Raw genomic sequence first — 55,251 nt, forward strand, 5'->3', positions numbered from 1 at the left:
GGGTTCACCAACTGTGAAATAGGCAACAGGGTCGTAACCTTGCAGGGCTAGACCGGTAGATGATGCATTCAGTTCAACGCCGGCCGCCATGGCTGAAGTTGCCAGAGCGACGGATAGGGCGACGCCGCTGATCAGTGTTTTGACTGTGTTCATTGTTTATATCCTTTGAGTGAGTGCCCGATCGGAAAATTCAATAGGGCAAGGCTTGTATCGTTTTGGGGCACCGTAATTGATGACCACGACACTGATCTGGGACCTTTGACGTTCACGTTCAAAGCAACTCAATTTGATTGTGCATGGCAGAGGGCTGGCTGTGCATTTGTGCCGAAACAAATGGTTGTGAAAACAGCGTGAGCATATGGTGCTGGGTGAAACCGTCGCTAACGGTGCAACACCGCAAGGGTCCACAGGGCATCCGGTGAACCATAGTTTATTGGGGCGATTATGTGCAGCAAGGGGCGCTAAGCCGGGACTACTTCTGTCCGATTTTTGGCTCAGTCCCGGCGCGGATGCGGGTGATGTTTGCGCTGTGCCGCCAGACCACAATTGTCGCAAGGGCAGCCGCAAGAAGAACTGCATCTGCGTATCCCAGCAGCACTGCCCAAACTGGCGCTGACAGGGCTGCGCCCAGTGCCCCCATCGAAGAAATCCGGCTTACGGCCGCGGTGGACAACCATGTGGCGCAGCAAGCGATGCCAACAGGCCAGGCCAGAGCCAGCATCAGACCAAGGAAGGTGGCGACACCCTTGCCGCCTTTGAAGCCGAGCCAGACTGGAAAACAGTGACCGACAAAGGCCATCAGCCCAGCGAGCTGCGCCGCGTCGTCACCCGCAAAAGTGCGGGCAATCAGAACTGCGACCGCACCCTTGCCACCGTCCAGCAGCAGGGTCAGCGCCGCTGCCTTCTTGGACCCTGTGCGCAAAACATTGGTGGTGCCGATATTGCCCGACCCGATATCGCGCAGATTGCCCAGACCCATCACACGGGTCAGCAACAGCCCAAAGGGGATCGACCCCAGCCCATAGCCAATCACGGCCCAAAGTAGCAGCAGGGCGGCAGAGGTCTCAAATACGGGCATCAGGTTCTCCGGTAGACCGGCTGACCGGCGACATAGGTTGCCAGCACCCTACCTTGCATACGCTGGCCGTCAAACGGTGTGTTCTGCGATTTGGATTTCAACGCAAAGCGATCCATTACAAAGGGTACATCCGGATCAAACAGCAACAGATCCGCAGGGGCACCGGCACTCAAGCGGCCACTGTCCAGACCCAAGCGCTTGGCCGGGTTCAGGGACATGGCACGGAACAGAGTGGGCAGGTCCAGATGTTCCGAGTGATACAGACGCAGGGCAGCGGGCAGTAGGGTTTCCAGCGCAACGGCACCGGCAGCGGCCTCTTCAAACGGCAGGCGTTTGCTTTCTTCATCCTGTGGGGTGTGCATTGAACTGATGGTATCGATCAGCCCCGTCCGCACCGCCTCGACCACGGCCAGACGGTCTTCCTCGGATCGTAACGGTGGCTTGACCTTAAAGAAGGTCCTGTAGTCCGCTGGGTCCAGCTCGTTCAGGGTCAGGTGATGGATGGATGTGCCGGCGGTAATGTCCAACCCGTTATTCTTGGCGCGCTCAAGCGCGGGCAAGGCGCGGGCAGTGGTGATCTGGTCAGCGTGGTAGCGTGCTCCTGTCATTTCCAACAGGGCGATATCCCGGTCCAGCCCCATGCGTTCCGCCATTGGTGACACGGCGGGCAAGCCGCGCAGCGCGGCGAACTTGCCGCTGGTGGCAGCAGCCCCTTTGGACAAAATAGGTTCCTGTGGGTGGGCAATCACCAACGCACCACAGGACCGGGCATAGGTCAGCGCACGCGAGAACACCTTGGTATCGGTGACAACCCGGTCGCAATCGGTAAAAGCCACCGCGCCAGCATCCATAAGGAACCCAATCTCGGTCATCTCACGCCCGTCGCGCCCTTTGGTCAGCGCGGCCATTGGCAACACGTTGACCGGCGCATCAGCCTGTGCACGGCGGGTGACAAATTCCAGCACTTCGGGGCTGTCGATTGTGGGCGCGGTATCGGGGCGGGTGACCATGGTGGTGACACCGCCCGCCGCCGCCGCAAGGCCCGCCGATTTGTAGCTTTCCTTGTGACGTTCACCCGGTTCGCAGACTTTGACACCGATATCGACGATGCCGGGGGCCAGACAGCGATTTTTGCAGTCAATGATTTCAACGTCTTCTGGAGATATGTTTCGCGCGCGAAACATTGCCTCAAATTCGATGTTTTCCGGAAAGACTTCGGTAATCTTTCCATTTTGGACCAGCAGATGGCCCGGCGCGTCCGTGCCTGCCTCAGGGTCGATCAGGCGGGCATTGGCGAAAAGTAGGGTCATGCAGTGGTTCCTTTGCCCTTGGTCTGAATGTCTCGCATCAATCGATAAACCTCGCGTCCGTCTGTCAGGCGTTCAAAGCCAATAGACACAGTGTAGCTGCCGTTTTTGCCGCTCTTTACTTCTTCGGCAAAGTTCACACTGGACAGGTTGCCGTCGATGAGTTCGAGAGGGGAGCTTGAAGCTATGGGGTAGGATTTCAAACTCTTGCCGCGAAGGGGGAGGTTAATGGCAATAAATGCACGCCGATCCGTTAGTGTGTACCAGCTACGTCGACGTCTGAAAGTCGACCAGAAGAGAGAATACAATACCAGTGCAAGGCCGACCGAAAAATGCAGCAAACCGAATAGCCAGAAATCTCCTCCCCCTTTAGATGCGATTATCATCCAAAATAGTGCGAACCCTGCAAAAACCGTCCCAAATATGGCCATCAGAATGTTCTGGATCTTGATCGAGACTCCGCCATCGGGGCGACCTTGCCATAGGATCTTCTCATCATCGTCGAGAATACCAACCCATTGATCTGTTTCATTCATGGCTGTCTCCCTTTGATCCGATTAGCGGTCTCTGTCGGATCTGCCTGATACTTGATCAGATGTTTGTCGCCACTTTTGGTCACCACTTGCACATAGCTGCCCATAGTGCGCACCCGTTCGATCTGGGCCAGTGGTATGTTGCGTTCAGCCGGGCCGGTCAGCGATGTGTCGGCCAAAGTCCAGACGACCGCCATTTCCTCGGACATCAAATACCAGCCGCGCAGAATGATGGCACCCAACCCGCCAATAGCGCCGGTCCAGACATGGGGATTACCCATGGCCCAGAGGATCACCATGCCCGCCGCCATGGCCAGCGCTGCCATCCAGGCGTGCGAGCGGATATAGGCGGTTCGGTCGGGGGTGAATTGGATCTCAGACATTTCAGGTTACCATCTTCAAAACGGCCAGAATGATAAGGGTCATGATCACAGCAAACAGGCTGGCCCCAATGCGTCGCGCCTTTGATCGGCCCGCGCGTGGGGAGAGCCGTGGTGCGGTAAAGGGTTTGGCGCTTTCGGTTTGGATGGGCGTACCCGTCCATTGCGGACGCTGTTCGCCGTAAGCGCCGATCAGGGTGATTGGAGTTGCGGGGGTCAGATGGGTTTCTTCGCCGCCAAATGCATGGGATCGGACCAGCAGCACATGACCAGTCAGTGCCTGTAATGTTTCACCGTCGCCAGTTATCTGATCCGCTGGAACACCGCAGCCTTCGGTCAAATAGCCAACAAGACCCAGCTCCTCGAGATCGCTGATCGGGAAAATTTCGACGTGATCCAGATCGATCTCTTCGATTCCCAGCACCTGCGCCAATGCGCCTGGTTCACGAAGAAACCGGGCCTGTTCAGGCCGCATATCCAGATCAAAGACACGGATCACGCCGCGTTCGCCTGCTGGGATGTGCTGCACAACGCCCATGTGTCTAGCTCGCTGCCGCCTGTTGTTCGGCCCGCAGGTTTTGCGCCAGCAGATCCATCACCGCCATGCGCACGGCAACGCCCATTTCGACTTGTTCTTGGATGACGGAACGATTGATGTCGTCGGCCAGGGTGCCGTCGATTTCCACGCCGCGATTCATTGGGCCTGGGTGCATGACAATGGCGTCAGGCTTGGCCAGTGCCAGCTTGTCGGCGTCCAGCCCATAGCGGTGGTAATACTCGCGCTCAGACGGGATGAAGCCGCCATCCATGCGTTCTTTTTGCAGGCGAAGCATCATCACGACATCAACGTCCTTCAGGCCTTCGTGCATGTCGTCATAAATCTCGGCCCCGAATTCAGCGAATTGACTGGGCACCAGCGTGGGCGGGCCGATCAGGCGGATGCGGTTTTCCATCTTGCCGAGCAGGATCAGGTTGGATCGTGCAACCCGGCTGTGGGCGACGTCGCCACAAATGGCGATGTTCAAGCGGTGCAAGCGGCCCTTGGCCCGACGGATGGTCAGCGCATCCAGCAGTGCCTGAGTTGGGTGCTCATGGCGGCCGTCGCCGGCGTTCAGCACCGCGCAGTTGACCTTTTGCGCCAGCAAATCCACCGCGCCGGAATGCGGGTGTCGGACCACCAGAAGGTCAGGGTGCATAGCGTTCAGGGTCATAGCAGTGTCGATCAGGGTTTCACCCTTTTTGATCGAGGAGGCCTGCATCGCCATGTTCATCACATCGGCGCCCAGCCGTTTGCCGGCAATCTCAAAGCTGGCCTGCGTACGGGTGGAGTTTTCAAAGAACATATTGACCTGGGTTAGCCCTGCCAGAGCTTCGGATCGCTTTTCGGTGGCGCGGTTCTGGTCAACGTATTTGTCTGCCAGATCAAGAATCGCGGTGATTTCGTGTGGGCGCAGGGGTTCAATGCCAAGCAGGTGTTTGTGGCCAAATGGGGTGGGGATCATGGGTAGGCTCCGCGCTGGGTCGGGGCTGTTATAGGGATGTGGGCTGTGGCGGGCAAGATGTTGTGCGTCGGGGAAACCCTGCCGTTGCATGTGTCGTAAGTGTTGGAATTTGAGTATTTTTGGCAACGAGAAGCTGGGGTGTTTCGTATCCGGGGTAAGCGGAGTAGTTTGGCGCTATGGAATCGGCATTAGATTATTACAGCGCGCGGGCGCTTTTGCAGTGGCAGATCGAACTGGGCGCTACCGAGAGCATCGGTGATGAGCCGGTCGATCGCTATGCGTTGCAGGCAACGGTGCCAAAAGCGAAGGCGGAGCAGGCGCCTGCGGTGGTCAAGGCCAAAGAGGTTGACCCCGTTGAGCAGGCGCAAAAGGCCGCGCGGGCGGCCACTGGGTTACCCAGTTTGCGGGCTGCGCTGGAGGGGTTTGAGCACTGTGCCTTGAAGAAAGGCGCGCGCAATCTGGTGTTCAGCGACGGTCAGGCCGGGGCGCGGGTGATGATCATTGGCGATGCGCCGGGGCGTGATGAGGACCGGGCAGGTATACCCTTTGCCGGGCGCGCAGGTGGGCTGCTGGACAAGATGTTGGCAGCCATTGATCTGGAGCGCAGTAAGAATGTTTATCTGACGTCGGTCCTGCCCTGGCGACCTCCGCTGAACCAAGAGGTTCAGGCCGGAGATATAGCTATGATGACCCCGTTTCTGCAGCGGCACGTGGAGCTGGCCGAGCCAGAAATTCTAGTGCTGATGGGCAATACGGCCTGTCAGGCGGTGCTCGGCAAGCGGGGTATCAGCCGGTTGCGCGGAGAATGGCTGCAAGCTTGGGGTAAACCCGTTCTGCCAATGGTGCCGCCAGAAAAGTTGCTGACACAGCCGCAAGGCAAGCGCGCGGCTTGGGCAGACTTGTTGTCGCTGAAGGCAAAACTTGGGATGTTGGCGTGAAGATACTGGCGTTTTCTGACTTGCACATGGCGCGCGCGCGGGCCGCTGATCTGGTTGCGGCCAGTGCTGACGCAGATCTGGTGATCGGCGCCGGGGATTTTTGTAATATGCGAAACGGGCTGGATCAGGCGATGCAGCTCTTGTCAGATATCGCCGCGCCGATGCTGGTGGTGCCTGGCAATGCAGAGAGCGCAAGTGAGTTACAGGCGGCTGCACTGGATGGTACCATCGTCCTGCATGGGACTGGTGTTGAGCTTGACGGGTTGCGGTTCTTTGGTTTGGGGTATGGCGTGCCGGTGACGCCGTTTGGCGATTGGTCTTGCGATCTAACAGAGCATTTCGCTGGGCAGTTGCTGGATGAGTGTTCGACCGCGGACATTCTGATCACCCATTCGCCTCCCAAAAGTTTGGCAGACATGACCTCGGATGGAATTTCGGTTGGCTCAACAGCGATCCACTCCGCCATTGAGCGATTGCAGCCACGTTTGGCACTGTGCGGCCATATTCATGACAGCTGGGGTCACCGGGGTTTTATTGGCACTAGCGAGGTGGTGAACCTGGGGCCAACCGTACACTGGTTTGAGGTAGGTCATTGAACTGCGCCAGATCTGCCATCACCCTCTGATTGGCCAATAGCGTTGCCGAACTCATCTCGGGTAACGCCACTCATCCAAAGGACACAGTTTCGATATGTCTCGAATTGACGAAAGTATGGACTTCTTCCCGGTTCGCATTGCGGTGTTGACCCTATCGGACAGCCGCACGCCTGAGCAGGATCGCTCGGGGCAGGTGCTGGTGGATCGGCTGGAGGCTGCGGGCCATGTGCTGGCAGATCGTAAGATGCTGCCGGACGAGCGCGCGCTGATCGCCGACCAACTGCGTGCATGGGTGGCAGACCCCAATGTTGATGTGGTGATTTCGACGGGCGGTACCGGGCTAACAGGGCGCGATGTCACGGTTGAGGCGCACCGCGATGTCTACGAAAAGGAAATCGAGGCATTTGGGACAGTGTTCACCATGGTGTCGATGAAAAAAATTGGCACCAGCGCTGTGCAATCACGGGCCACGGGTGGCGTGGCGGGTGGCACTTACCTGTTTGCGCTGCCGGGAAGTCCGGGCGCATGCAAGGATGGTTGGGACGAAATTTTGTCGCTACAGCTGGATTATCGGCACCGGCCCTGTAATTTTGTAGAAATTATGCCCAGATTAGAAGAACACAAGCGACGGAAATAACCTGTTGTTGCGTGTAACCTCGTAAACCCTGCCGAAACTTGATAGGTTCCGACAGGGTCCAACGGGCTGAAACAGGCAGCGAATGCCACCTGAAAGGGACTATGGATGCGGTTTTTGCGTCAGAGTTTGACCGGGATATTCCTGGCATCGGCCTGTCTGGCCCTTCTGCTCTATGCGGGGCAGCTGGTTTTTGGCGCCGTTCAGCAGCGGATGAATACCGAGCATAAACCTCCGGCGCCTCGGGAACGCATTTTTGCGGTGAACCTGGTAACCGCCGAATTGAAAAATGTGGCGCCAGAGCTGATCGCTTTTGGCAAGGTCGAAAGCCGTCGGCGACTGGAATTGCGTACCCCAGTGGCTGGGCGGGTGATCACCCTGGCTGAGGGCTTCGAAGAGGGCGGCGCAGTTGTGGCGGGTCAGTTGCTGGTGCAGATCAACCCGGCGGATGCGCAATCGGCATTGGATCGGGCAGAAGCCGATATGCAGGACGCCAACGCAGAAGAGCGTGAAGCGGGTCGGGCGCTGGGGTTAGCGCAGGACGAACTGGCGGCAACTCAGGATCAGGCACAGCTGCGCCAACGGGCCTTTCAACGTCAGATCGATCTGAAAGAGCGCGGTGTTGGCACTGCTGCCACGGTTGAGATTGCGGAACTGGCCGCGGTGCAGGCCCGGCAGGCGGTGATTTCACGGCGGCAGGCGGTATCGCAGGCAGAAGCCCGGGTGGATCAGACCTCGACCCGGTTGGCACGGGCACAGATTGCGCTGGAAACTGCGCAACGCGATCTTGCGGATACCACTGTGAAGGCTGAGTTCGACGGCACATTGCAATCGGTGAATTTGGTTGAAGGCCGCCTCGTGTCCGCCAATGAAAAGTTGGCTGATCTCGTCGACCCAACGCTGTTGGACGTGGCGTTTCGCATTTCCACAGTGCAATACGCCCGGCTGCTGGATGAAAACGGACGGTTATTGAAGGCGTCAATGCGGGCATCTTTGGATGCGACAGGTGCAGATCTTAGCGCCACCGGGATCATCAGTCGTGACAGTGGTGGGGCTGGTGAGGGCCAGTCAGGGCGGCTGATCTATGCCCGGTTGAACGCAGCACCTGGGTTCAAGCCCGGTGATTTTGTTACAGTTACCGTTCTTGAACCGGAACTGAACGCGGTGGCCTTGTTACCGGCCTCGGTTCTGGATGCCAGTGGCACGGTTCTGGTTTTAGGAGCTGAGGACCGGCTGGAGCAGCTTGAGGTCGAATTGGTGCGACGTCAGGGAGATCAAATCCTGGTCCGGGGGGCCGGATTGGCGGGTCGTCAAGTGGTGGTTGGTCGTACGCCGCTATTGGGGGCAGGCATTAAGGTGCGGGCGCTACGAGATGAGGCTGCGGCACAGCCACAGGCGGAACTGATTGAATTGAGTGATGATCGGCGCGCGCGGCTGTTGGCCTTTGTCAAAGGAAACAGCCGTATGCCGGATGAAGCCAAACAACGGGTTCTGGGACAATTGGCCGAGGCCAAGGTGCCGGCAAAGCTGGTGACCCGGATTGAATCGCGGATGGGGGGCTAAAAGGATGGCGCCTGATGAGGATCTGAGCTTAGGTGCGGTCCGACCGGTAGGTCAGGCCATGGGTGCAAGCACACCCGGAGTTTTCGAATGATCCGCGACCTGCCCAAATCTGCGGGTGGCCTGTTAAGCTACTTCACCCGGCATCGGACCGCTGCAAATTTGCTCTTGGTGATCTTGCTGGTGCTGGGCATTGCGGCCATTCCCAATATGCGGGCACAGTTTTTTCCGGATGTGATTATCGACCGGGTGACGGTTTCGGTGACTTGGGACGGTGCCGGACCCGAAGATGTTGACAGCGCCATTGTTCAAGCCTTGGAGCCGGCTCTGCTTGCGGTGGACGGGGTAGAATCCTCTTCTGCGTCTTCACGTGAAGGTCGGGCCTCCATTCGTTTGGACTTTGAACCCAACTGGGACATGGCGCGCGCTGCGGATGATGTGCAGTCTGCCGTGGATGCAGTCACCACATTGCCAGCTGAGGCCGATGACCCAAAGGTTATCCGTGGGGCCTGGCGAGATCGGGTCACCGATGTTGTCATCACTGGGCCGCTGGAACCGCAACAGTTGGGTCTGTTTGCGGATGAGCTTATCTCGCGACTGTTCGAAGTGGGGGTGACCCGCACCACCATTCGCGGTGTGGCTGCTCCACAAACTATGGTCGAAGTGCCGTCTTACAATCTAATCGCCAATGATGTGACGCTAACCCAGATTGCCGAGGCCATTGCAGGTGAGGTCAACGCGGATCCTGCCGGGGATATTTCAGGGGCCAATGCACGGGTGCGCACGGGGCGGGAAAAGCGAAAACCCGAAGAGATAGAAGCCATTGTCTTGCGTTCGAACCCTGATGGGTCAGCGCTGACCATTGGCGATGTGGCGCAGATCAGGATTGAAGGCGTTGATCGCAACCGCTCTTATTATGTCGGGGAAAACCCGGCTATGTCGCTGCGTGTGGATCGGTCGGATAAGGGCGATGCCATTGCTATTCAACGCCGTGTTGAACAGGTGGTTGAACAGGTGCAGGCCAGCTTGCCACAGGGGGTTAGTATTGAACTGATCCGCACACGGGTCGAGGCCATTACCGGTCGTTTAAACCTATTGGTGGACAACGGACTGATGGGGTTGGCCCTTGTGGTGACGCTGCTGTTCCTGTTCCTGAACGCGCGTATTGCGTTCTGGGTGGCGGCGGGGATACCGGCTGCGATGCTTGCCGCGATTGCCATCATGTATGCCGCCGGACTTACCATCAACATGATCAGCCTGTTTGGCCTGATCATTACGCTCGGTATCGTCGTGGATGACGCCATTGTGGTGGGGGAGCACGCAGATTTTCGGGCCAGACGCCTGGGTGAACATCCGGTGGCGGCCTCGGAAAACGCGGCGCAGCGCATGGCGATGCCCGTGCTGGCGGCGACACTGACCACGATCATTGCCTTCTTTGGTCTGACCATTATTGGCAGCCGGTTTGGGGATTTGATCCGTGACATTCCCTTGACGGTGATCGCTGTGCTGGCAGCCTCCTTGGTTGAGTGTTTCCTGATCCTGCCCAACCACCTGTCCCATGCCATTGCGCATGCGGCAAAGGAACATTGGTACGACTACCCCAACCGGGTGGTGAACAGGGGCTTCCGTTGGGTGCGGGATCATCTGTTCCGGCGGTTGATGGCTTGGGTGATTTGGGGGCGGTATGTTGTTCTGGCCGGGGCCTTGGCGATCTTGGCCAGCCAGATGGCGCTGTTCATTGGTGGCGATGTTAAATGGCGCTTCTTTAACGCGCCCGAACGCGGCTCGGTCGCGGGAAACTTTGCCATGGCCGAGGGGGCCAGCCGGGCCGAAACCTTAGACATGATGCGCGAAATGCAGCGCGCGACCGAGGCCCTGGGCGCGGAGTATGAGACCCGCTATGGCCTCAATCCGCTGGATTATGTGATGGCCGAAATTGGTGGCAATGCTGGCCGTGGCCTGTCTGGAGTGGACACTAAAGATACAGATTTGCTGGGCGGTATCAGTATTGAGCTGATCGACGCTGACCTGCGCCCATATTCCAGTTTTGCTTTTATTGCTGAGCTGCAGGACAGCGTGATTCATCATCCGATGGCAGAAACCGTATCGTTCCGGGGCTGGCGTTCGGGGCCGGGCGGTGATGCGCTGGACGTCCAGTTCTATGGAGCCGATGTGCAGACCTTAAAGGCGGCGAGTGAAGATCTGAAAGAAGCTTTACTACGCTACCCCGAAATCACGGCGGTGGAGGACAATCTGGCCTATGACAAGGAAGAGATTATTCTTGATTTGACGCCGCAGGGGAAGGCGCTGAATTTTACCATTGATACGCTGGGGCGGAGTTTGCGTGCACGGTTGAACGGTATTGAGGCAGCGACATACCCGGATGGGCCACGGTCAGCCACGATCCGGGTTGAGTTGCCCGCCGGGGAGCTGACCGCGGATTTTCTGGAACGGACCTTGATGCGCGCACCGGGTGGCGCCTATGTGCCCTTGGCGGACATCGTGTCGGTCAGTCGCCGCAGTGGTTTTTCTACGGTGCGACGTGAAAACGGCATTCGGTTGATTTCGGTGACCGGCGACATTTCCGAAGATGACCCGGCCCGTGCTGAAATGGCCATGCAAGCGCTGGAGAACGACATCTTGCCGACCATAGCCAGCGAACGGCAGGTCGACTGGCGATTGGCAGGGCTGAGTGAGCAGGAAAGTGAGTTCTTGAACGATGCCAAAACCGGTTTGATCCTCTGCCTGACGGGGATCTATTTGGTGCTGTCATGGGTATTTGCCAGCTGGACGCGCCCTTTGGTCGTCATGGCTATCATCCCATTTGGCTTGGTCGGAACGATCTGGGGTCACTATGTCTGGGAGGTGCCGCTGAGCATGTTCACTGTAGTGGGGCTGCTGGGGATGACGGGGATCATTATCAATGATTCCATCGTGCTGGTGACCACCATCGACGAATATGCAGAAGAACGCGGACTGATACCGTCGATAATTGACGGGGCTGCTGATCGGCTGCGGCCTGTGATGCTGACTACCCTCACCACGGTTCTCGGCTTAGCGCCTCTGTTGTTTGAACGGTCCCAACAGGCTCAGTTTTTGAAGCCAACGGTTATCACCCTGGTCTATGGGCTGGGATTTGGCATGGGGTTGGTGTTGTTGTTGGTGCCTGCGCTGGTGGCAATGCAGCGCGATGTGGCACGGCCAATCGCCGCACTTCGCCATGCCTTGCAGGCCGGAGCGACACGCTGGTTTATGTTGGTTTTGGGGGCTCTGCAGGTCGTCTGGCTGGGGCTGACACTGGGCCGGACGATGGTCACGGGGGGGCACCATCCGGCGCTGCTGGATGCACTGCCAATGCTTGCGTCAATGGACCCGATGCGGGCTGCCCTGCTGGTGTTTTTGGCAGGAGCTTTGGCAATTGTATTGGTGAGCTACCTTATCGCAGCGTTGACCTATGGTCCGCGCTTGCGCCGGGAGGGTTGACATACAGCCGGACTTAGCGAGTTTGCATCCGTGCCTGCGCCAACCGGGCCACCTCTGCAACTTGATCAAGGAGGGGAAGGCTGCTGTTCTCCAGCTCATCAACCTCCAGCCAACAGGCCTGTAGCGCATCATCTGCGGGCATAGGTGTGCCGCTTTGATATTCACACAATACGGCCACCAGCAGGTACTGACACTCAATTTGGCCGTCATCATCGCGTAGGATGACATCGACATTGGTCAGATATTCAAGAGGTCGGGCATGCACACCGGTTTCTTCCAGCAGTTCGCGCGCGGCAGCGTTCATCGCTGTTTCGCCCAGTTCGACATGGCCACCGGGAAAGCCCCACATGCCGGCACTGGGCGGATTTCGGCGCTGAACAAGAATGGTTTTACCCTGGTGGGCAACCACCGCGATGGCGCCAACAAGAGGTGTCTTTTCGGCAGTCACTTGCTAGCCCTCATCCAGCAGTACAGCCCTGAATGTCGACGGCGTGATGGCTGCCAAGCACGGTGATCCGTAACTGCGAACGGTCCAGGGCAAAGGCACCTGTGGTTGCAGGCAAAAACTCGGTAGAGGCCGTCAGAATTCCACCGGTCCGCTGGGTCGTGGTATCGCCAGCATAAATCTGTTGTGAGCCGGGTTCGATCACCGTAACCTCCGTGCCACCTGCGGATGGCATTGTAATCCGGGCCTCAACCCGCATGCCATACTTGGTCGGGGACAGGGTGCATTTTGCGGCTTTTACCTCTGCTTCGGAGGCCGAGTAGGGGCGATTGGCCAAGGCCGCCGCAATTGCCGGGTGGCGGCCCGCTTCGGGGTCCATTTGGTGGTCGAATTTGAGTTCTGCCGGGACGCAGACATCTTTGCAAATACCCAGTTCCATCCGCCCTTTGAGGCGTACGGGCTTGTTTGAGGACTGCGGCGTGATCTCAACCGGTAGAACCAACTGATTGTGATAGCCAATGGTTTGAAATCCACCCGACATGATGACTTCGGGGGTGGGCCAGGTGATCGACATTTCGCCAACATTCCGGGAACCGCGCCAAGTAAAGCTGGGCGGGATGCCCGAGTCGCCGGGGCTGCGCCAGTAGGTCTTCCAGCCGTCCTGCAGGGTCACCCGCAAGGCGCCGATATATGTGCCCTGGGCCGAAAGACCGCCGTCAATGACTTCGATTTCGACAAAGGGTTCAGAACCGCTGGATGCCTGCGCTGGGACCGCAAGAGACAAAAGTCCGGCTGAGATGAGTTGTAGCGCCTGTTTCATACGGCCATTGATGGTCTGTTGCCGCCGAAAAGCCAAGTCACGTTGTGGTTAGCCATATGACAGAAATTCGGATCTGCCTGGGCGCGACAGAAAGCGCGCCCTTGCACAGGACCTCTTGCCGCGTCATGGTTGAAACAGAGAGGGAGCAATATGAATCTTACTGGTAAACTCCTGATTGCGATGCCGGGTATGGGCGATGAACGGTTTGACCACACTGTGGTTTTCCTGTGTTCTCACACCGAGGACGGCGCCATGGGGCTGATCATCAACAAGACCGCGCCAGAGGTGCAGTTGAGCGATCTGCTCCGCCAGCTGGACATAACAGCGGAGCCTGCGTCGCAGGGGGAACTCCCGGTGCGTTTTGGTGGGCCTGTTGAAACGCAGCGTGGTTTTGTGCTGCATACGCCGGACTATGAGGCCAGTCTCAATTCTCTGCACGTATCGCCCGAGTTTTCGATGACTGCGACGCTGGATATCCTAGAAGATATCGCCGTTGGTCAAGGGCCGGAGAAAGTTCTGATGATGCTGGGTTATGCCGGTTGGGGGCCAGAGCAGCTGGAGAGTGAAATTGCCCAAAACGGCTGGTTAACGGCCGAAGCAGACGCGGGGCTGGTGTTTGATATGGATGACGGCGGTAAGTGGGGCGCTGCACTCCAAACGCTGGGGGTGGATCCGTTGGGGTTATCGAGCGAGGCGGGGCACGCCTGAATTCACGATGTCCTCCCGCCCAGTCTCGGCCTCCTTGCGGAGGCGCAAGACCCGTTGGGCGTGGCACCGTGCCTGCCGGTGTTTTGGTAAGCTTCAATCTATCGGACGATGGGGACTACAGTGGAGCGCTTAATTCCGAGGTGCGGCAGCGCGGTGCAAGCGGTCATTGATCGCAACGCCTAAGCCATGCGTTGGCACCGGGGCCACTGCGATGGGTTTGTTTAACGCGTCGAGCTGATGCAGGTGACCAAACAAATTGGCAGCCGCCTCGGCCAGATCGCCAGCTTCCGACAGGTTCAGATCACATGCCATGGCACCGAAGCCAAGCATCAGTTCTCCGGCTTTAGCCTGCATCGCGTTTAACCGCACCTGTTCGTTGGGGGCGTAATGGGAGAGCAATTGCCCTGGTGCTGTCAAAGCGTCATGGGCATCGCGCTGCATCAGAGGATGCCCAAGTACGGCTTCGATTTCCTCGGCCGCCAAGCCGCCCGGGCGCAGCAATATAGGTTGAGGCGTGGCAAGCCCGACAATGGTGGACTCCAGTCCGACGCCGCAGGCCCCATCATCGACAATCGCTGCGATACGCCCATTCAGCCCAGCACTGACATGAGCAGCGGTGGTGGGGCTGATCCGCCCAGAGGGGTTGGCCGAAGGTGCCGCAACCGGGCCATCAACCAGCGCAAGCAGCTTGTGTGCAGTGGGGTGGGCTGGGATCCGAACAGCCAGAGTATCCAATCCAGCGGTAACCAGCGGAGAAATACCATGATCTTGGCGCAGCGGAAGAACCAGTGTCAGCGGTCCCGGCCAGAATGCATCTGCCAGCGTCTGGGCCTGAGCACTCCACTGCACGTATCGCTGTGCGGCGTCGATTGATGGCAAGTGGGCGATTAAGGGGTTGAAGGAGGGACGACCTTTGGCCTCATAAACAGCGGCCACCGCTTGACCCTGGCGGGCATCAGCACCCAAGCCGTAAACGGTCTCGGTTGGAAAGGCGACAAGCTGACCGGCCAACAACAACGTAGCCGCCTGATCCAGATCGTGCTCCTCAGAGCTCAGTATTTGGGTATTTTTCTTATGCATTGTGGTGACGCCGCGTTTTGGTTGCTTGCGCGGCTGGTCCCGCTAGGTAGTCGTCCAAGATTTGACAGATACCGGCTGCGTACAGGGATGCCAAGCCCGCGTCGCAGCATCATAGAAAGAGGATGCCATGAGTTTTCGCGCACCCGTCCCCGAATATGAATTCCTACTGAATAACATTGTTGGCTATGAGCAGGTCACAGAGAGTGAACGCTTTGCCGAAGCCACAAGTGAGATGGTGAGCGCGATCCTGATCGAAGCAGGCAAACTATGTGACGAGGTCATGGCCCCTTTGCAACGGGGTGGAGATCTGGAGCCTGCACGGTTGGAAAATGGTGTCTTGCGAACCTCCCCTGGTTTTGCAGACGGCTGGAAGGCCATTGCTGAGGGGGGCTGGATCGGGATGAGTGCACCTGAAGAGCATGGTGGAATGGCACTGCCCATGACCCTGACGACAGCGGTGAACGAAATGATGAGTGGGGCCTGCCTGTCGCTGCAATTGGCCCCGCTGATGAGTCAGGGCCAGATTGAAGCACTTGTCCATCACGCCAGTGATGCGTTGAAAGACCTGTATCTGCCCAAGCTGATTTCTGGCGAGTGGGCCGGAACCATGAACCTGACCGAAGCACAGGCGGGATCGGACGTTGGGGCGCTGTCCTCCAAAGCTGAAGCCAATGGTGACGGCACCTATGCGATCAGTGGTCAGAAGATTTTTATCAGCTGGGGCGACAATGATTTCTGCAGCAATGTCTGCCACTTGGTATTGGCGCGCCTGCCGGATGGCGCTCCGGGGACCAAAGGGATTTCTTTGTTCCTGGTGCCGAAGTATCTGCCTAATGAAAGCGGTGAGGCCGGTGAGGCAAACAGCCTGAGTGTGGTTAGTCTGGAACATAAGATGGGTCTGCATGGCTCTCCGACCTGCGTGATGCAGTATGATCAGGCCACGGGGTGGCTGGTTGGCGATGAGCACGGCGGTTTGGCCGCGATGTTCACCATGATGAACAATGCCCGACTGGGCGTTGGTGGTCAGGGGATCGGCGCTGGCGAAGGCGCGTATCAACAGGCCATGTCCTATGCACTAGAGCGTAAGCAAGGGCGCAGTGAAAGCGGTACTATTGTTGATCATGCGGATGTGCGCCGGATGTTGATGACGATGAAGGCGGACCTGTTTGCGGCCCGCGCCATATTGATGTCCTGTGCGGTCGCCATCGATATGCAAGCTGCAACAGGAGATGCAGAATGGGCCACCCGCGCTGCGTTTCTCACCCCAATCTCCAAGGCCTTTGGAACAGATACAGGTATCTCGGTGGCGGATACCGGTGTGCAGGTACACGGTGGCATGGGTTATATCGAAGAAACCGGGGCAGCGCAGTTTTTCCGGGATGCACGGGTAACTGCGATCTATGAAGGCACCAATGGCATTCAGGCGATGGATCTGGTGGCGCGTAAAATGTTGGATGGCGGTGATATGGCCAACCGCCTGATCGACGAGATCGAAGAACAGGCAGAGCGGGCCCGAGTCACCCATCCCAATATGGCCGAAAGCGTCTGGCAGGCTTGCGAATCCCTGCGCGAAGCAACCGAATGGCTGGTGGTGCAGGACAGAATGAACGATCGGTTTGCGGGTGCGGTTCCTTATCTGCGGGCGTTCGCGCGTGTATTGGGAGGGCATTTCCATCTAGCTGCAGCCATGGCTGATCTGGGTGGGCCGCGTGAAAAACTGGCGCGGTTCTATATTACTCGCTTGCTCCCAGAACATGCGGCGCTGTTGGCGCACGCGCAGGCCGGGGCCGATGGCGCCTTTGCACTAACCTTAGAAGAACTGGCAGGCTGATTATGACAAGCGTTCCCGAAGTCACTATGCGTCACCCTTGGGAAACGCCGCCTGCACCCGGCGAAGCCATCGAAGTTGCTGAGGGCGTATTGTGGATGCGTCTGCCACTGCCGATGAAGCTGGATCATGTGAATGTCTATGCGCTGGATGACGGCGATGGCTGGACGGTGATCGACACAGGGTTTTCATCCAAGAAAACCCGCGCCATCTGGGAACAGCTGATGGCTGGGCCACTAAATGGCAAACCAGTCAAGAGGGTTGTGGTCACCCATCACCACCCTGATCACATTGGCAACGCGGGCTGGTTCCAGTCTGAACACGGCGCTGAACTGGTCACCACACGCACAGCCTGGCTGTTTGCCCGTATGCTGACGTTGGATGTACAGGAAGAATGGCCACAGGAAACGCTGGAGTATTACCGCAGTGCTGGCATGGACCCCGAGATCTATGACAAACGTGCCGCTGACCGTCCCTTCAATTTTGCAGATGTGGTTTACCCAATGCCTCTGGGCTTTACCCGGATCAAACAGGATGACGTGTTTCGTATGGGCGGGCGCGACTGGGACGTACACATGGGGAATGGCCATGCACCGGAACACGCCACGTTCTGGAGCCGTGATGACAATCTGGTGATCACCGGCGACCAGATCCTGTCCTCGATCAGTCCTAACATCGGCGTTTATGCCACCGAACCAATGGCGGATCCGCTGGCCGACTGGCTAGAGGCTTGTGAACGCTTGGCACCGCTGGCGCGGGCAGATCACATCGCGTTGGGCGGTCATAAACTGCCGTTTTCGCGGTTGCCACTGCGAATGAGGCAGTTGATCGACAATCATCACGGCGCACTGGATCGGCTGTTGGATCATCTGGATCAACCCAAAACTGCGGCCGAGTGTTTTGCACCCTTGTTCAAACGTTCAATCGGTGAAGGTGAATACGGCCTTGCCTTGGTCGAGGCGGTGGCCCATGTAAATCACCTGTATTGTATTGGAAAACTGGACCGCAGTCGGCGTGAAGATGGCGCTTGGCTGTACCAGCGTAAGGGGTAACAAGCCCCAAGGGGAGAGACCCAAATGGGCGACGAAATCATGACCACAGCTGAGGCTGCTGAATCTGCAGCTTTGCCGCAATTGCACGAGGTCCACGCCGACCCCGAGGCCAAAGCTGGTCTATCCACGGTGCCCGAGGCGCTGAATAAGCCAGTTGAGACCAAAAGCCCTGCGCGCTGGGCCTATGAGCGTCTGGTGCTGTACATCAAGAATTTTGAAGAGCAACTGGACGGCGAACACGAGATCGCAATGGGCTTCACCGGCGGTGATGCTGGGGTGTTGCGTATCGAAGGCATGGGGTATTTTGACCCGGACATCATTACCTTCTACGGCACTGATGGGGGGGGCAGTAAAACCCAGCTGGTGCAGCACATCAGTCAGCTCAATGTGATGCTACGCGCCTTGCCAAAACCCGCAGCCGATACACCAGCAAAACGCATCGGTTTCCGGCTGGCCTCGGATCTGGACGACAGCTAGCACACTCCAGCTTGCTCTGTGCACGGCCCGGCTTTTAGGTCGGGCGGTGCCTGACCCTTGTGCTGCATTGCAAGGCACCGTCTTATAGGGGTGATTTTGTCAGGAGATTTTGTCTTGAAGCCATTTTCCACTGTTTTGCGAGCCTATGCTGAAGCCAGAACGCGCTGGCGCTTGTTTCTGACCGTACATGTTTCGCTGCGTCTGCTAGCATTGGCCCTGATTGCGCCGTTGATGGGGGCATTGGTCAATCTGGCTGTGTCCTTTTCCAGCCAATCAGCGCTGACCGATCAGGATATTGCGCTGTTTATCCTGTCTCCCATCGGGTTTGTCTTGTCGCTGGTGGTTGCCAGTATCGTGCTGGTGGCAGCAGCTGCCACCTTTGCGGTGATGGCCTCTGCGCTGCGGTATGAACAGGCCAGTCAATGGCAAACCGCGCGCATAGCCCTAGTGGCGGTGGTTCGAAAACTGTACCCGCTGGCCGTTTTTATTGGCTTGTTGTTGCTGCGAATTCTGCTGCTTGCGGCCCCGTTTGCAATTGCTGCCGGGCTGGTGGCGCTGTGGTTGCTCACCGAATTTGATATCAACTATTACCTGACCTATCACCCGCCTGCCTTCAAGTTGGCAGCTGGGTTGATCGGTGTGATTGCCGTGGGGCTGGCCCTGTTGTTGCTGCAACGCCTGTCGGCCTGGGCGCTGGCATTGCATCTGGTGTTGTTCGACGGTCAGTCCCCGCGCAACAGCTTTGCAATGAGTACTGAGCGTATGCGCGGGCATCATTTGAAACTGCAAATTGAACTGGTTGTCTGGATTGCGATGCGCGCTGCGTTGGCAGCGGCGTTGGCGGTTTTGGCGGGTGGCATGATTGCCTGGATGCCGGTTGGGGCCGGAGCGGGCATGATTCAGGTGCTGTTTGTTGCAGTTCTGATTATGTTGCTCTGGTTGGTCGGGGATGCGGTGTTGTCTGCACTGGCGCTTGGCGCCTTGGCCTTAATCCTGGACCGCCATTTTGGCGGTGAGCATCCGCCTTTGCCCGACGATCTGCGCCCCAAAACGAGAATGCGGTTTGGCGTGTTGGGGGCTGGCGCGATCGCGGTGGTGCTTGGCGGCATATCGCTCTGGTTGGGTCAGGCGCTGTTTGATGCGGTGCAGACAGAAGACAAGGTCGAAATCATTGCACATCGTGGCGCCGCTGGCAGCCGCCCGGAAAACACTACGGTTGCGATCGAAGAGGCGCTGGTACAGGGCACTGATTGGGTTGAGATTGATGTACAGGAAAGTGCAGATGGCCAAATTGTCGTGATGCATGACGCCGATCTGATGAAGCTGGCCAAGACCAATTTGCAGATCCACGCTACATCAACGACAGATCTGCAGGAGGTCGATATTGGCAGCTGGTATGACCCGCTCTATGCCGACGAGCGCATCCCGTTGCTGAGTGAGGTTCTGGCGCAGGTTAAAGGCCGTGCCAAGCTGCTGATTGAGTTTAAGCATTATGGTTATGACGTCGACCTTGAAGGGCGCACCGTACAATTGATCGAAGCCGTAGATATGGCGGATCAAATTGCCTTTATGTCATTAAAATACGAGTCCGTTCAGAAAGCAAAAAACCTCCGGCCGGACTGGCGTGCGGGTATTCTGGCAGCCACCGCGGTGGGGAATTTGGCTGGGCTAGATGGTGATTTTGCCGCTGTGAGGGCTGAAATTGCCAGCCCCGGTTTGATCAGCTCTGTCCATGCGGCTGGCAAAGATCTGTATGTTTGGACGGTGAATGATCCGCTGCAAATGTCCAAGATGATCTCAATGGGGGTAGATGGGTTGATCACTGATGAACCTGGACTGGCCCGTGAGGTGCTAAGGGTACGGGCCGGGTTGAACACGCCTGAGCGTATGGTGTTATGGCTGGTCGAGGAACTCGGGTTGGATCTGACCCCGGGGGAGTACCGTGATGTCTCACCTTAGAGTCGGATTGTTCTCGGTTGTGCTGCTGTCCAGCCCGGTTTCAGCGCAGGACTGGGATCAATTGGGCCGTGGGCTCGAGTTGAAAGCGCATGCCGCATTGATGCGCCAGGTTGCACTTGCTAAAACTCCGGCTCCTTTTACGACGGATGGCTGCAGTGGCGGCCTGTCTGCGGCGTGGCACAGTGTGGCTGCTTATTGGCCGCGGTTTGCCAATGATCACAAAGAACAGCCGCCGTTTGAGCCATGTTGTGTCAGCCATGATCGCGCCTATCATGAGGCAGGATCAGCCCGCGGCGCCAGCGAAAGCTATGATGCGCGATTGGCAGCTGACCGAGAATTGCAGGCCTGTGTGATTGCTACGGGTGAAAGCCGCAACGCTGAATTGGCAATCCGGTATGGGGTCGCCGAGGAGCAAGTGAAAGAGGTCTACGCTTTGTTGGCGGGCAGTATGTATTACTCGGTTCGATTCGGCGGAGGCCCGTGTAGTGGGCTGGGTTGGCGCTGGGGGTATGGCTTTGACCAGTGTTGGAGCGACAACTAATCATGATTCCTTTGCCCTGCGCCCGAATGACGTGGTGACAGGCTTTTTCAATTCCGATATTCAACACAAAACATAGAGCAATAGGATACTACTCTCATGGCAGACCACCAGCACGGTTCGATGGACATCACGGTTCAAGAGAACACTTATAACGGCTTTATTACTTTTGTGACCCGGTTTTGCGTGGCAATGATTGTACTGGCTGTTTTTCTTGCCATCTTTGCAACCTGAATTAGAGGACTGCCTGTGCGTTTAGTTTCGAGTTTTGCAGCAACGGCCGTTGCGTTGACAGTGTTGGGCGGTTGCGCATCGCAGCCACAGCCGAATGCTACTAACGCAACCCTGGCTGCGGTTTCATATCGTGAACCGGGTCCGGCGACACTGACGCTCTATACCATGGTCAATAATCGCACGGGTCAGGGTGGGCATACCTCACTGATGATCAACGCGTCTGAGCGGGTGATCTTTGATCCCGCCGGTTCATTCTATGCGGACCGGGTGCCGGAGCGTGATGATGTGCTGTATGGCATCACCCCCGGGGCTGAACGAGCCTATCGCAGCGGCCATGCCCGCAGCAGCTTTCATGTTGTGATACAAACGCTTGAAGTGACGCCTGAACAGGCTCAAACGGCCTATCAACTGGCTGTTACCAATGGCCGTGTGCCCGGTGTCTTCTGCGCAAATTCAACCGCGACTTTGCTGAGCAAAGTTCCCGGTCTCGAAGATATCAATGTGACCTTTTATCCGGTGAAACTATCTGATCAGTTCGGTTCGCTGCCTGGAGTGGTGACTGAGAAGTACTATGAAAATGATAGCGAGGATCTGCAGGAAGGTCTGGCCAAGGGCAATGCAGTGCTGAATGGCTAGAATCTGCCCTGTCGTCGTTTAGATTTACCAAACAAGAAGGTCCCGATGCTTAAGCACTGGGGCCTTTTTGCTTCTCGATGCACCGTTTGGGTATTTACCCGAACAGGTACAACAACCCGAATAGCGTCGCGCCACCGCCGGCCATTGCAGCCAATACGTTTTTGCTGAGCAATCCGACCGCCAGGGTCACCCCTGCAGCCAGCAGATGCGGCAGGCTGGTCACACCACCGGTTGGGGTGGGCCAGGCCACCAAGGGGGCCACCAGTGCCGGGATGATGGCAACTGCCGTGTAACGCAGGTGCCGCATCAGCCAGGCGGGCATGGTGCGATTGGCCATCAGGCCGATAAAGGCAAAGCGCAGGCCAAAGCTGCCAATGGCAAGCCCGATAATGACAGTCCACAGGATAGTTGGATCAATGGTCGTCATTGTGGCACCTCCGCTTTGGTTTTGCGTTGTTCCAGCCAAAATTCGACCTGTGCACCCACCATCATTCCGACCAGGCCTGCTACGATCAGTCCCAGATTATAGGGCAGGACCACCGCAAACAGCGCTGTGACAATCGCGGCGAAACAGGCCGCCAAATGCGCAGGCGTGCGCAGCATCGGCCCGATCATTGCCAGGAATGCAAGCGGTAGTACAAAATCCAGTCCCCAGCTTGCCGGGATCTGAGATCCCACCAAAACCCCGGTAATTGTTGCGATCATCCACACCGGTGCGACCAGCCCGTTGGTGCCAAAGAAATAGGCCATTCGTTGCGGTACCGTCATCTTTGGTTTGTTCTCGAATTGAACAATGGACAGGGCATAGGCCTGATCCACCGTCAGATAGGCGGCCAGCGCGCGCTGCCACAACGGCGCCGAACCCAGATAGGGCGTCAGCGAGGCCGAATACATTGCCACCCGCAGGTTCACCGCAAGGGCTGAGATCAACACAATGAACACCGGCGCGTTCTCTTGCATCAGTTGCAGGGCGGTAAACTGCGCCGATCCGGCAAATACAGCCATCGAAAAGGCAAAGGCTTCGGGGACAATTAGTCCCGCTTCGGCGGCCAGCACCCCGAACAGCAACCCAAAAGGTCCCGACACCAAAATAAACGGCGCGCTGTCGCGAAAGCCTTTCCAGAAAGCCGATTTGGTGGTGGTGAATGGCATGGCAAGATCCTAGGTTGGCTTTGACGAGACCTAGGGCGAAACGGGGAGAGTTTCAATTGGCCAGCAGTGTTGACCTAAAAGAATATTTGATTGCGCCCAATCCCTCCAACGCCCGATTGACCCGCGCGGTCACTGGTGTCGATCACAACGGCGAGGTCAGTCAGATATCAGTTGTCGAAGAACGCCCGCTGACCATCTATCTGAACGGGCAGGAAATTGTCACTGCCATGACCATTGGCGACTACCCCGAATACCTGGCGCTTGGCTTTCTGCGCAACCAACGGATGCTGCGGGATGACGATGTGATCACCGGGGTGGATTACGACGAGGAACTGGAAACCGCGGTGGTCCGTACCGAGGTTCAGACGTCGTATGAGGACAAGCTGAAGAAGAAGACTCGCACCTCGGGCTGTGCGGTGGGCACGGTGTTTGGCGACATGATGGAGGGGCTAGAGGACGTGAAACTCCCCGCCACCCCGGTCAAAACGTCTTGGCTCTATTCATTGGCCAATAAGATCAACCGCACTCCGTCGTTGTACCTTGAGGCCGGTGCCATCCACGGCTCGGTGCTGTGCCATCAGGATCGCCCGCTGGTTTATATGGAGGACGTGGGGCGCCACAATGCGGTGGACAAAATCGCGGGTTGGATGGTGTCAGAGCGCGCCCCAACGGCGGACAAGATCATGTATACCACTGGGCGCTTGACGTCTGAGATGGTGATTAAAACCGCAATGATGGGCATCCCTGTGCTGGCCTCTCGGTCCGGGTTCACCGCTTGGGGTGTGGAGATCGCCCGAGAAGTGGGCCTGACCCTGATCGGTCGCATGCGCGGGCAACGGTTTGTCTGTCTGTCAGGCGACGAACGGTTGGAACGCGATGTGGATCCTTCGACAGTAGCGGGTGAGGATAAGAAACATCGCAGGAAGAGTGCGGGATGAATAATACAGGGCAGTGCCTGACCTTGGGGAGGTGCAAAGCGCCTCCCCGTGGGGAAGGTCAGGCGCGGCCCGGCGCTGCCGCCGGGCAAAAAGGGTTTTTGTTGAAATGTCATTGGAAGAACCCAAGATGAGCGAATTGGTTTATGAATTTGAGTTAATCGGACCCGTTGACGCAGGGCTCATGAATAAAGCCATCAAGCAATGTCCCCGCCCGGCGTTTTCCAAGTCAATTTCTCTTGGAACTATTGTGATGCCACTGCTTGAAGGCGCTTTTCATGCAGCGGGCGGAATAGTGTTTGTTTTTCTGGTTCTTCAGAGAATGGATTTGTCGCCGCAAGTCGTCGGCATTGCAGCGCCCCTGTTGGGATGTTTTTTGGCGATTGCAATCATGAAATTGACGAGTCACGTAAAACGAACTTGGCAAGTCAAACAAATGTTGAAGTCTCCAATATACAAAGACGATACGATGTTCTTCTTGTCACCAGAGAAGTTCACACTTCGTACTGAAAACGTTGAATGGAACGTGCGTTGGCCGGCGGTTGAGAAAACTGTGAACGCATCAGAGGGGTTTTTCTTCTATGCAGGGGCATTCACTTATGTACTGCCCAAATCGATACTCTCAGCTGATCAAGCGGATGAAGTATGGAGCGCAATCGAAAGCTGGAGTGGAAAGATAGCCCAATGACCAAACCCCTCGGCATAATCCTCGCCGGAGGCCTCGCCACCCGTATGGGCGGCGGTGATAAAGGGCTGTTGCAGCTTGGCGACCAGCCTTTACTTTCCCATGTCATCGAACGCCTACGGCCACAAGTTTCGGGGGTGGCTCTAAATGCCAACGGTGATCTCGGCCGCTTTACAGACTTTGATCTCACAGTTGTGGCCGACAGCATCGAAGGCTTCGCTGGCCCTCTCGCCGGAGTACTGGCGGGCCTCGACTATGCCGCCGAGCAGGGGGCTGATCACATCGTTACCGCGGCCGCCGACACGCCGTTTTTCCCAACCGATCTGGTCGAGGTGCTGCAGCTCGCCGCCAAAATGGATGACACCGATATCGCCTTGGCCGCCACACCTGATCCCGAGCGCGGCACTCTTCGCCAACCGACCTTTGGTCTTTGGCCGGTGGCTTTGCGTGACGACCTGCGCGTGGCGCTGAACGATGGTGTACGCAAGGTGGTGCAATGGACCAGCCGCCACAATGCGGCCGACGCTATGTTCCCCAACTGGGACTACGATCCTTTTTTCAATATCAACCGCCCCGAAGACCTGCAAAAGGCCGAGGCCATGCTGGCAGAACACTCATGAAAATCTATGGCGTCACCGGATGGAAGAACTGCGGCAAGACCGGGCTGATGGAGCGGCTGGTCTCTGATTTCACAGCACGCGGGTTGAGGGTTTCAACCATCAAACATGCACATCATTCCACTGACGTAGACCAGCCCGGCACCGACAGCCACCGGCATCGCCAAGCGGGTGCATCCGAGGTAATCCTGGCCTCACGCCAGCGGGTGGCGATCATGCAGGAGTTGCGCGGAGCTGAGGAGCCGCCGCTAGCCGAACTGTTGGCGCGGCTGTCCCCGGTCGATCTGGTACTGGTCGAGGGTTACAAGCGTGAAGCGCACCCCAAGATTGAAGCGCACCGGAAAATTGCAGGCCAGTCGCTGATCGCCCCCGGTGATTCCACAGTCCATGCAGTGGCAAGCGACACCCCACTGGATTTGGATCGCAGAGTGTTTGATCTCAATGATACTGCGGCGATTGCAAATTTCATTCTTACTGATCTGGAATTCAGTGATGAGGCAAAAGGATGATTAAACCGCCACCTTTACGCAATGATTGTTTTGCACTGCCTGCTGGCACGCACTGGACGCCCGTGGACGAGGCATTGGCGACCCTGCGAGATCGCTTGGCACCGATTACCGGTATTGAGAATTTGCCGCTGGATCAAGCATTGGGTCGGGTGTTGGCAGCAGATGTCACCGCCTTGCGCTCAAACCCACCGCTGCCGAATTCGGCCGTCGATGGCTATGGCTTTGCGGGGCCGATCCCAGAAGGGGCGCAGGTTTTACCCTTGATTGAAGGCCGCGCCGCGGCCGGGATCCCGTTTGAGGGTGTCGTGCCTGCAGGGTCAGCAATTCGGGTGCTTACAGGGGCGGCCCTACCAAGTGGTGTGGATACAGTAATCTTGGAGGAGGACGTCACCTGCGATGCCATTCAGGTGGCGTTTCACGGACCGCTAAAGAAAGGCGCTAATGCCCGTCGTGCCGGCGAAGATGTGCAGTCGGGTGATATTGTGTTTTCTAAAGGGCGGGTGGTCACTTCTGCTGATTTAGCCCTGGCTGCGGCCACTGGTCTGTCTGAACTGCCCGTGCGGGAGCAACTGCGCGTTGGCGTGCTCTCGACCGGGGATGAGTTGATCGAAGTGGGGCAGGAGGCAGGCAAGGGGCAGATCTATGACGCGAACCGGCCAATGCTGCTTGGGTTGTTACGCCAAATGGGATTCGCAGCAGTAGACCTGGGCCAGGTCAAAGATAATCGCGATGCACTTGAGGCACGGTTGAACAGCAGCGCGTCAAAGGTCGATGTGATCCTAACCAGCGGCGGTGCCTCTGCTGGTGACGAGGATCATGTTTCGGCGCTCCTGACTGAAAAAGGTGCGGTCCAGCATTGGCGCATCGCATTGAAGCCCGGACGGCCGCTGGCATTGGGCATGTGGCAAGGTACCCCTGTGTTTGGTCTGCCAGGCAATCCGGTGGCCGCGCTGGTTTGCACCTTGATTTTTGCGCGCCCGGCAATGGGCCTGATGGCGGGGGCTGGCTGGGCCGCACCGCAAGGGTTTTTGGTGCCCGCTAATTTTGAAAAACGTAAGAAACCCGGCCGGCGGGAATACTTGCGCGCCCGTATCCGAAATGACCAAGTTGAGGTGTTTGCCTCGGAAGGGTCCGGGCGGATTAGCGGGCTTAGCTGGGCCGAGGGGTTAGTCGAAATCTCTGACGACGCGGCCCATATTCAACCCGGCGATAGGGTGCGCTTTATTCCCTACAGTAGTTTTGCCATGTGACTGGGGCTGCTCGTCATTAGACTTGGCTTCGTGGGGTGTGACACCGCAGAGCTGTGAGGAGGGGCCTGCCTGATCTTAGTCGAATGTGCCGGCAACGCGACCTAGCAACATGAATGCCCGGGCCGTGCGGGTTTCGCTCAGCGCAGAGATCTCGATGTCCGAAGCCTCGGTTTCAAACTCGGAAAACATTTGGTCAAACCGACGTAGGAAGTGGTGTGCGGCATCCCGGAAAATGGGGTCTTGCTTCATTCGCGCAGAGGTCAGAGCCAGTGATGTACGGTCTCGCACGCCCCCTAGCGCTGCAACCGGGCGACCACGCGCGCCTTGGGCAAAGTGTCTCCAAATTTCGGGGCGTGCCATGTCCGGGCGCAGATCGTCCATGTAGATACCATCCTGACTAAGCAGGGTCAGTACATCCTGTGCAGCCTGGATCACCTGCGCGGTTTTGCGGTCCTGCAGAGCCTGGCGAAGGGCAGCAAAGCCATCTTCATCCTCAGCTGTCTCAGGGAAGTTTAGAGCGCGGATGAATTCGGTCATCGGTAAAGTCGCCGCAATGTCCTCAGCCGAGGTTCCCAGTGCGAGTAAGCCCTGATCTTCAGCAGGTTCTTCGACCGGTTGGCTGGGAATCGCTGCACGGGGTGTTTTACTGCGGCTGGAATGGAAGGTTGCCAGCGTGGTTTCGGTTTTGCGTGTGACTTCGGCGATTTCATCCAGCTTTTTATTGACCGAGGGCTCGCCAACAACTGAGCTCTGCTGTTGCTGGGCGACATAGGCACTGCGCAGCCCATCAATGGCAGCATGCAGCCGCTGACTTTCGTCACGCATTACCTTGCTGGATCGAATGGCAATTGCGGCCACCCAAACCATGACAATCGGCATCGAAACTGCAAAAGCAGCTACCAGCCGATATAGAGCCGTAAAATCTGACGTCTCGCCGGAAACGGTGAGCCAGAGACCTCCTGCAACAAGAAGCCAGACAACGCTCAGGGCCGCTGCGACGATTTCAACAATGGTAAATGTCTGTCGTCGCGGCTGGTCATACAGCCCTGAATTGGGACCGTGATGTGCGTCTTGATCTGAGTGAGGTCCAGTCATTGGTGCGGGCTCGATGTCAAATTATCGGATCAGGAATAGACGATTTTAAGAACTTCGTAGGATCTCTGACCGCCCGGGGTGCGGACCTCGAGACTGTCGCCCTCTTCCTTGCCGATCATAGCGCGGGCGATGGGGGATTTGATGTTCAACATGCCGCGTTCCACGTCCGCTTCATATTCACCAACAATCTGCCAAGTTTTCTCTTCGTCAGTGTCTTCGTCCACCAGCGTGACTTTTGCGCCAAACTTGATAGTGCCGGACAGTTTTGCCGGATCGATCACATCAGCAAAACTCAACACGCCTTCCAGCTCCTTGACGCGACCTTCAATAAACGAATGCTTTTCGCGCGCTGAGTGGTATTCGGCGTTTTCTGAAAGGTCACCATGTTCACGGGCCTCGGCGATGGCTTCGATAATGGCTGGCCGCTCAACGCTCTTGAGTTGCTTCAACTCGGCTTCGATGGCGGCGTACCCCTGTGGGGTCATTGGAATTTTGTCCATGTGACGTGGTCCAGATATCTATAACAGTGCGTGTCGATTCAAAATCTGCGCCCCGATGCGAATGCACCGGGGCGTCAGGTTGAGTTGACAACGATCTGAACCAAACCGCCCCCTAAATGCAAGGGGCAGGGGGCGAGACTATGCAGTCATTTCCTCTGGATCGGGTTGTTTAGCGTAAAACTGCTCATTTTTGCCCCTTACGGCGTGTCATATTGCACAAGTTCGTATTCGATCCTGTCGTTGTCATGAAAATAGAACCGTCGGCCTGGTTCGTAGTCACCGTGGTTGCTTGTGACAAAACCTGCCTTTTTGACAGCTGCTTCTGACGCATCCAGATCTTCGACAACCAAAGCGACATGGTTCAGCCCGCCGATGGTTGTGTAGCTGGAGCCCTTGGGGCTGGCTGGATTGGCGGGTCGGTATAGCGCGAGGTAGTTGGTGTCACTGCCCACATGCACCGTACGGCCCTTATCGATCGACGCACCTGACCAGCGCACATGCCAGCCAAAGACCTCGCACATCCATGCGGCAGTGGCGTCCGGATCCGCGACGGTGAAGTTGGTGTGTTCAAGTGTTGCTGGCATTGTTTTGGCTCCTGCTAGGTGTTGCTTTTTGACTTGAGTCGGATCACCGTAATTTCTAAACCTAACTTGAGGTCAAGGTTTTATTTTGAACTATTTGTGGAGATAGAGATGACGGCATTCAGCGGAGTTTCAATTGGCTACCTCGCCGACCGTACTGGGTTGGCCGTGTCGGCTATTCGGTACTATGAGGCGCAGGGCCTAATCACCCCATGGCGTAACAGTGGTGGACAACGGCGTTTTCACCGGGCCGATATTCGCCGCCTTAGTTTTATTATGATTGCCCAACAGATCGGGTTTTCCCTGCCCGAAATCAGGGGGTTCCTGAAGGATCTGCCCGGAGGGCGCACGCCAACCCCCGAAGATTGGACGCAGATATCTCAGGACTTTCGCAGCCATTTGGATCAGCGGATTGAGACCCTGCAGAAGTTGCGCGACAATCTGGATGGCTGCATTGGCTGCGGCTGTCTATCGCTGCCAAAATGCGCGCTGTACAACCCCAAAGACCGTGCCGCGCAAAAGGGACAAGGCCCCCGCTATTTGATGGGGGATCGCGCTGAGACGGAAAATGATCCTTGAGTGACGGAAATTGACGGGTTTTTGATCCTAAAAGCCTGTTCTACGGGGGCTAACGTAGAGTTTGGATTGACCTCGCCATCCAAGGATGGCTTATCAGTCGCGAAACAATGTTGCGCCCAGCGGGGCCGGTAGCGAAATATAGCCAAGGAGCGCCTGATGGCCGAGTTTGAACGCGAAGCGATGGAATATGATGTGGTGATCGTTGGGGCTGGCCCTGCTGGTCTGTCCGCTGCCATTCGCCTGAAACAGTTGGACGCTGATCTGGATGTGGTTGTGCTGGAAAAAGGGTCCGAGGTGGGCGCGCATATCCTATCCGGCGCTGTGTTGGATCCTTGCGGACTGGATGCGCTGATCCCCGACTGGAAAGCCAAGGGCGCGCCGCTGACGGTGCCGGTCAAAGACGATAACTTCTTCATGTTGGGTGAGGCTGGTCAGGTCCGTATCCCCAATTTTCCGATGCCACCACTGATGAACAACCACGGCAACTACATCGTGTCGATGGGTAATGTTTGCCGGTGGATGGCAGAGCAGGCCGAAGAGCTGGGTGTTGAGATCTTCCCGGGCATGGCCTGTTCCGAGCTGATCTTTGGTGACAAAGGTGAAGTCAAAGGCGTTGTTGCCGGCGAGTTTGGTAAGAACGCGGATGGCACCCCCGGTTCCGGTTATGAACCCGGTATGGAGCTGCACGGCAAATATGTCTTCCTTGGTGAAGGTGTGCGCGGGTCGCTGTCGAAAGAAGTCATTGCCAAGTATGATCTGCAAGCCGGTCACGAGCCGCAGAAATTTGGCCTTGGCATGAAAGAAATTTGGGAGATCGATCCGGCCAAGCATAAAGAGGGTTCGGTTACCCACACCATGGGTTGGCCATTGGGCAGCAATGCGGGCGGCGGATCATTCATCTACCATTTGGATAACAATCAGGTCTACGTCGGCTTTGTTGTGCACTTGAACTACCGCAATCCGAACGTTTTCCCCTATATGGAATTCCAGCGCTTCAAGCATCACCCGATGGTGGCGGAGCTGCTGAAGGGCGGTAAACGCGTTGCTTATGGCGCCCGTGCGATCACCGAAGGCGGTTATCAGTCGATGCCCAAAATGGTTGCACCCGGTGTGGCGCTACTGGGCTGTTCGGTTGGTATGGTCAACGTGCCGCGCATCAAAGGCAACCACAACGCCATGTTCTCAGGTAAGGCTGCGGCTGAGGCTGCTTTTGCCGCGATCAAGGCTGACCGGTCCGGTGATGAGTTGACTGGCTACGAGGTAGAAGTGCGTCAGGGCGTCATCGGCAAGGATCTGAAAAAGGTGCGTAACGTTAAACCGCTGTGGTCCAAGTATGGCCTGACGGCCTCGCTGATGCTGGGTGGCATGGACATGTGGACCAACACCCTGTTTGGTTTCTCGTTCTTTGGCACCGTCAAACACGGCAAGAACGACGCGCTCGCTACTGAAGAGGCCAGCAAGCACAAGATGATCGACTATCCAAAGCCGGATGGGAAGTTATCGTTTGACCGCCTGACCAATGTCAGTTTTGCGATGACCAACCATGAGGAAAGCCAGCCCTGCCACCTGCAACTGGCTGATCCTAACCTGCCAATCAGCACCAACCTGCCCAAGTTCAACGAGCCAGCGCAGCGCTATTGCCCGGCTGGTGTGTATGAGATCGTGGAAAAGGACGGCAAGCCCGAGTTTGTGGTGAATTTCCAGAACTGCGTGCACTGCAAAACATGCGACATTAAAGACCCCAGCCAGAACATCACCTGGGTCACCCCGCAGGGCGGCGACGGGCCGAACTACCCGAACATGTGACCGGATGTCTCTGCGCGAAGGTATACTGTCCTTGGCAGCCGAGTTTTCCTGCAATAAATCCAATGGCACCGAGCAGAGTGATCTGCTTGGTGCCATTGGTTTGGAGGGAGCCGATGCAATTGAGTTCCTTGAGAAGTATATGGAGCGGTTCAGTGTTGATCTGTCAGCGTTGAAATGGGAATTTCATTTCAACGCTGACGAGCCACCTTATCGGCGTCGCGTATTACCAGTTGATGTCGACGGCAGGGTGATCCCTTACATGCCGCTTACCTTGGCTCAGTTGGTCTCCGCTGCTGAACTGGGGAGGTGGCAGCTCAACTATCCAGATCATACTTTACGCTCTGGCTTGGGCGCGCGGTTTTCCATGTGTATTGCGGCGGTATTGTTGGTCTTATTGATGGTTCTTTATTCATTTCTCTGAGCTCCGGTAATGGATGATTTAGGATCAAAATAGGCCTGAGGCATTCTGGTAAGGATCTAACTTTACCAAGATCAGCAAAAAACCGTGTATCGGAGCGGCGGAGCACCTCGTACCATTGCGTCCTTAGTCCTGAGCGCCTAGCTTAGTAAAAAACCTATAGCAGCGAGGCATTCGATCCGGTGACTTTCCCATTCCGACGCGCCGCAACGGCGGCTCTGGCCCTTTCTATGGCATTTGGACCGGTGACTCCGGCCGTTTCGCAGGAACCAGCCGGGGCCTATTTGGCGGGCCGTGCTGCCACATTTGACAGCGATTTCTCCGCTGCAGCAGACTATTACACCCGAGCACTGGTGCGTGATCCGGGAAATGTGGAGTTGATGGAAAGCGTGGTGTTTTCCCAACTGGCGCTGGGTGAATTACTCCGAGCATTACCTGTCGCGCAGCGGATGTGGGATGAAAATGTCAGCAGCCAGGTTGCCAACATGGTAATGGCTGGCGGCTTCAGTCAGGCTCATGACTATCAGGCGCTGCTGGATCGCGATTTGGTGACACAGGGCATCGGTCCACTAGTCGACGGATTGATGTTGGGTTGGGCTCTTTTAGGGGCTGGCTCGGTCCCCGAGGCGCTGGCACAGTTTGACAGCGTTGGCGAAGACGAGGGGCTGCGGATGTTTGCGCAGTACCACCGCGCGTTGGCACTGGCGTCAGTTGGGGACTATGAAGCGGCAGAAGCAATGTTTGCTGCCAACGATGGTCGGCTGACACTGATAACGCGCCGTGCTGCGTTGGCTCGGGTGCAAATCCTCTCGCAGCTGGGGCGTAACGAACAAGCGCTGGCCACATTAGAGAATGCTTTTGGTACGCAGTTGGATCCGGGGCTGTCCAATCTCTTTGACCGTCTTACCGCGGACGAAACTCTGCCCTTTACTCATGCCCCCACAGTCACGGACGGCATTGCCGAAGTGTTCTATACGGTGGCCTCCGCGCTCAGCGGTGAAGCGGCGGATGAATACGTCTTAATTTACGCCCGCATGGCCAGCGTGCTGAGCCCGACCCACGTGGATTCAGTGCTTTTAAGCGCTGATCTGCTGGACAATTTAGGGCGCTATGAATTGTCGGTTGCCACTTATAAACAAGTGCCGGTCGGCCACCCTGATTATCATGCCGCCGAAATGGGCCGTGCCGAGGCGCTGCGCCGGGCTGCCAAACCTGAAGCTGCGATCGAGGTTCTGGAACAGCTGATCCGTGAATTCCCAGCTCAGCCAACCGTTTATTCCGCACTGGGAGATCTGCAGCGGCAACAGGAAAACTATGCGGCTGCGGTGACTGCCTATGACAGTGCGATGACCTATTTGGATGAGCACAACGCCGCCAATTGGTTTCTGCTTTATGCACGTGGCATCAGTCTGGAGCGGTTGGATCAATGGGACCGGGCAGAAGCAGATTTTCGTGCAGCATTGGTGCTAAACCCGGGTCGTCCCGAAGTGTTGAACTATCTGGGCTACTCGCTGGTTGAAAAGCAGATCAAGTTGGACGAGGCGCTTGATATGATTGAACGTGCCGTCGCCGCCCGACCCGAGTCTGGTTATATCGTCGATTCACTCGGCTGGGTGCTGTATCGTCTGGGCCGCTACGATGAGGCCGTAGGCCATATGGAGCAGGCGGTTGAGCTGATGCCGGTAGATGCTGTGGTCAACGACCATCTTGGCGATGTGTTCTGGGCTGTGGGCCGTTACCTTGAGGCGGAGTTTCAGTGGAAGCGGGCGCTGTCCTTTGTTGATCCCGAAGACACGGACAGCGAAGCTGATCCTGACCGCATCCGCCGTAAGCTAGAAATTGGTCTGGATGAGGTTCTGGTTGAAGAAGGCGAAGAGCCATTGAAACTGGCCAATGACGGTTAAGGCATTTGCGCCGGCCAAGATCAATCTGACACTGCATGTGACCGGCCAGCGGGATGATGGGTATCATCTGCTCGATAGTCTGGTGGCCTTTGCGGATGTTGGGGATCAGATTGTGATGTCGCCGCAAGATGACCTATCGATCGAGGTGATCGGTGAATTTGCACAGGGCGTTCCAACTGACCGGCGAAATCTGGTCTGGAAGGCGGCCGAAGGCGCAGGCTGGTCCGGTCGGATATGTTTGGACAAAGCATTACCTCATGGGGCTGGCATTGGTGGCGGATCGTCTGATGCTGCTGCAGTCCTACGGGCTCTTTCCGCACAGGGTTTGCCTGTTGCGAAAGAGTTCCTGATTTCGCTGGGGGCCGATATCCCAGTTTGTATGGCTGCACGGGCGGTGCGGATGCAGGGGATCGGCGAGCAGATCAGCCCGGTTGAGCTGCCAAAACTACCCGCAGTCTTGGTCAACCCCGGTGTTCACGTCCCAACTGGCGGTGTTTTCTCTGCAATGGCATGGCGTGACAATCCGCCAATGCCGTCGCACATCCCTGATTTTCCCACCCCTGCGGACGTTGCAGGCTGGTTGTCCGAGCAACGAAACGATTTGCAGATTCCCGCCGCTGCGATTGCGCGTCAGATTGACCAAGTGTTGGCAGATTTAAACTGCACAGGAAACGTGATGCTTGCGCGTATGTCGGGATCTGGGGCAACCTGTTTTGCGCTATATCCCACAATGAAAGCGGCCCATCATGCTGCTTATGAAATCGGATCCGCGAACCCCGAATGGTGGTGCGTCGCAACCGAGTTGAGCTAATGATCAGCTCAACTGCCATCCGGCGACACGTCAATGCCAAGGCTACCCAGCAAATGATGTTGCTGTCCCGCAGAGACCATCATGCCGGCGTGGCTGTTCAGATCTGACAGTTGGAACCCATCTAGGTCACTCCCGCGCAGATCAGCTCCGGCAAAATTCGCGTCTGTTACCTCAATGCCAAGCAGATTGCAGCCGCGCATTACCGCATTGACCAGTCGTGACCGCTGAAACGTGGCGTAGGACAGATCGCAGTCGTCAAACGTGCAGGCGGTCAGGTCCAGTTTATCAAATATGGCATCCGCCAATTGGCAGGTTTTAAACCGCACGGTTCCAAACTTCCGCTTGCCCGCCGTCTGCACAAACTTGGTGTTCTCAATGTCCAAACCCCGCATCTGGCAGTCGTCAAACGACAGATCATAGCCTTCGCAGCCGTTTATCTTGACCAGCGCCATGTTGCAGCTGGTAAACTTCGCCCGCCCCATATCGCAATAGCGAAATGCAGTGGCGCTGGTGGTCGCCCCCTCAAAGAACACTGAGCCCTCAAACCGGGCATCTCTCAGATTTGCGCCGTTGAATTCACAGTTGATAAACTTGCAGTTGCTCCAGCTGCTGGCGATCAAGGTATCCCCCTTGATCCGGGTTTCACGAATGGTGCAGTCATGAAACGACAGTTCATCCTCGCCATCGACCCACTCAAAGTCAAAGCCGGACAGGTCCTGTCCGGAACACCCACTCTCACGTTCAATCCTGTCTCGAAGCGACGTATTCAAAACCCAAACCCCACGCTTCTTTTTGTCAAAAATACTTCAAGGGGTGAATTGACCCATAGGGTCAAGAGGGGGCAGAGCCCCCTGTAAGCCCACTCAGTTTAGCCGCGCAACTACATAATCCGCCAGATCGTTCAGCATCTGCCGAATGGGGTGCTCTGGCAAAACGCTCAGCGCGTCTTTGGCCTTGTTGGCCCAGCCATTGGCATCATCCCGCGTTGCCGCCAAAGTTCCGTACTTATCCATCAGTTCTAGGGCGTGCTCCAAATCGCCGTCTTCCTGGCGGCCCTTCTCGATGGTACGTTTCCAGAATTCACGCTCTTCATCAGTGGCCTGTGCAACAGCTTTGATCACCGGCAATGTCAGCTTGCGTTCGCGGAAATCATCACCGACGTTTTTACCGGTGGCCTTGGCATCGCCTTGATAGTCCAGCAGGTCATCTGCAATTTGAAATGCAATTCCCAGCGCGTCACCGTAATTAAACAGGGCCTTGACCTGCGCATCATCAGCCCCGGCAATCACCCCGCCTACTTCGGTGGCAGCTGAGAACAGAGCCGCAGTTTTGCCGCGTACAACTTGCAGATAGATGTCTTCACCCGTCTTCAAGTCCTGGGCCGCAGTCATCTGCAGCACTTCACCTTCAGCAATAGTAGCTGAGGCGTTGGCCAGAATATCAAGAACCTGCAGCGAACCGGTTTCGACCATCAGCTGGAAACTGCGAGAGAACAGGTAGTCGCCGACCAGAACCGATGATTTGTTGTCCCACAGAAGGTTGGCAGTGGGGCGGCCCCGACGTTGGCCGCTTTCATCCACGACATCGTCATGCAGTAGGGTTGCCGTGTGAATGAACTCAACCGTGGCAGCCAGCTTCAAGTGGTGCTCACCGTCGTAGCCACACATTTTGGCCGCGGCCAGCGTCAGCATCGGCCGCAACCGCTTGCCGCCCGCCTCAACCAAATGCGCCGTAACCTCAGGGATGCGCGGGGCGTGTTTGGAGGTCATCCGGGTGCGGATCAGTGTATTCACTGCATCCATTTCATCGCTCAGGGTGGCCGCCAATTGTTCGTGCGGCTTTTGTGCCATGCTCTGGTTCATCATATTCCCGATTGCAAGGCTCGACATTTTACCAAGCTTGCCCTTAGATCCCATCTTATGAAGGAACTTCTGCGTAGCACCGACCCGACCATCATGGCCTTTGCCTCCGCCCTTCTTCAGGGGGAGGATATAGACTGCTTTCAGGTGGACGTAAATATGAGCATCCTTGAAGGTGGCATTGGTATTTTTCCACGCCGTCTGATGGTGCGTGTTGACGATCATGCGGCCGCCGAGCGGGTGATGCTTGACAATGAAATCCCATTGGGACGATGAGTGAATTTGACGATAGCGCACTAAGCTGCAACGACTTCCTTGGGGGCCAGTTGCGTTTGTGGCAACCCAAAGACGGATACCGTGCAGGTGTCGACCCGGTGTTGCTAGCAGCAAGCGTTCCGGCGCGTAGTGGGCAGCGTATTCTTGAACTGGGCTGTGGTGGGGGGCAGGTCTTGTTGTGTCTTGGGGCGCGTGTTCCTGGGGTCGATCTTACCGGCGTTGAACTGCAATCCAGCTACGCCCAACTGGCTCGTCGCAATGGCACTGAAAACAAAATAGCGATCAAGGTGGTGGAGGGCGATTTGGCTGGGCTGCCTGATGATCTGCGTCAGCGCCAGTTTGATCATGTTCTTGCCAATCCTCCCTATTATGCGCGCGGCGCCCATAGTTCATCGGCGAATTTGGGACGGGCCACCGCCCTGGGAGAGCAGACTCCCTTGGCGCAATGGATTGAAGTTGCCGCAAAGCGTCTGGCCCCACAGGGATTCCTGCACATGATTCAGCGTGTTGATCGACTGCCTGAGATGTTGATGGCCTGCAATAGCCGATTGGGTTCGATCGAGGTGCTACCACTTGCCGCACGGGTCGGGCGCGCGCCCGAATTGCTTATTCTGCGTGCACGAAAGGCTGGTCGGGCAGCGTTTCGCTTACATGCACCGCTGATCCTGCATGAGGGCGACCGTCACGAGGCGGATGGGGATAGCTATCGACCCTGTATAGCGAACATCCTGCGCAAGGGGGCTGCGCTGGATTGGCCGAGGTTGCGGTAAGCTGGGCGTCCCTTTGCCAATTCGGGTTGGGCGACAGGCATAAACTGGCCGAAAGCAACAGTTTCATGACAAATGAATGCGTCTGCAGCGTGACAGATGTCTAATCTTGTGGTCCACTTGTCTGGCAAACTTAGCTCTTAAGGAGGATTGCCATGAGCATCAGCTCGCATCTGGTTGAACTGAAAAAGAAGCACGAGCACCTGAGTGATGAAGTGGATGTTGCGCAACGCGCACCCAGCACGGACGGGCTCGAAATTGCCGAGATGAAAAAGCAGAAGCTGAAACTCAAGGAAGAGATCGAACGCCTGTCACAAGTCGAACTGACCTGACGAGACGCGGGTAGGGGCCGTTTGGCCCCGCCCAATCCGGTAAATCGACACCGCTATCCCTTGCCCGACGTGTTGGATGCATCGCGTCGTGACGTCGTTGCACTGGATCTTGCAGCAATTACCGCGCCCGCGGTGATCAGGGCTGCCGCCAAAGCCAACCCCCAGGATGGGGCTGCTATCCCGGCTAAAACCAGAACCAAAGTTGATAACAAAGGTGCGCTGTATGAACTGGTGCCCAGCATCTGAATATCGCCTTGTTTGACTCCAATGTCCCAAACATAAAACGCCAACCCTACGGGGCCCAGTCCCAGCAGCAGCGTTGAAGTCCAACCCAAGGCCCCCACGGGCCAGACTGTGTCTTCGAGAGCAAAGTGCAACCCCCAGGATGCGACAGCTGTGGCAACGCAGAACACGGCGACCGAACTTGTTGGAGCGCTTCCCACTAGCCTTGAAATAACCGAATACCCAGACCAGGCCAGCGCACACAGGAGAGCCAACCCATATCCGGGCAGGTATTGCACCTGAAACCCTGTGCCACCGCCAGCGATGATGGTTGCCGCCCCTGCAAATCCGAGCCCTGCACCGATTAAGTGTCCGCGCCGAAGGGTCTCGCCGGGCAGCAGTCCTGACATAAGAACAATCAGCAAGGGCCACAGATAGGCGATCAACCCAGCCTCGGCTGCGGGGGCGAGCCGCAAGGCCGAGAAATAAAGGGCATGATAGCCAAACAGCCCAACGGTGCCAAAGACATAGATCTTCCATGACACTTTGCGCAGCTGCCCCAGTTTGCCACTGGCGGCAGTCCAAATTAACCCCAAAGTACCGCCAACACTAAAACAGATCGCGTTCAATAAAAGCGGCGGCGTCGGGGCTGATCCAACGGTTAGCAGGGCCAACAGAGCCCATAGCAATACTGCGATGAAGCCTACAGCGGTAGCCTTGGATCTGGTCATACAGGGGGGATATCCTCGACAGGGATGATGCTGAACTCATCCGAGATATGGGCCGTTTTATCGATTTCGGCAAGAAACCAATCACGGAACGCAGCTACTTTCGGACGCGTCTCGGCACCGGGCAGGCACAGGAACCGGAACCGTCCGTTTGTTTCGATGGCTGTTTTGAATGGCGCGACAAGCCGACCCTCGGCCAGATCTTTGACGATCATCGCGCGACGTCCCAAAACCACGCCCGCTCCTGCGATGGCGGCGTCAACGGCGTGATCGGCATTTGAAAAATGCGTGCCGTGCACGGGTGTGTGATCAATGCCCACTGCCCGAAACCAAGTTGGCCAATCGCAGCAAGGTCGCAGAAAGCTGATCGAATCGTCGAAGATAAGTGGAGCCTCTTTCAGGCTCTCTGGGGTGGGAAATGTCGCTGCCAGTTCCGGCGACATTGCGGGGGTCAGCCATTCATTGCGAACCGGGACGCTATATAGGTCTTTATCCTCGCCGTCGCCAAACCGGATCGCCACGTCAACATCATCACGTGTCAGGTCCACCATGCGCAGCGTTGCGGAAAATCGTAGATCAATTTCTGGATGGGCGCGGGCAAATTCATACAGGCGGGGCGCAAACCATTTTGCGGTCAAGGCCGGGCCTGCTGTCACGGTCAAGTTGGTATTGTCTTGCAGGCGGCGTGTCGCAGTCCATGCGGCGGCCAGAGTTTGAAAGCCTTCTGATGCGCCTGGCGCCAGTGCTTTACCAGCTTCGGTCAGTTCAACCGCCCGGTTTAATCGGTGGAACAACGGTTGCCCGAGATGTTCCTCTAGCGATTTGATCTGAAAAGAAAGTGCTGCCGGGGTCACGTTTAGCTCGTCGGCTGCACGTGAAAACGACATGTGGCGTGCTGCAGCATCAAAGGCACGTAGCGCAGTAAGGGGGGGGAGACGTTCAGACATATTCACACAAGTAATACTTAACTGAACATATGAAAAGTCTCGTTTGTAGCTTTTGGGAGTAAAGTCCATGTTGGGTGCAGATAATTTAACCTGAACCGAAGGAGAGCTGAAATGCTGGAATATAGCGCCAATGCTGCCACCCGGGATGCCATCGCTCGTGCACATGCTGAACGCGGTCAAATGATGCGCAGCGCCTGGAAATGGGTGTTTCGGTCGCGCCGGGCACTACAGGTCCCGGCTCTGGGGGCTGTCAGCTAAGCTCCACTTAACCTGATTTCCCGCTGGGCGCAGCGCGCGCGTCCTTACGGGATATGAAAAGGGCCGGTCCAATTGGACCGGCCCTTGTTTGTGAGTAAGCTGCTAAACCAACAACGGTCATAGATCGCTTTAAACGAAAAACTGGCCGCCGTTGGCTGAGATCGTTGATCCGTTGATAAAGCCGGACTCTTCCGAAGCAAGAAACGCCACGCAGCGTGCAATTTCTTCGGGTTCACCCAAGCGACCAGTAGGAATTTGGCTGATGATCGAGTCGCGTACCTTCTCAGGCACAGCCATAACCATCTCAGTGGCGATGTAGCCAGGGCAGATCGCGTTGGCAGTGATGCCTGCACGCGCGCCTTCTTGGGCCAGGGATTTGACGATCCCCAGATCACCCGCTTTGGTTGCGGCATAGTTGACCTGAGCAAACTGGCCCTTTTGCCCATTGATAGAGCTGATCACGATGACACGGCCAAACTTGCGCTCGCGCATACCTGGCCAGATTGGGTGGACCGTGTTGAACACACCGGTCAGGTTTGTGTCGACAACCTGATGCCACTGTTCCGGTGTCATCTTGTGGAACGGGGCGTCGCGGGTGATGCCAGCATTGGCAACCACGATATCTACTGGGCCCAGATCAGCCTCGACCTGCGCAATACCTGCTTTGCTGGCCTCGTAATCGGCGACATTCCATTTGTAAGTTTTGATGCCGGTTTCTTCGGTAAACACCGATGCGGCTTCGTCATTACCGGCATAGGTCGCGGCGACATTATAGCCTTCGGCCTTAAGGGCCTTGGAGATTGCTGCGCCGATTCCGCGCGAGCCACCGGTGACGAGAGCTGTTCGTGCCATATGGAGAATCCTCTGGTAATATTTTACTTGGTAATCTTGCTACAGTTTTAGTATCGTATGCGCAATATTATTGCGCAAGAAAATTGCCGCAGTGCCGCATAAATTGTCGCATACTGACTATGACATGGGCATGAAAAGCTTAGCCGCAAGTTGTGAAAAAACCTAAGGAGAACTTGTTAAGCGGTATTCCGCCCGCAAATTCTGCAATGAATTGTGTGGTGCAAAGAAAAAGGGCGCCCGATGGACGCCCCTGATACCGAGTTGAATTTTAACGCTTATGGGCGTTCGACGCACATCGCTACACCCATACCGCCGCCGATACACAGGGTAGCCAGCCCTTTTTTGGCATCGCGTCGCTGCATTTCAAACAGCAAGGTGTTCAGCACTCGACAACCAGAAGCCCCAATGGGGTGGCCGATCGCGATGGCGCCACCGTTGACGTTGACGATTTCCGGGTCCCAACCCATTTCTTTGTTTACGGCACAGGCCTGTGCGGCAAAGGCTTCGTTGGCTTCAACCAGATCAAGATCGCTGGCGCTCCAGCCAGCTTTGTCCAGGGCTTTACGGGATGCATAAACCGGGCCAACACCCATGATCGACGGGTCCAGACCAACGGTTGCGTAAGATGCAATGCGGGCCAGTGGGGTGATGCCGCGCTTTTCAGCGTTGTCGGCTGACATCAGCAGGGTCGCCGCAGCACCATCGTTCAGGCCGGATGCGTTGGCAGCTGTGACCGAACCGCCATCGCGAACAAAGGCAGGGCGCAGTTTTTGCATCGCTTCGATGGTGGCACCATGACGGATGTATTCGTCACTGTCGACAATGATGTCACCCTTACGGGTTTTGACGGTGAACGCAGCGATCTCGTCGGCGAACTTGCCAGCCTTCTGTGCGGCTTCGGCTTTGTTTTGTGAGGCAACTGCAAAAATATCCTGCTCGTCGCGCGAGATTTCGTACTTGTTGGCAACGTTTTCAGCGGTTTGGCCCATGTGGTAGCCATTGAACGCATCCCACAACCCGTCGCGGATCATGGTGTCGATGTATTTCATATCGCCCATTTTGTGACCGGCACGCAGATGTGCGGCATGTGGCGACAGTGTCATGTTTTCCTGGCCACCGGCAGCAACGATGTCGGCGTCGCCCAACATGATGTGCTGAGCACCCAGTGCTACGGCGCGAAGGCCTGAACCACAAACTTGGTTAAGGCTCCAAGCGGCGGATTCAATTGGCAGACCGGCGTTGACATGGGCCTGACGGGCAGGGTTTTGACCCTGAGCTGCAGTCAGAACTTGACCCAGAATAGTTTCGGAAACTTCGCCGGCTTCGATACCGGCGCGCTCGACAACGGCCTGCAGAACGGTCGAGCCCAGATCGTGGGCCGGAGTGTCGGCGAAGGCTCCGCCGAAGCTGCCGACGGCGGTACGCGCGGCGGATGCGATTACAACATTGGTCATTGATATGGGTCCTCTGCCATTAATTGTGCTGTGGGGAATGGTATGGCGCCGGGCGTTGTTTTTGCAGCCGCAGCATCTGGCATTCCCCTCCCTTGCAGGATGTAAAATTACGAATTGCTGCAGGTGCAGCAATGGGCAGGGTGTCTCAGACGGGGCATCTGTGTCAATTGCTGCAAGCAAAAAATACCCAGTTCCGGGGGATCTGGGTATTATTACGTAACTGTTGGAGTGCTTGGGCTAGGCGCGGGTGCGCTGTTTTAGCTCTTCGATCCAAGGGGGGCTTACCGATGGGGCACCGTATAGATAGCCTTGTAGGCAATCGACACCGATTGACACCAGGAATTCAGCGTCGGCGGCGCTTTCGACCGATTCTGCCACAATCAGCATGTCGAATTGTTTGGCCACACCGACCAGTGCCCGTGTCACCGCTTGATTGTCGTGATTGGCGTGAATCCCACGAATGAACTGGCCGTCGATCTTGACCGCGTCAAAGAAGAACTCACGGAAGTGTTTGATAATCGAGGTGCCCGCCCCAAAATTGTCGAGCGCAAAGGCAATGCCATGTTCCTGCATCCGGTCCATGAAATCGATCACCAGTTCAGGTGCGGCCATGGCTGAGGCTTCAGAGATTTCCAGCACCAACCGTTCACCCAGTGTGGAATCTTTCTTCAACATCCGATCAACAACACGCATCCAGCGACCATAACCGATTGATCGGGCAGACATGTTTATAGATACGCGGATATTTGGATTGTGGCGTAAAGCTTTGAACCCATGTTCCAGTGCCAGACAATCCAGGACCCGGCCAAGTTCCTTGTCTTCGACCACAGGCATGAATTCGCGTGCAGGAATGACCCTACCTGTAGAATCCAATACCCGAATGTAGCCTTCATAAAAGGCTGCGCCAAGTGGGGGCAGTGCTTGCATAACTGGTTGGTAAGCGAGCATTGTTTGGTTGTGCTTGATCGCTTCTGCCACAATATCGAGTGTCGAATGATCGCGACTGACAACAGCTGCATTGAGTGGATTGTCAGCCCCTTCGGGCATCTCTGCCTTGAATTTTTGCCCCTTTTTCACCTTCTGGCCCTCATCCTTCATCCGAGTCGGATTGCGTTGTGCGTTGATGAACAGGTTCCTCTAAAAGGGTAAAGCGGTGATTAAAAACGGCATTTTATGGAAAATAACAGGCCAGCCCCGTGCAGACCTAAATCGTCTTAGACGGCTTCCAACTAAAGATGGAATTGCGTGAGGAAAAATATACCAACTAAAGATTACCCGGCCATTGCGATGCGGTCACTTTGTGGCAGTAATTCTTGCTGAACGACGCGCTCGACAAAAGGAACCAGCCCGTCAGGCCCTGAGGTGCGATCTTTCAGGTGAATACAAACATCTGGCCGCAGAGATGCGATGATACCAATCAAATCACCACGGATGTCATCATCCAGCCCCGCACCCATTATGACACAGGCGATCCGGGGTTCATTCTCCAGCTGGCGCACGACTTCGGCGTGATCATGCGCGCCGAGCCATTCGATGGGCAGATGATCTAACTGCAGTGCCACATTGCCAATCACATGCGGTAAACGACCGATCAATAAAACAACTGGGTACAACTCTTGTCCTTCCCAAAGTGGGTGACCCCGAGTTGGCGGGGGCACTAAGGACAAGATAGTGCGTTATTGTTCGGCGATCAGGGCCGAAAGGATCGCCTTGGCGCTGTCGGAATTCCAGTGGGCATCGCCGCGCAGCCGAGCAATCTCGCGACCTTCGCGATCCAGGATAACAGTGATCGGCAAGCCCAGAACGGCCATTTCGCGCGCGATCGCCTGTTTAGGATCCTGATGGCGAGGTAAATTTGCTATGCCTGCTTCGTCGAAGAACTTGACAATTCCAGCCGGAGAATTGCGTCCAGTGGCAAGGGTCACGACCTCAAAATCATCTCCTCCCAGTTCCACTTGCAGTTCTTCCAGCATAGGCATTTCGGCCCGACAAGGCGCACACCAGGTCGCCCAGAAGTTCAGAAGAACAATTTTGCCTTTGTAATCAGCCAGAGTGCCGAGGCCAGCGTCATCGGCCAGATAGAACTCTTTGTCCGAAACTTCCTTAGGCGTGCTATGAAAGTTCAGCTTTTTCATGTCTCCGACGCGCATCGCTTCCAGTTCGGGCAGTTCGACGGCAAGAGCGGCATTTGCACCCAAGCTCAGGGCGATATAAAGGGGGATCAGACGTAACAGACGCATTTTATCTCCGGGTATCTTACCATGACAGACCAATCCTCGAACCAAATGTGGGGCGGCCGCTTTGCCGCTGGCCCGGACGCGATCATGGAGGCAATCAATGCCTCGATCGGATACGATCAGCGGATGGCGGCGCAAGACATTGCCGGCTCGCGGGCCCATGCAGCGATGTTGGCCGCGACAGGCGTGATCACCGATAACGATGCCGAGGCGATCAGGGAAGGCCTGCTCACCGTATTGTCAGAAATCGACAACGGAACTTTCCAGTTTTCCACCGCGCTGGAAGACATCCACATGAATGTGGAGGCCCGTCTGAAGGATATCATCGGCGAACCTGCGGGTCGTCTGCACACTGGCCGCTCGCGTAACGATCAGGTGGCGACCGATTTCAAACTCTGGGTACGCGACCAGCTGGACGCGGCTGAGGCTGGCCTTCTGGCGCTGATCAAGGCGTTGCTGGCGCAGGCAGAGGCTGGTGCAGATTGGGTGATGCCCGGTTTCACCCACCTGCAAGTGGCGCAGCCTGTCACTTGGGGCCATCACATGATGGCTTATGTGGAAATGTTCGGTCGTGACCTGTCCCGCGTGCGTGATGCTCGTGCCCGGATGAACGAATCACCGTTGGGTGCTGCGGCTCTGGCGGGGACGTCTTTCCCGATCGACCGCGACATGACGGCCGCGGCGCTGGGCTTTGATCGCCCCGCCGCCAACTCGCTGGATGCCGTATCAGACCGTGACTTTGCGCTAGAATTCCTGAGTGCGGCCTCGATCTGCGCCGTACACCTGTCCCGTTTTGCCGAAGAGCTGGTGATCTGGTCTACCGCTCAGTTTCGTTTTGTGACCCTGTCGGATCGCTTCTCGACCGGCTCATCCATCATGCCGCAGAAAAAGAACCCCGACGCGGCCGAGCTGATCCGTGCCAAGGTCGGCCGGATCTTTGGTGCCAATACTGCGCTGATGATGGTGATGAAGGGTCTGCCGCTGGCCTATTCCAAGGATATGCAGGAAGACAAAGAGCAGGTGTTCGACGCCGCTGACAACTGGATGCTGGCGCTGGCAGCGATGGAGGGCATGGTGAAAGACATGACTGCCAACCGCGACTCGCTGGCGGCCGCTGCAGGTTCTGGGTTCTCGACCGCGACTGATCTGGCTGACTGGATGGTGCGGGTGCTGAAGGTGCCATTCCGCGATGCGCACCATGTCACTGGCACACTGGTCGCTATGGCCGAAAGCCGTGGCTGTGATCTGCCGGACCTGAGCCTTGAGAATATGCAGGGTGTGCATGCTGGAATTACTGACGATATCTTCTCTGTGCTTGGGGTTGAAAATTCGGTAAACTCGCGCATGTCCCATGGCGGAACCGCCCCGGCGCAGGTGCGCCAGCAGATTGCGCGCTGGACTGAAATTCTGAAGGCGTGATCTGCAGCCCAATCCGATAAAGGAGACCGAAAATGCACAAATGGATGTTATCTCTGGTGGCGGTAGGTATTTTGAGCGCGTGTGGTGTGGATGGCGAACCGGTTCAACCGTCGCTGAATGCCGGTGTTAGTGTCTCTAACAGCGGCGTGCATACACGCGGCGGTGTTGGCTTGAACAAAGGTCCACTGGGGATCTATCTTGGTTTCTGATCACCAGTTCCAGACGAAATTCTCCCGTCCGTCCCTGAAGGTGCCCCTGCGGGCCCATTCCAGGGTTGGGCGTGGCACCGCGCTAACGCGCGGTGTTTTGCGTTGACGAGAAGGGGAGAAGTGATGTTTCTACCTGGATTGAAAACACTTTAATTGATCTGCCCCCTAAAATCGGTTTATGCGCGGGTATGGATCATTTTATCTACCGCGATGGCGCGCTTTACGCCGAAGACGTCCCGTTGGCCGAAATCGCAGCCAGCGTTGGGACTCCGTTTTATGTCTATTCCACCGCAACACTACAGCGGCACTTTAAGCTGTTTGATGATGCGCTGGTGGGGATCGACCATCTGGTCTGCTATGCGATGAAGGCCGCCAGCAATCAGGCGATCTTGAAAACGCTGGCGCAGGTCGGTGCGGGTATGGACGTGGTCAGCCAGGGTGAATACCTACGCGCCAAGGCGGCAGGCGTTTCCGGTGACAAAATTGTGTTTTCCGGCGTCGGCAAAACAGCCGAGGAAATCCGGGTCGCGCTGAGCGGTGGTATCCGTCAGTTCAACGTCGAATCTGAACCTGAAATGGAAGTGATCAACACCGTAGCGTTGGAGCTGGGCAAGGTTGCGCCGATCACCGTGCGGGTGAACCCGGATGTTGATGCCAAGACCCATGCCAAGATTGCTACTGGCAAATCTGAAAACAAATTTGGCATTCCGATCTCCCGTGCTGTTGAAGTCTATGCCCGTGCTGCCGCCCTTCCGGGGTTAGACGTGATCGGTATTGACGTGCATATCGGGTCTCAGTTGACTGAGCTGGAGCCGTTTGAGAAGGCCTATCAAAAAGTCGCGGAATTGACCGAGGTCTTGCGGGCTGAAGGTCATAACATCCGGCGTTTGGATCTTGGCGGTGGCCTGGGCATTCCGTATCACACCCAATCCAATGATGCGCCGCCATTGCCGGTAGAATATGGTACGCTGATCAAGAAAACGCTTGGTCACTTGGACTGCGAGATTGAGATTGAGCCGGGCCGTCTGATCGCGGGCAATGCCGGGATGCTGGTCAGCGAAGTGATCTATGTGAAATCAGGTGAAGACCGCGATTTTCTGATCATTGACGGCGCGATGAACGACTTGATCCGTCCGGCAATGTATGAGGCGCATCACGATATTGTTCCGGCGGTTGAGCCAGAGGTTGGGGTTGAAACGCAGCCCTATGATATCGTCGGCCCAGTGTGTGAAAGTGGGGATACTTTTGCCAAGCAGCGTAACCTGCCGCCGATGGCTGCTGGCGATTTGGTGGCGTTTCGGTCGGCTGGTGCGTATGGCGCGGTGATGGCCAGCGAATACAATTCACGTCCCTTAATCCCCGAGGTTCTGGTGAATGGTGATCAATTCGCGGTTATCCGCGCAAGGCCAAGCTTTGACGAAATGATAAATCGCGATAGCATACCCGAGTGGCTCTGACGCAATCTGGCGCGGGCCCGTTGGAGACATCGAACAATGGCCGCAACACCCGGACATGATCCCAGACTAGCCACCCTGCGTTGGCCGCTGATGTTGACGCGGGCAGGGATGGTCGCAGAGACGGTGTTGCGGGCGTTCTGGCCTCTGGCTTCGGTTGTGATGCTGGCGCTGGCAACACTGATGCTGGGTCTGCACGAGCTTTTGGTGGTCGAACTGGTCTGGGCCGGGGCGGTCGTGACTTTTCTAAGCGGTCTCGTAGCTTTGATCTGGGGGCTGCGTCACCTGCACTGGCCGAGCAGGGAGCAGGCGATAATGCGGCTGGATGAAACCCTGCCTGGCCGACCGATCAATGCGTTGCTTGATGATCAAGCCATTGGCAGTGAAGATGCGGCCTCAGCTGCGTTGTGGCAGGCACATAAGATACGTATGACCGCCCGTGCGGCAGAGGCGAGGGCGCCATCTCCCAATTTGCAAATTGCGTCTTCTGATCCTTTTGCCCTGCGCTATGTCGCGCTGTTGGCGATGGTTATCGCGGTGCTGTTTGGTTCAATCTGGCGGATTGGAACAGTGCGCGATTTGACGCCGGGGGCGGGGACTGCGATGACCGGGCCAACCTGGGAAGGCTGGTTGCAGCCCCCCCGTTACACCGGACTGCCAACACGATACCTGAATGACGTCGAAGGAGATGCGTTGAGGCTGCCGCAAGGCAGCATAGTGACGCTGCGGTTCTATGGTCAGGCCGGGGCACTGACCTTGGCAGAAACAGTGTCAGGGCGGGTTGAAGATCTGCCCTCTGCGGCAGATGCCCAGCAAGAGTTTGTGATTGCGCAGGCGGGCGACCTGTCCATCAAAGGCAATGGTGGGCGCAGTTGGCAGGTTGATGTGATCGGCGACTTGCCACCACAAATTGCGGTGTCGGGGCAACCTGAAATCGAGCCGGATGGGACCATGTCACTGCCCTATGCAGCCGAAGATGACTATGGTGTCGTTGGAGGAGAGGTGCGCATCGCGCTTGACCTACTGGCCTTGAACCGGCGTCACGGCTTGGTGATTGATCCAGATCCGCGTGCAGATATTGTTCTGGATCTACCGCTGCCGCTGACTGGCGACAGACGCGCGTTTAACGATTTCCTGATCGAGGATTTTTCACAGCACCCCTGGGCCAATCTGCCGGTGGTTTATACCTTTTCAGCACAGGATGGGGCAGGGCAAACAAGCTTTGCCACCGGATTCGGAGCGCCGCTATTGGCACGACGTTTCTTTGACCCACTGGCAGCGGCAGTGGTTGAACAGCGACGTGATCTGTTGTGGTCGCGCGCCAATGCGCCAAGGGTGGCGCAGATATTACGTGCTTTGTCCCACTACCCGGAAGATCAGTTCCGTAATCCTTCGGCTTACTTACGGATGCGGATGATTTTGCGAAGGTTGGAAAGCTATACGGCGGTTGGGTTCAATCAAGAGCGGCAGGATGAAATTGCAACGGCGTTGTGGGATCTGGCCCTGCTACTGGAGGACGGTGATGTGGGTGATGCGCTGGAGCGCTTGCGCAGAGCACAAGAGCGATTGAGCCAGGCAATGAAGGACGGGGCCAGCGATCAGGAAATCGCTGAATTGATGCAAGAGCTGCGCGATGCGACGCAGGACTATATGCGCCAGCTGCAACGTGAAGCCGAAGCCAACGGTGAGATGATGGATCCAGGCGATATGCCGGATGATATGATGCAGTTGTCGCAGGATGACCTGCAGGCGATGATGGACCGCATTCAGGAGCTGATGGAGCAGGGCCGCATGGCCGAGGCGGAACAGGCGCTGCAAGAGCTGCAGGAAATGATGGAAAATATGCGCATGACCAATGCGCAACCTGGTGAAGGTGGCGGCGAAGGTCAGCAGGCGATGGAAGGGCTGGCCGATACACTGCGCGAGCAACAGGGGTTGTCGGATCAGGCGTTTCGCGACTTGCAGGAACAATTTAATCCCGGTGCGCGCAGTGGTGAGAGCGAGGGCAATCAGGGCCGCAATGGTGGTCTGGGGCAGGGCCAAAGCCACGAAGGTGGGCAAGGTGGTCAGAGCCAGCAAGGTCAACAAGGGGACGGCCCAGAAGGCCAGGATGAGGCGACCGGTGAAGAGGGCGGTTCGGGCGGCTCTCAGTCCCAGGGAGATAGCCTTGCAGAGCGCCAGCAGGCTTTACGCCAGGAGCTACAACGCCAGCAAAATGGATTGCCATTGGGCGGAAGCGAAGATGGCGCGGCAGCGCGGCAGTCGTTGGAGGACGCGGGGCGGGCCATGGAAGGGGCAGAACAGGCCTTGAACCAGGGGGATCTTGCCGAAGCGATTGATCGTCAGGCTGAAGCCATGGAGCGGTTACGTGAAGGAATGCGGTCACTGGGCGAAGCGATGGCTGAGCAGCAGCAAGGCCAGTCCAGCAACCAAACTGGACGCAACAGTGCCAGTCAGGGCAACCGGACGGACCCCTTGGGGCGTGATACCCCTGAAGGCCGGGACGGCGTTGGCGATGATGGCAGTAAGATTGGTGAGGGCAGCGCATATCGCCGGGCCTGGGACCTTTTGGAGGAGATTCGCCGGCGAGCGGACGATCGTGAGCGCAGCGACGGCGAACGGGGATACCTGCAACGGCTTCTTGATCGGTTCTAAAAAGATGCGGTGCGTGCAAGCACGCACCCTACATATTTGGACAGCGTATTATTGCTGAACCGTGATCGGTGAAGCGTGCGGAGACCGCTCAGTTGGTTACTGTGAATTGCTTACCTTGGCATCCAGCCACAATCGGGCCTGATCAACCATCGCGACATAGGAGCTGAGGTAGGGGTCGGCCTGTGGCAAGGTTTCAGCAATCTGACGCGCATTGGCATAGATCATTACGAGCGCCAGAACCAAGATCAGAACAACGGCAAATCCACGCGAAAACCCGCTTTTCCGTTGGGTTGGGAGTGGATGGTCCGTCGTGTCGCTGGCTGCGACCGCCGGGTTGCTCCCTGCCCGTAAAGTTGAATTTATTTCTTCGATATCGGGCAACAGACCGCGCCGTGAGCCGCTCTCAGCAGCAGCCAGAAGAGCAGGGTTTTCCCCTTTCATCCGCGCCATGCGATCACGAGCTTGATTCGCACGGCGAGATGTTTCATCGCTGGAATCGGTTTCTAACGCTATTTCCGGCTGGTCTTCCAATTCGGCGCTTTCTGCAGCGCGTAACTGGGCTTCGCGTTCAGCCTCTTCGCGCAGGATGCCCGTGACTGACGGATCCATCCCACGCGCCAGACCTAAGGTATGTTGCGGAGCTTCCTCTATAGGATCCTCGGCTTCAGATTCCGGTTCCGAAATGTGGTCCGGCTCCGGCTCTGGTGAGTGTTCGGGGCCTGAACTGTCATCAGTGAGCGCATCTTGCTCCACTGCAACAGCATCGTCTTCGGTGACAGGTGGTTTGGCTTCCGCCTCTGCTTCGGCAGGAGTGGGTTCGGGTGCGGGCTCAGATGATTCAACCGGAGCTTCGTTAGGAACCTCAGCCGTGGTAGTGTTGGAACCGGCCTGATACCAGGTATCACCGCAGTTGGAGCACTGTACGTCGCGACCTTCGGAGGGGATGACCTCGTCTGGAACCTCGTACTGGGCTTCGCAATTTGGACATGTCAGCCGCATTCTGTCTCTCCTGGACGCTAAGTCCCTGCCGGATGCTATTTTTGTTAAGCGACCATAGGCAGTTCCGGGCTGCCAAGAAAGAGGCAATTCACCCGTGATTGGGCTAGGTTGTTTCGTCGGGGATTGCGCGCAACAGCACCTGCCCATTGAAACTACCCCGACACTGAGGCACAACAGCCTGAATACCATCAGGGGGCAACCGTGATCGAGCTGGACAATGTAGGCTATAACTATGGTGGTGGAGAGCTGCTGACCAATGTGTCAGCGCAGCTGTCGCCAGGGTCGTTCCATTTTCTCACCGGTCCCTCGGGCGCGGGCAAAACAACGCTGTTAAAGCTGTGTTATGGGGCTCTTAGCCCAACTTCGGGGCGAGTAAGAGCGTTCAATATGGACGTCAAAGGGCTGGATCGGAACCAGATGGCTCTGCTACGGCGTCGAATTGGTGTCGTGCATCAGGATTGTAGGTTCTTGGACCACCTGCCGGTGAAGGAGAACATTGCCTTACCGCTGACAGTTGCGGGCAAAGACCTAAGTCAGGAACAGGACAATTTGCAGGAATTGCTCAATTGGGTGGGCCTTTCCGAGAGAGCACATGCCAATCCGCCGGAATTGTCAGGTGGCGAGCGTCAGCGCGCAGCGCTGGCGCGGGCTGTGATATTATCGCCTGAAGTGATTATTGCCGATGAACCAACTGGTAACGTTGATTGGGAAATGTCCCAACGCCTGCTGCAGCTGCTGGTCGAGCTGAACCGTATGGGCAAGACTATTCTGGTTGCCACCCATGATCTGGCGCTGATCCGGGCCGCCAAAAATCAGGTGCAGACACGGGTGCTGCGGATTTCTGACAAGCGACTGCAACTGGCAGGAGCAGACCTATGAGCGGTGGGCGTATTCGCAGGTTGGTCGTTGGGGACGCACAAGCCGATCGGGTGGTGCCTCCCAGTGGGTTCACCGCACAGCTGACGCTGTTTGTCGCGGCTGCGATGGCTTTTCTGGCAGTGTTTGCGCTGGCGCTGTCGCTTGCGTCAGGCCGATTGGCGGATCGCTGGGCGGATGAGTTGGCACGCGCGGCCACGCTACGCATCAACGCACCGGCAGACCAGCGGGCAGCACAAACGCAGGCTGCATTGACCGTATTGCAACAAACACCGGGTGTTGCCTCGGCAAGGGCGCTGACAGCGGATGAGCAAGCGGCGCTATTGGCGCCCTGGTTTGGTGCCGAGCTGCCGCTGGACAGCCTGCCTGTGCCTCAGTTGATTGAGGTGCTGGAGACCGAAAGCGGGTATGACGAGACAGGGCTGCGATTGCGCCTTCAGGCTGAAGTGCCCGGCGCGGTGCTGGATGACCATAGCCGCTGGCGCAAGCCGCTGGTTGACGCGGCGCGAAGCCTGCGCCGTCTTGGACTGTTTTCGATCCTTTTGATTGGGGGCGCCATGGCTGGCATGATCACCCTTGCTGCCAATGCGGCTCTGGCTGCCAATGCGCAGGTGATCGAGGTCTTGCGGCTGGTTGGCGCACAGGACAGCTATATCGCGCATGCCTTTGTGCGCCGGTTTACCTTGCGGGCTTTGATTGGCTGTGGTGTTGGCGTCGTGTTGGGTATGATCGGGGTCTGGCTGATGCCTGCCGCGTCCCAAGAGGGCGGATTTCTGACTGGGTTGGGATTTGTGGGCTGGGGGTGGTTGATGCCGCTGGCTATACCAGTGCTGGGCGCTGTGGTTGCCTTTGTCGCGACCAGTCGTGCCGCTAAGAAAAGATTGGGAGCTTTGACGTGATGACACCTCTTCAGCGGTTTAGAGCGCTGCTGTTCAGTGTGCAGATGTATCCGATGATGTTTGTCATTGGCTTGGTGTTTGCACCCTGGGCGATCTTCAGCAAAACTGGTGCAAGGGTGTGCTGCAAGACCTACTCGCGCTGGATTTTCTGGACTGCGCGCTGGATGGTTGGCATTCGCTGCGAAGTACGCGGCACGCCACCTGAGGGAGAAGTCCTGATTGCTGCCAAGCATCAGTCGTTCCTGGACATCATGATGATTTTTACCGCGCTGCCGACCGCCAAATTCATTATGAAAAAGGAAATCCTTCGCACCCCGGTGATTGGCCAATATGCCAAATTGTTGGACTGTGTGGCCGTTGACCGAGGCAAACGTGGCGCTGCCATTGAAAAGATGGTGCGGGACGTGGATGCTGGCCGACAGGAAGCAGGGCAGCTGATTATTTATGCGCAGGGGACCCGCGTCAAGCCGGGCGTTAAGGCCGACTATAAGGTTGGCACCGGTGTGCTGTACGAACAATTGCAACAGACCTGTGTTCCAGTTGCTACCAATGTGGGGGTGATGTGGCCACGCAAGGGCATAGCGCGGCACCCCGGCGTCGCTGTGGTTGAGTTTCTGGATCCAATTGAACCAGGGATGAACCGCAAGGAATTTATGAAAACACTAGAGCAGCGTGTCGAAGAACGTTCTGATGAACTGATGCGTGAAGCGGGGTTTGAGCCAGATGGATTACATCAGTAGCGTTGATGAACTAGAAGGCCTGTATGGCAAAGTTGGAGCTCCATCCTTGCGCAAGGTTGCACGGCGGATGACGCCGACCTATCGGAAATGGATCTTGGCCTCGCGCCTGTGTATGTTGACGACTGTTGGCCCAGAAGGCACGGATGACACGCCACGCGGCGATGATGGGCCCGTGGTACTGGAGCTGGATCCCGGCACATTGGCGCTGCCGGATTGGCGGGGCAATAACCGGCTGGACAGCCTGCGCAACATCGTGCGCGATGGCCGGGTGTCACTGATGTTCCTTGTGCAGGGTTCGAATAACGTGGTGCGCGTCAATGGGCATGCGCGGGTAACTGCAGATCAGGAACTGCGCGCGCGGTTTGAGAAGACGACGGGCAAGCTGCCGGCCACCATCACTGTGATTGCCATAGATGAAATATACATCCAATGCGCCCGCGCCCTGATGCGGGCTGGAACCTGGAATGGTCAGGATCACAGTCAGGATTTGCCCAAAGTGGGCGACATCCTGGCAGAGATGACCAATGGCGAAGAGGGTGGGCAACCTTATGACGATGCATGGGGCGCGCGAGCTGCCGCAACAATGTGGTAATCACACCCGCGGAATTAGCGATCAGACTGGCGTAAACAGCTACCGCTGCTGAATTGAAGAGTTAGGAATACGAGAATGACGCTGGCGCCCGTTCTGATATCAATCGCTCCGATTTTTCTTCTTATTGTTCTGGGGTATTTGCTGCGCCGGAACGGCATTCCGAATGTTGAGTTCTGGAACCTGAACGACAAGCTGGTCTACTGGGTGTTGATGCCCGCGCTGCTGTTCTACAAAACGTCGACGATTGAACTGTCCCCCGGGTTGGTCGGATCCTATTCGGTGGTCATCATCGGTGGTATGGCTACTGCGTTGGTGTTTGGGCTTGGCGCGGCCAAACTGGCTGGATTGCCGGGGAGCAGCGCCAGTTCGGTGATGCAGGGTGCAGCCCGTCACAACGCCTTTATTGCGCTTTCGATCGCAGGGAGCCTGTTTGGTTCAGATGGCCTGTCACTGGGTGCGCTGGCAATGGCGCTTCTTATTCCAGTTACGAATCTGGCTGTTGTTCCGTTGATGGTGGTACTGAATAAAGGCGAGAGCGAAGGAAATGTGCTGCTAATGGTGCTGCGCGATCTGACCCGTAACCCGTTAATTGTGTCCGTGCTGGCGGGGGTGTCCTTTAACATTCTGGGGGCTGGCGAAGTCCCGGTTCTGCACGACACAACCCGGCTGCTTGGAAACGCGGCGCTGCCTATCGTATTGATGTGTGTTGGTGCAAATCTACGGTTGCGCGCCATGCAGGCCTCGACTTTGCCGCTGGCACTTTCGATCTGCGGCAAGTTCATCGTGTTCCCATTGATCACTGTGCTTTTGGCGCGATTTTTCGGACTTACGGAGCTTGAAACATTT

The 55,251-nt window shown here is 56.8% G+C and carries 61 protein-coding genes (2 of these 61 running past the window's edge); 36 read left to right on the forward strand and 25 right to left on the reverse strand.

Features of this window, described 5'->3' with window-relative positions; all coding sequences use genetic code 11:
- From FEE96_RS02235 to FEE96_RS02265, 7 genes are all read right to left on the reverse strand, one after another.
- A protein-coding gene (locus FEE96_RS02235) for a YHS domain-containing (seleno)protein (protein WP_138161358.1) crosses the window boundary here: on the reverse strand, positions 1–153 show its beginning. Its footprint begins 321 nt before the window's first position; 153 of the gene's 474 nt are visible here — the first part of the coding sequence; the start codon lies at positions 151–153; the stop codon falls past the left edge of the window.
- A 319-nt stretch (positions 154–472) separates the two neighbouring features.
- Positions 473–1,078 carry a glycerol-3-phosphate 1-O-acyltransferase PlsY gene (plsY, locus tag FEE96_RS02240; protein WP_138161359.1) on the reverse strand — a complete coding sequence of 202 codons (606 nt, stop codon included), beginning with the start codon at positions 1,076–1,078 and terminating at the stop codon, positions 473–475.
- Positions 1,078–2,388, reverse strand: a complete 1,311-nt coding sequence (pyrC, locus tag FEE96_RS02245) for a dihydroorotase (RefSeq protein ID WP_138161360.1) — start codon at positions 2,386–2,388, stop codon at positions 1,078–1,080. Before pyrC ends, plsY begins: the two co-directional genes overlap by 1 nt.
- Positions 2,385–2,921, reverse strand: a complete 537-nt coding sequence (locus FEE96_RS02250; protein WP_138161361.1) for an aspartate carbamoyltransferase catalytic subunit — start codon at positions 2,919–2,921, stop codon at positions 2,385–2,387. The genes pyrC and FEE96_RS02250 overlap by 4 nt, the downstream gene beginning before the upstream one ends.
- Positions 2,918–3,301, reverse strand: a complete 384-nt coding sequence (locus FEE96_RS02255) for a hypothetical protein (RefSeq protein WP_138161362.1) — start codon at positions 3,299–3,301, stop codon at positions 2,918–2,920. The genes FEE96_RS02250 and FEE96_RS02255 overlap by 4 nt, the downstream gene beginning before the upstream one ends.
- A 1-nt stretch (position 3,302) precedes the next feature.
- Positions 3,303–3,836, reverse strand: coding sequence for a hypothetical protein (locus FEE96_RS02260; protein WP_138161363.1), 534 nt, complete (start codon positions 3,834–3,836; stop codon positions 3,303–3,305).
- 4 nt (positions 3,837–3,840) lie between these two features.
- On the reverse strand, positions 3,841–4,800 hold the full coding sequence (locus FEE96_RS02265) for an aspartate carbamoyltransferase catalytic subunit (protein ID WP_138161364.1): 960 nt from the start codon (positions 4,798–4,800) through the stop codon (positions 3,841–3,843).
- Between the two features lie 176 nt (positions 4,801–4,976).
- Here FEE96_RS02265 and FEE96_RS02270 point away from each other — a divergent pair, with 176 nt between their 5' ends.
- The 5 genes from FEE96_RS02270 to FEE96_RS02290 all read left to right on the forward strand — a co-directional run bounded on the left by FEE96_RS02270 (position 4,977) and on the right by FEE96_RS02290 (position 12,011).
- Positions 4,977–5,738: a uracil-DNA glycosylase gene (locus FEE96_RS02270; protein WP_138161365.1), complete on the forward strand. Its 762-nt coding sequence runs from the start codon at positions 4,977–4,979 to the stop codon at positions 5,736–5,738.
- Positions 5,735–6,334 (forward strand): metallophosphoesterase family protein, encoded by a 600-nt coding sequence (locus FEE96_RS02275; RefSeq protein WP_138161366.1) that lies wholly within the window; start codon positions 5,735–5,737, stop codon positions 6,332–6,334. Before FEE96_RS02270 ends, FEE96_RS02275 begins: the two co-directional genes overlap by 4 nt.
- Positions 6,335–6,428: 94 nt before the next feature.
- Entirely contained in the window at positions 6,429–6,971 is a 543-nt protein-coding gene (gene moaB / locus FEE96_RS02280; RefSeq protein WP_138161367.1) for a molybdenum cofactor biosynthesis protein B, read from the forward strand.
- Positions 6,972–7,076: 105 nt separating this feature from the next.
- Positions 7,077–8,531 carry an efflux RND transporter periplasmic adaptor subunit gene (locus FEE96_RS02285; RefSeq protein WP_138161368.1) on the forward strand — a complete coding sequence of 485 codons (1,455 nt, stop codon included), beginning with the start codon at positions 7,077–7,079 and terminating at the stop codon, positions 8,529–8,531.
- A gap of 87 nt (positions 8,532–8,618) precedes the next feature.
- Positions 8,619–12,011: an efflux RND transporter permease subunit gene (locus FEE96_RS02290; RefSeq protein ID WP_138161369.1), complete on the forward strand. Its 3,393-nt coding sequence runs from the start codon at positions 8,619–8,621 to the stop codon at positions 12,009–12,011.
- A 13-nt stretch (positions 12,012–12,024) separates the two neighbouring features.
- Here the strand turns inward: FEE96_RS02290 and FEE96_RS02295 are convergent, their stop codons facing one another.
- Both FEE96_RS02295 and FEE96_RS02300 read right to left on the reverse strand, forming a co-directional pair.
- Positions 12,025–12,459, reverse strand: coding sequence for an NUDIX hydrolase (locus FEE96_RS02295; protein WP_138161370.1), 435 nt, complete (start codon positions 12,457–12,459; stop codon positions 12,025–12,027).
- 10 nt (positions 12,460–12,469) lie between these two features.
- Positions 12,470–13,276 carry a protein-disulfide reductase DsbD domain-containing protein gene (locus FEE96_RS02300; RefSeq protein ID WP_138161371.1) on the reverse strand — a complete coding sequence of 269 codons (807 nt, stop codon included), beginning with the start codon at positions 13,274–13,276 and terminating at the stop codon, positions 12,470–12,472.
- Positions 13,277–13,426: 150 nt separating this feature from the next.
- Here FEE96_RS02300 and FEE96_RS02305 point away from each other — a divergent pair, with 150 nt between their 5' ends.
- Entirely contained in the window at positions 13,427–13,984 is a 558-nt protein-coding gene (locus FEE96_RS02305) for a YqgE/AlgH family protein (protein ID WP_138161372.1), read from the forward strand.
- A gap of 129 nt (positions 13,985–14,113) precedes the next feature.
- On the opposite strand, the gene FEE96_RS02310 is transcribed toward FEE96_RS02305, so the two are convergent.
- Positions 14,114–15,064, reverse strand: a complete 951-nt coding sequence (locus FEE96_RS02310) for an L-threonylcarbamoyladenylate synthase (protein WP_138161373.1) — start codon at positions 15,062–15,064, stop codon at positions 14,114–14,116.
- 127 nt (positions 15,065–15,191) lie between these two features.
- Between FEE96_RS02310 and FEE96_RS02315 the strand changes: the two genes are divergently transcribed.
- From FEE96_RS02315 to FEE96_RS02345, 7 genes are all read left to right on the forward strand, one after another.
- Positions 15,192–16,895, forward strand: a complete 1,704-nt coding sequence (locus FEE96_RS02315; RefSeq protein WP_138161374.1) for an acyl-CoA dehydrogenase — start codon at positions 15,192–15,194, stop codon at positions 16,893–16,895.
- 2 nt (positions 16,896–16,897) lie between these two features.
- A complete protein-coding gene (locus FEE96_RS02320) occupies positions 16,898–17,944 on the forward strand; it encodes an MBL fold metallo-hydrolase (protein ID WP_138161375.1) in 1,047 nt (348 codons plus the stop codon).
- A 24-nt stretch (positions 17,945–17,968) separates the two neighbouring features.
- Entirely contained in the window at positions 17,969–18,421 is a 453-nt protein-coding gene (locus tag FEE96_RS02325; RefSeq protein ID WP_138161376.1) for a DUF6173 family protein, read from the forward strand.
- A gap of 114 nt (positions 18,422–18,535) precedes the next feature.
- Positions 18,536–20,380, forward strand: a complete 1,845-nt coding sequence (locus FEE96_RS02330) for a glycerophosphodiester phosphodiesterase family protein (RefSeq protein WP_138161377.1) — start codon at positions 18,536–18,538, stop codon at positions 20,378–20,380.
- Positions 20,367–20,921: a hypothetical protein gene (locus tag FEE96_RS02335; protein WP_246079244.1), complete on the forward strand. Its 555-nt coding sequence runs from the start codon at positions 20,367–20,369 to the stop codon at positions 20,919–20,921. The genes FEE96_RS02330 and FEE96_RS02335 overlap by 14 nt, the downstream gene beginning before the upstream one ends.
- Before the next feature lie 96 nt (positions 20,922–21,017).
- Positions 21,018–21,152, forward strand: coding sequence for an aa3-type cytochrome c oxidase subunit IV (locus tag FEE96_RS02340; RefSeq protein ID WP_138161378.1), 135 nt, complete (start codon positions 21,018–21,020; stop codon positions 21,150–21,152).
- Between the two features lie 15 nt (positions 21,153–21,167).
- Positions 21,168–21,788, forward strand: coding sequence for a hypothetical protein (locus FEE96_RS02345; protein WP_138161379.1), 621 nt, complete (start codon positions 21,168–21,170; stop codon positions 21,786–21,788).
- Between the two features lie 94 nt (positions 21,789–21,882).
- On the opposite strand, the gene FEE96_RS02350 is transcribed toward FEE96_RS02345, so the two are convergent.
- Together FEE96_RS02350 and FEE96_RS02355 are read right to left on the reverse strand one after the other, a co-directional pair.
- Positions 21,883–22,215 (reverse strand): AzlD domain-containing protein, encoded by a 333-nt coding sequence (locus tag FEE96_RS02350; protein WP_138161380.1) that lies wholly within the window; start codon positions 22,213–22,215, stop codon positions 21,883–21,885.
- Positions 22,212–22,940 carry an AzlC family ABC transporter permease gene (locus FEE96_RS02355; protein WP_138161381.1) on the reverse strand — a complete coding sequence of 243 codons (729 nt, stop codon included), beginning with the start codon at positions 22,938–22,940 and terminating at the stop codon, positions 22,212–22,214. The genes FEE96_RS02350 and FEE96_RS02355 overlap by 4 nt, the downstream gene beginning before the upstream one ends.
- 56 nt (positions 22,941–22,996) lie before the next feature.
- Between FEE96_RS02355 and FEE96_RS02360 the strand changes: the two genes are divergently transcribed.
- The 5 genes from FEE96_RS02360 to FEE96_RS02380 all read left to right on the forward strand — a co-directional run bounded on the left by FEE96_RS02360 (position 22,997) and on the right by FEE96_RS02380 (position 26,936).
- Positions 22,997–23,878, forward strand: a complete 882-nt coding sequence (locus FEE96_RS02360) for a formate dehydrogenase accessory sulfurtransferase FdhD (RefSeq protein WP_246079246.1) — start codon at positions 22,997–22,999, stop codon at positions 23,876–23,878.
- Between the two features lie 127 nt (positions 23,879–24,005).
- A complete protein-coding gene (locus FEE96_RS02365; RefSeq protein WP_138161383.1) occupies positions 24,006–24,563 on the forward strand; it encodes a YcxB family protein in 558 nt (185 codons plus the stop codon).
- Entirely contained in the window at positions 24,560–25,180 is a 621-nt protein-coding gene (mobA, locus tag FEE96_RS02370) for a molybdenum cofactor guanylyltransferase MobA (RefSeq protein ID WP_138161384.1), read from the forward strand. The genes FEE96_RS02365 and mobA overlap by 4 nt, the downstream gene beginning before the upstream one ends.
- Complete coding sequence (gene mobB, locus FEE96_RS02375) at positions 25,177–25,686, forward strand: molybdopterin-guanine dinucleotide biosynthesis protein B (RefSeq protein WP_138161385.1); 510 nt, start codon at positions 25,177–25,179, stop codon at positions 25,684–25,686. The genes mobA and mobB overlap by 4 nt, the downstream gene beginning before the upstream one ends.
- Complete coding sequence (locus tag FEE96_RS02380; RefSeq protein WP_138161386.1) at positions 25,683–26,936, forward strand: molybdenum cofactor synthesis domain-containing protein; 1,254 nt, start codon at positions 25,683–25,685, stop codon at positions 26,934–26,936. Before mobB ends, FEE96_RS02380 begins: the two co-directional genes overlap by 4 nt.
- Positions 26,937–27,011: 75 nt before the next feature.
- Here the strand turns inward: FEE96_RS02380 and FEE96_RS02385 are convergent, their stop codons facing one another.
- The 3 genes from FEE96_RS02385 to FEE96_RS02395 form a co-directional block, all read right to left on the reverse strand.
- Entirely contained in the window at positions 27,012–28,031 is a 1,020-nt protein-coding gene (locus FEE96_RS02385) for a hypothetical protein (protein WP_138161387.1), read from the reverse strand.
- Between the two features lie 29 nt (positions 28,032–28,060).
- Complete coding sequence (gene greA, locus FEE96_RS02390) at positions 28,061–28,531, reverse strand: transcription elongation factor GreA (RefSeq protein ID WP_138161388.1); 471 nt, start codon at positions 28,529–28,531, stop codon at positions 28,061–28,063.
- Between the two features lie 197 nt (positions 28,532–28,728).
- Positions 28,729–29,115 (reverse strand): VOC family protein, encoded by a 387-nt coding sequence (locus FEE96_RS02395; RefSeq protein ID WP_138161389.1) that lies wholly within the window; start codon positions 29,113–29,115, stop codon positions 28,729–28,731.
- A gap of 108 nt (positions 29,116–29,223) precedes the next feature.
- Here FEE96_RS02395 and soxR point away from each other — a divergent pair, with 108 nt between their 5' ends.
- The 5 genes from soxR to FEE96_RS02420 all read left to right on the forward strand — a co-directional run bounded on the left by soxR (position 29,224) and on the right by FEE96_RS02420 (position 34,630).
- Complete coding sequence (soxR, locus tag FEE96_RS02400; protein ID WP_138161390.1) at positions 29,224–29,691, forward strand: redox-sensitive transcriptional activator SoxR; 468 nt, start codon at positions 29,224–29,226, stop codon at positions 29,689–29,691.
- A 156-nt stretch (positions 29,692–29,847) separates the two neighbouring features.
- Positions 29,848–31,497: an electron transfer flavoprotein-ubiquinone oxidoreductase gene (locus FEE96_RS02405; RefSeq protein ID WP_138161391.1), complete on the forward strand. Its 1,650-nt coding sequence runs from the start codon at positions 29,848–29,850 to the stop codon at positions 31,495–31,497.
- 4 nt (positions 31,498–31,501) lie between these two features.
- On the forward strand, positions 31,502–31,918 hold the full coding sequence (locus FEE96_RS02410) for a DUF1493 family protein (protein ID WP_138161392.1): 417 nt from the start codon (positions 31,502–31,504) through the stop codon (positions 31,916–31,918).
- A 227-nt stretch (positions 31,919–32,145) separates the two neighbouring features.
- A complete protein-coding gene (locus tag FEE96_RS02415) occupies positions 32,146–33,819 on the forward strand; it encodes a tetratricopeptide repeat protein (protein ID WP_138161657.1) in 1,674 nt (557 codons plus the stop codon).
- Complete coding sequence (locus FEE96_RS02420; protein WP_138161393.1) at positions 33,809–34,630, forward strand: 4-(cytidine 5'-diphospho)-2-C-methyl-D-erythritol kinase; 822 nt, start codon at positions 33,809–33,811, stop codon at positions 34,628–34,630. The genes FEE96_RS02415 and FEE96_RS02420 overlap by 11 nt, the downstream gene beginning before the upstream one ends.
- A gap of 8 nt (positions 34,631–34,638) precedes the next feature.
- Here the strand turns inward: FEE96_RS02420 and FEE96_RS02425 are convergent, their stop codons facing one another.
- Together FEE96_RS02425 and FEE96_RS02430 are read right to left on the reverse strand one after the other, a co-directional pair.
- On the reverse strand, positions 34,639–35,400 hold the full coding sequence (locus FEE96_RS02425; RefSeq protein ID WP_138161394.1) for a pentapeptide repeat-containing protein: 762 nt from the start codon (positions 35,398–35,400) through the stop codon (positions 34,639–34,641).
- 93 nt (positions 35,401–35,493) lie between these two features.
- Positions 35,494–36,492: a polyprenyl synthetase family protein gene (locus FEE96_RS02430; RefSeq protein WP_138161658.1), complete on the reverse strand. Its 999-nt coding sequence runs from the start codon at positions 36,490–36,492 to the stop codon at positions 35,494–35,496.
- Positions 36,493–36,549: 57 nt separating this feature from the next.
- Between FEE96_RS02430 and FEE96_RS02435 the strand changes: the two genes are divergently transcribed.
- The 3 genes from FEE96_RS02435 to FEE96_RS02445 all read left to right on the forward strand — a co-directional run bounded on the left by FEE96_RS02435 (position 36,550) and on the right by FEE96_RS02445 (position 37,864).
- On the forward strand, positions 36,550–36,765 hold the full coding sequence (locus FEE96_RS02435) for a putative signal transducing protein (protein WP_138161395.1): 216 nt from the start codon (positions 36,550–36,552) through the stop codon (positions 36,763–36,765).
- Positions 36,762–37,535 carry a tRNA1(Val) (adenine(37)-N6)-methyltransferase gene (locus tag FEE96_RS02440; RefSeq protein WP_138161396.1) on the forward strand — a complete coding sequence of 258 codons (774 nt, stop codon included), beginning with the start codon at positions 36,762–36,764 and terminating at the stop codon, positions 37,533–37,535. Before FEE96_RS02435 ends, FEE96_RS02440 begins: the two co-directional genes overlap by 4 nt.
- 152 nt (positions 37,536–37,687) lie before the next feature.
- Complete coding sequence (locus FEE96_RS02445; RefSeq protein WP_138161397.1) at positions 37,688–37,864, forward strand: YdcH family protein; 177 nt, start codon at positions 37,688–37,690, stop codon at positions 37,862–37,864.
- Between the two features lie 53 nt (positions 37,865–37,917).
- On the opposite strand, the gene yddG is transcribed toward FEE96_RS02445, so the two are convergent.
- Entirely contained in the window at positions 37,918–38,817 is a 900-nt protein-coding gene (gene yddG / locus FEE96_RS02450; protein WP_138161398.1) for an aromatic amino acid exporter YddG, read from the reverse strand.
- The gene (locus FEE96_RS02455; protein WP_138161399.1) at positions 38,814–39,761 is read right to left on the reverse strand and encodes a transcriptional regulator GcvA; all 948 of its coding nucleotides are present in this window, start codon (positions 39,759–39,761) and stop codon (positions 38,814–38,816) included. The genes yddG and FEE96_RS02455 overlap by 4 nt, the downstream gene beginning before the upstream one ends.
- A 111-nt stretch (positions 39,762–39,872) precedes the next feature.
- Here FEE96_RS02455 and FEE96_RS23385 point away from each other — a divergent pair, with 111 nt between their 5' ends.
- Positions 39,873–40,019 (forward strand): hypothetical protein, encoded by a 147-nt coding sequence (locus FEE96_RS23385; RefSeq protein ID WP_171021586.1) that lies wholly within the window; start codon positions 39,873–39,875, stop codon positions 40,017–40,019.
- 129 nt (positions 40,020–40,148) lie between these two features.
- On the opposite strand, the gene phbB is transcribed toward FEE96_RS23385, so the two are convergent.
- From phbB to FEE96_RS02480, 5 genes are all read right to left on the reverse strand, one after another.
- The gene (gene phbB, locus FEE96_RS02460) at positions 40,149–40,871 is read right to left on the reverse strand and encodes an acetoacetyl-CoA reductase (RefSeq protein ID WP_138161400.1); all 723 of its coding nucleotides are present in this window, start codon (positions 40,869–40,871) and stop codon (positions 40,149–40,151) included.
- Positions 40,872–41,146: 275 nt separating this feature from the next.
- The gene (locus FEE96_RS02465) at positions 41,147–42,325 is read right to left on the reverse strand and encodes an acetyl-CoA C-acetyltransferase (RefSeq protein WP_138161401.1); all 1,179 of its coding nucleotides are present in this window, start codon (positions 42,323–42,325) and stop codon (positions 41,147–41,149) included.
- Positions 42,326–42,562: 237 nt separating this feature from the next.
- The gene (locus FEE96_RS02470; protein ID WP_138161402.1) at positions 42,563–43,402 is read right to left on the reverse strand and encodes an EAL domain-containing protein; all 840 of its coding nucleotides are present in this window, start codon (positions 43,400–43,402) and stop codon (positions 42,563–42,565) included.
- Between the two features lie 194 nt (positions 43,403–43,596).
- The gene (locus FEE96_RS02475; RefSeq protein ID WP_138161403.1) at positions 43,597–43,938 is read right to left on the reverse strand and encodes a hypothetical protein; all 342 of its coding nucleotides are present in this window, start codon (positions 43,936–43,938) and stop codon (positions 43,597–43,599) included.
- Between the two features lie 63 nt (positions 43,939–44,001).
- On the reverse strand, positions 44,002–44,565 hold the full coding sequence (locus FEE96_RS02480; RefSeq protein ID WP_138161404.1) for a TlpA disulfide reductase family protein: 564 nt from the start codon (positions 44,563–44,565) through the stop codon (positions 44,002–44,004).
- Between the two features lie 21 nt (positions 44,566–44,586).
- On the opposite strand from FEE96_RS02480, the gene argH reads away from it, so the two are divergent.
- The 4 genes from argH (at position 44,587) to FEE96_RS02495 (ending at position 50,299) form a co-directional block, all read left to right on the forward strand.
- On the forward strand, positions 44,587–45,981 hold the full coding sequence (gene argH / locus FEE96_RS02485) for an argininosuccinate lyase (protein WP_138161405.1): 1,395 nt from the start codon (positions 44,587–44,589) through the stop codon (positions 45,979–45,981).
- Positions 45,982–46,013: 32 nt separating this feature from the next.
- Entirely contained in the window at positions 46,014–46,190 is a 177-nt protein-coding gene (locus tag FEE96_RS23390) for a hypothetical protein (protein ID WP_167741241.1), read from the forward strand.
- Positions 46,191–46,378: 188 nt separating this feature from the next.
- On the forward strand, positions 46,379–47,647 hold the full coding sequence (gene lysA, locus FEE96_RS02490; RefSeq protein ID WP_138161406.1) for a diaminopimelate decarboxylase: 1,269 nt from the start codon (positions 46,379–46,381) through the stop codon (positions 47,645–47,647).
- 36 nt (positions 47,648–47,683) lie between these two features.
- Positions 47,684–50,299, forward strand: a complete 2,616-nt coding sequence (locus tag FEE96_RS02495; protein WP_138161407.1) for a TIGR02302 family protein — start codon at positions 47,684–47,686, stop codon at positions 50,297–50,299.
- A gap of 96 nt (positions 50,300–50,395) precedes the next feature.
- Here FEE96_RS02495 and FEE96_RS02500 read toward each other — a convergent pair whose 3' ends face one another.
- Positions 50,396–51,298 (reverse strand): zinc-ribbon domain-containing protein, encoded by a 903-nt coding sequence (locus FEE96_RS02500; protein WP_138161408.1) that lies wholly within the window; start codon positions 51,296–51,298, stop codon positions 50,396–50,398.
- 201 nt (positions 51,299–51,499) lie between these two features.
- Between FEE96_RS02500 and FEE96_RS02505 the strand changes: the two genes are divergently transcribed.
- The 5 genes from FEE96_RS02505 to FEE96_RS02525 form a co-directional block, all read left to right on the forward strand.
- Positions 51,500–52,177: a cell division ATP-binding protein FtsE gene (locus FEE96_RS02505; protein ID WP_138161409.1), complete on the forward strand. Its 678-nt coding sequence runs from the start codon at positions 51,500–51,502 to the stop codon at positions 52,175–52,177.
- The gene (locus FEE96_RS02510; RefSeq protein ID WP_138161410.1) at positions 52,174–53,073 is read left to right on the forward strand and encodes a cell division protein FtsX; all 900 of its coding nucleotides are present in this window, start codon (positions 52,174–52,176) and stop codon (positions 53,071–53,073) included. The genes FEE96_RS02505 and FEE96_RS02510 overlap by 4 nt, the downstream gene beginning before the upstream one ends.
- Positions 53,073–53,813: a lysophospholipid acyltransferase family protein gene (locus tag FEE96_RS02515; RefSeq protein ID WP_138161411.1), complete on the forward strand. Its 741-nt coding sequence runs from the start codon at positions 53,073–53,075 to the stop codon at positions 53,811–53,813. Before FEE96_RS02510 ends, FEE96_RS02515 begins: the two co-directional genes overlap by 1 nt.
- On the forward strand, positions 53,797–54,405 hold the full coding sequence (locus FEE96_RS02520; protein WP_138161412.1) for an MSMEG_1061 family FMN-dependent PPOX-type flavoprotein: 609 nt from the start codon (positions 53,797–53,799) through the stop codon (positions 54,403–54,405). The genes FEE96_RS02515 and FEE96_RS02520 overlap by 17 nt, the downstream gene beginning before the upstream one ends.
- 75 nt (positions 54,406–54,480) lie before the next feature.
- Positions 54,481–55,251 carry the 5' portion of an AEC family transporter gene (locus FEE96_RS02525; RefSeq protein WP_246079249.1) on the forward strand. Its footprint extends 165 nt past the window's final position, so the window shows 771 of its 936 coding nt (coding positions 1–771); the start codon lies at positions 54,481–54,483; the stop codon falls past the right edge of the window.

Source organism: Parasedimentitalea maritima (assembly GCF_005771405.1).
Classification (GTDB): Bacteria; Pseudomonadota; Alphaproteobacteria; order Rhodobacterales; family Rhodobacteraceae; genus Parasedimentitalea; species Parasedimentitalea maritima.

Coding starts and splice junctions, on each gene's coding strand:
- plsY (WP_138161359.1), bottom strand. CDS start 1,078: ATGCCCGTATTTGAGACCTCTGCCGCCCTGCTGCTACTTTGGGCCGTG.
- pyrC (WP_138161360.1), bottom strand. CDS start 2,388: ATGACCCTACTTTTCGCCAATGCCCGCCTGATCGACCCTGAGGCAGGC.
- FEE96_RS02250 (WP_138161361.1), bottom strand. CDS start 2,921: ATGAATGAAACAGATCAATGGGTTGGTATTCTCGACGATGATGAGAAG.
- FEE96_RS02255 (WP_138161362.1), bottom strand. CDS start 3,301: ATGTCTGAGATCCAATTCACCCCCGACCGAACCGCCTATATCCGCTCG.
- FEE96_RS02260 (WP_138161363.1), bottom strand. CDS start 3,836: ATGGGCGTTGTGCAGCACATCCCAGCAGGCGAACGCGGCGTGATCCGT.
- FEE96_RS02265 (WP_138161364.1), bottom strand. CDS start 4,800: ATGATCCCCACCCCATTTGGCCACAAACACCTGCTTGGCATTGAACCC.
- FEE96_RS02270 (WP_138161365.1), top strand. CDS start 4,977: ATGGAATCGGCATTAGATTATTACAGCGCGCGGGCGCTTTTGCAGTGG.
- moaB (WP_138161367.1), top strand. CDS start 6,429: ATGTCTCGAATTGACGAAAGTATGGACTTCTTCCCGGTTCGCATTGCG.
- FEE96_RS02285 (WP_138161368.1), top strand. CDS start 7,077: ATGCGGTTTTTGCGTCAGAGTTTGACCGGGATATTCCTGGCATCGGCC.
- FEE96_RS02290 (WP_138161369.1), top strand. CDS start 8,619: ATGATCCGCGACCTGCCCAAATCTGCGGGTGGCCTGTTAAGCTACTTC.
- FEE96_RS02300 (WP_138161371.1), bottom strand. CDS start 13,276: ATGAAACAGGCGCTACAACTCATCTCAGCCGGACTTTTGTCTCTTGCG.
- FEE96_RS02305 (WP_138161372.1), top strand. CDS start 13,427: ATGAATCTTACTGGTAAACTCCTGATTGCGATGCCGGGTATGGGCGAT.
- FEE96_RS02310 (WP_138161373.1), bottom strand. CDS start 15,064: ATGCATAAGAAAAATACCCAAATACTGAGCTCTGAGGAGCACGATCTG.
- FEE96_RS02315 (WP_138161374.1), top strand. CDS start 15,192: ATGAGTTTTCGCGCACCCGTCCCCGAATATGAATTCCTACTGAATAAC.
- FEE96_RS02320 (WP_138161375.1), top strand. CDS start 16,898: ATGACAAGCGTTCCCGAAGTCACTATGCGTCACCCTTGGGAAACGCCG.
- FEE96_RS02325 (WP_138161376.1), top strand. CDS start 17,969: ATGGGCGACGAAATCATGACCACAGCTGAGGCTGCTGAATCTGCAGCT.
- FEE96_RS02335 (WP_246079244.1), top strand. CDS start 20,367: ATGTCTCACCTTAGAGTCGGATTGTTCTCGGTTGTGCTGCTGTCCAGC.
- FEE96_RS02340 (WP_138161378.1), top strand. CDS start 21,018: ATGGCAGACCACCAGCACGGTTCGATGGACATCACGGTTCAAGAGAAC.
- FEE96_RS02350 (WP_138161380.1), bottom strand. CDS start 22,215: ATGACGACCATTGATCCAACTATCCTGTGGACTGTCATTATCGGGCTT.
- FEE96_RS02355 (WP_138161381.1), bottom strand. CDS start 22,940: ATGCCATTCACCACCACCAAATCGGCTTTCTGGAAAGGCTTTCGCGAC.
- FEE96_RS02365 (WP_138161383.1), top strand. CDS start 24,006: ATGAGCGAATTGGTTTATGAATTTGAGTTAATCGGACCCGTTGACGCA.
- mobA (WP_138161384.1), top strand. CDS start 24,560: ATGACCAAACCCCTCGGCATAATCCTCGCCGGAGGCCTCGCCACCCGT.
- mobB (WP_138161385.1), top strand. CDS start 25,177: ATGAAAATCTATGGCGTCACCGGATGGAAGAACTGCGGCAAGACCGGG.
- FEE96_RS02380 (WP_138161386.1), top strand. CDS start 25,683: ATGATTAAACCGCCACCTTTACGCAATGATTGTTTTGCACTGCCTGCT.
- FEE96_RS02385 (WP_138161387.1), bottom strand. CDS start 28,031: ATGACTGGACCTCACTCAGATCAAGACGCACATCACGGTCCCAATTCA.
- greA (WP_138161388.1), bottom strand. CDS start 28,531: ATGGACAAAATTCCAATGACCCCACAGGGGTACGCCGCCATCGAAGCC.
- FEE96_RS02395 (WP_138161389.1), bottom strand. CDS start 29,115: ATGCCAGCAACACTTGAACACACCAACTTCACCGTCGCGGATCCGGAC.
- soxR (WP_138161390.1), top strand. CDS start 29,224: ATGACGGCATTCAGCGGAGTTTCAATTGGCTACCTCGCCGACCGTACT.
- FEE96_RS02405 (WP_138161391.1), top strand. CDS start 29,848: ATGGCCGAGTTTGAACGCGAAGCGATGGAATATGATGTGGTGATCGTT.
- FEE96_RS02410 (WP_138161392.1), top strand. CDS start 31,502: ATGTCTCTGCGCGAAGGTATACTGTCCTTGGCAGCCGAGTTTTCCTGC.
- FEE96_RS02415 (WP_138161657.1), top strand. CDS start 32,146: ATGGCATTTGGACCGGTGACTCCGGCCGTTTCGCAGGAACCAGCCGGG.
- FEE96_RS02420 (WP_138161393.1), top strand. CDS start 33,809: ATGACGGTTAAGGCATTTGCGCCGGCCAAGATCAATCTGACACTGCAT.
- FEE96_RS02430 (WP_138161658.1), bottom strand. CDS start 36,492: ATGAACCAGAGCATGGCACAAAAGCCGCACGAACAATTGGCGGCCACC.
- FEE96_RS02435 (WP_138161395.1), top strand. CDS start 36,550: ATGAAGGAACTTCTGCGTAGCACCGACCCGACCATCATGGCCTTTGCC.
- FEE96_RS02440 (WP_138161396.1), top strand. CDS start 36,762: ATGAGTGAATTTGACGATAGCGCACTAAGCTGCAACGACTTCCTTGGG.
- FEE96_RS02445 (WP_138161397.1), top strand. CDS start 37,688: ATGAGCATCAGCTCGCATCTGGTTGAACTGAAAAAGAAGCACGAGCAC.
- yddG (WP_138161398.1), bottom strand. CDS start 38,817: ATGACCAGATCCAAGGCTACCGCTGTAGGCTTCATCGCAGTATTGCTA.
- FEE96_RS02455 (WP_138161399.1), bottom strand. CDS start 39,761: ATGTCTGAACGTCTCCCCCCCCTTACTGCGCTACGTGCCTTTGATGCT.
- FEE96_RS23385 (WP_171021586.1), top strand. CDS start 39,873: ATGCTGGAATATAGCGCCAATGCTGCCACCCGGGATGCCATCGCTCGT.
- phbB (WP_138161400.1), bottom strand. CDS start 40,871: ATGGCACGAACAGCTCTCGTCACCGGTGGCTCGCGCGGAATCGGCGCA.
- FEE96_RS02465 (WP_138161401.1), bottom strand. CDS start 42,325: ATGACCAATGTTGTAATCGCATCCGCCGCGCGTACCGCCGTCGGCAGC.
- FEE96_RS02480 (WP_138161404.1), bottom strand. CDS start 44,565: ATGCGTCTGTTACGTCTGATCCCCCTTTATATCGCCCTGAGCTTGGGT.
- argH (WP_138161405.1), top strand. CDS start 44,587: ATGACAGACCAATCCTCGAACCAAATGTGGGGCGGCCGCTTTGCCGCT.
- FEE96_RS23390 (WP_167741241.1), top strand. CDS start 46,014: ATGCACAAATGGATGTTATCTCTGGTGGCGGTAGGTATTTTGAGCGCG.
- lysA (WP_138161406.1), top strand. CDS start 46,379: ATGGATCATTTTATCTACCGCGATGGCGCGCTTTACGCCGAAGACGTC.
- FEE96_RS02495 (WP_138161407.1), top strand. CDS start 47,684: ATGGCCGCAACACCCGGACATGATCCCAGACTAGCCACCCTGCGTTGG.
- FEE96_RS02500 (WP_138161408.1), bottom strand. CDS start 51,298: ATGCGGCTGACATGTCCAAATTGCGAAGCCCAGTACGAGGTTCCAGAC.
- FEE96_RS02510 (WP_138161410.1), top strand. CDS start 52,174: ATGAGCGGTGGGCGTATTCGCAGGTTGGTCGTTGGGGACGCACAAGCC.
- FEE96_RS02515 (WP_138161411.1), top strand. CDS start 53,073: ATGACACCTCTTCAGCGGTTTAGAGCGCTGCTGTTCAGTGTGCAGATG.
- FEE96_RS02520 (WP_138161412.1), top strand. CDS start 53,797: ATGGATTACATCAGTAGCGTTGATGAACTAGAAGGCCTGTATGGCAAA.